We start from the raw sequence: 56413 nt of genomic DNA on the forward strand, positions 1-56413 counted from the left end.
GCTGTTCCAACCCGGTGATCGAGCAGGTCAAGGCGCGCCGCACGCAAGGCGAGGTGCGCGCGCCGGAAACCGAAACCGGCCATGCGCCGCTGCGCTTCAGCAGCAAGCCGCTGCGCGCGCCGCAGCAGGGCACCGACAGCCCGGCGCAAGCGCCGATCGTCAAGCCGCGCGGCACCCCACCGCCCGATGTCACCGTTCCTGCGGAGGTGCAGCCATGAGCCGGCCCGTCACGACGCGCCGCCTGCCGCGGCTGACCCTGCTCGCCTGCGCCCTGGCCGCGCTGCCGGCGCTGGCCCAGCAGACGGTCGGCAGCAGCCGCTTCACGCCGGTGCTGGGCGAGGCCGGCACGCTGTACCCGCGCACGCCGAGCAGCGCCGATGCCGCCGCGCAGACGCTGGCGCCGCGCGGCACGCTCGACGCGCACGCCGCGCAGGGCATGGACCAGGTGCAGGTGGAGGTCGACCGCGATGGCGCGCCGGCCGACGGCCAGACGCCGGTGCACGTGACCGTGCGCCTGCTCGACGACGCCGGCAAGCCGTTGCAGGGCGAGCACTTCGCCACCGTCGAACACACCGGCGGCCGCATCCTGCTGCCGGGCTCGCGCACCGACGAACTGGGGCCGGGCGCGGCCGATGCCGACAAGGTCACCCCGGGCGTGCAGCTGCCGGTGCGCGACGGCGTGGCCGAGTTCGACCTGCTCGCGCCGGACCAGCCGCAGGACGTGGTGCTGCGGGTCAGCGCCGGCGGCCACAGCGCCGAAGGCACGATCGGGTTCGTGCCGGAGATGCGCGAGATGATCGCCACCGGCCTGATTGAGGGTGTGGTCAACTTCGGCCGCCGCGACAACAGCGGGCTGATCGCGCCGGTCGATCACGACGACGTGTTCGAACGCGATATCCGCCGCTGGGAAAAGCAATTCAACAACGGCAAGGCCAACGCTGCCGCGCGCACCGCGTTCTTCGTCAAGGGCCGGATCAAGGGCGAATACTTGCTCACCGCCGCCTACGATTCGGACAAGGACGTGCGCGGCCGGCTGCTGCGCGACATCCAGCCGGAAGAGTTCTATCCGGTGTACGGCGACTCCTCGCTGCGCGGCTTCGACGCGCGCTCGGCCGAGCGCCTGTACGTGCGCGTGGACAACCGCCGCAGCTATCTGCTGTACGGCGATTTCCAGACCGGCGACACGCTGGCCACCGCGACCGGCGTCGGCGCGCGCAGCAGCATGCCGCAGCGCAGCCTCGGCACCTACAACCGCACCGCCACCGGCCTGGGCTGGCACTACGAGAACGCACGCGTGCGCTCCAACGTGTTCGCCATCCAGGACTCGCTGCGCCAGGTGATCGAAGAATTCGCCAGCCAGGGCAGCGGCCCGTACGCACTGCGCAACAACGCGGTGCTGGAAGGCAGCGAGCGGGTGGAAGTGGTCGTGCGCGACCGCAACCAGCCCTCGCGGATCGTCTCGGTGCAGCCGCTGGCGCGGTTGGTGGACTACAGCTTCGAGCCGTTCTCGGGGCGCATCCTGCTCAACCAGTTCCTGGCCTCGTTCGACAGCGACCTCAATCCGGTGTCGCTGCGCATCACCTACGAACTCGACCAGGGCACCGAGCGCTTCTGGGTCTACGGCGCCGACGGCCAGCTGCGGCTGACCGATGCACTGGAAGTCGGCGGCGCGGTGGTGGACGACCGCAACCCGTTCGCCGAATTCCGCATGGGCAGCGTCAACGCCGGCTACCGCTTCGGCCCGAATACCGCGATGGCGGTGGAGTTCGCGCGCACCCAGAGCGAGATCAACACCAACTCGATCAACCAGGTCGCCACCCCGGGGCTGCAGGACCTCAGCGGCCGCGTCGAAGGCGATGCGTGGCGCGTGGAGTTCGGCCACGACGGCGACAAGCTCGACGCCAACCTGTTCGCCGCGCGTACCGATCCGGCGTTCAACAACCCGGCCTCGCCGCTGTTCGGCGGGCGCGGCGAGTACAACGCCAAGGTCGACTACCACCTGACCGAGCGCGTGGACCTGTATGCCGAAGGCCTGCGCAGCGAGGACCGCAACCCGGACGGCGGCAAGCGCGATGCCGGCGGTGCCGGCGTGCGCGTCGGCGCCACCGAAAGGCTCACCCTGGACGTCGGTGTGCGTTCGATCCGCGAGACCGTCGGCGCGTACTCGCCGTGGTCCTCGGGCCTGGGCTACGGCAACACGGGTGGTCTGACCGGCGGCTTCGCCACCGGCTCCGGCGGCGGCGCGCTCGGCTACGGCCAGCAGCCGCTGGATCCGTTGACCGGCCTGCCGGTGATCGGCTCCAGCAGCGCCGTCACCGGCACCGCCAGCGACCTGCCGATCGGCACCCGCCTGGAATCGGATAGCGCGCGCATCGGCGCCGGCTACCGCGTCGGCGCCAAGCTGTCGCTGGGCGCCGAGTACGAGCAGAGCGTGTCCGGCGAAGACCGCAACCGCATCGCCGCCGGCGTCGATTACCAGGTGCTGGAACGCAGCCGCCTGTACGGCCGCTACGAGAAGCAGACCGGCCTGACCAGCGCTTACGGCATCACCACCACCGACCGCGAGGCCGATGCGCTGGTGTTCGGTATCGACAGCAGCTACGTGCGCGACACCCAGGCGTTCTCCGAGTACCGCATGCGCGATGCGATCAGCGGCCGCGACGTGCAGGCCGCCTCCGGCATCCGCAATACCTGGGACGTGCGCGAGGGCGTGCGCCTGAGCAGCTCGGCCGAACACGTGAAGGTGTACGACGGCAACACCGGCGATGCCACCGGCCTGGCGCTGGCGCTGGACTACGGCGTCAACCCGCTGTGGCGCGGCTCGGTGCGGGTGGAGTACCGCATCAGCGGCGACGTCGCCCAGACCGCGACCGACGAGGCCTTCGACACCACGCTGGTGCAGTTCATGCTGGCGCGCAAGCTCAGCCGCGACTGGACCCTGCTCGGCCGCAACTACCTGCTGCAGACCAACTACGCCGCGCGCGGCGACGTGCTGCAGAACCGCTTCCAGCTGGGCGTGGCCTACCGCGATACCGACACCAACCGGATCAACGCGCTGGCCCGCTACGAGTACAAGCTGGAGCGCGACGAGAGCGGACTGACCCTGCTCGACGGGCAGGCGGTGGACGGCAGCAGCCAGGACATCAGCAGCCGCGCGCACATCGTCTCCACCCATGCCGACTGGCATCCGTCGCGGCCGTGGTGGCTGACCGCGCACGTGGCCGGCAAGTGGCAGCAGGACCGTTTCGCCTATGCCGACGGCGGCCGCGTGGACAGCCGCTTCCATGCGGTGCTGGTGTCCGGGCGCGTGGTCTACGACATCACCGAGAACTGGGACATCGGCGTGCTCGGCTCCACCTTCCGTGGCCAGAGCGGTTCCAACCAATACGCCTACGGCATGGAAGTGGGCCGGCTGCTGCGCCAGAACCTGTGGCTGTCGGCCGGCTACAACTGGTCCGGCTACACCGCCGACCGCGACCTGTCCGGTTACGAGTACACCCAGCAGGGCGTGTTCCTGCGCCTGCGCTTCAAATTCGACGAAGACCTGTTCCGCCGGGATCCGGTCCGTTACCGCGACCCGGCGCGCTGAGGAATCCATGATGACCACGACCCAACCCCGCTTCGTCCTGTCCCGCACCGTCGCCGCCGCCTTGCTGCTCGGCGCCTGTGCCGCCGGCAACGCCCAGACCCAGCTGTTGCCGCAGCAGCAACGCATCAGCGACGCCGCCATCGCCGCCGACCTGCACGGCTACCAATCCGTGCAGGACCGCATCCAGGCGCTCAACGACGGCGGCCGCCCGGTGCGCGACTACGCCTTGTCCAAGGCGCAATGCTGGCTCGACGTGTCCTTCCACGAATACACCCGCAACGACCGCAGCGCGTTCCCGCAAGGCGCGCTGAGCGAGTCGGAGAAGCTGGTGCAGCTGATGGAGCAGGGCGCCGCGACGATCCCGACCGAGACCCCGCTGGTCAACGACGCCAAGTACCTGCGCGACGACCTGTGGCAGCGCCTGCGCGCGCTGCACGGCAGCGCCGGTTTCAGCTGCGCGCAGCAGGCGGCGGCCTGCGGCGAGGTCGAGCTGGTGCATGCAGGCAACGAGTTCAACCAGCAGCAATGGCGCCATTCCAAGCCGTACATCCAGATCGCCGAGGACCTGGTCAACGACGCCGAGGCGCTGGCACGGCAGTGCGACGGGCCGAAGCAGGCGGACACGCCGGCGGCGGCGCCGATTCCGCTGGTGGCCAACGTGCTGTTCGAATTCGACCGCGACGGCTACAAGGACATCCGCACCCACTCGCTGGAAAGCCTGGATCGCGCGCTGGCACGCATCGCCGAAGAGAAGCTGAGCTTGCAGAAGGTGGAGCTGGTCGGCCATGCCGACCGCATGGACGGCCGTGGCCACGACTACAACCAGGGCCTGTCCGAGCGCCGCGCGCGCACCGTGCGCGAGCTGCTGATCGGCCGCGGCGTCGCCGCCGACCGCATCCGCTACGAATACCGTGGCGACAGCCAGCAGGTGCAGCAGTGCGCCGGCGTGAAGCCGCGCGCGGCGCTGCTGGAATGCCTGCTGCCGAACCGCCGCGTCGAAGTGCGACTGGTGGTCGGTCGCGGCGACTGACGGCGCTTGGAGCCCCTCTCCCCCGGGAGAGGGGTTGGGGTGAGGGTCCGGCGCGAAAGCGCCTCGCGGAGTTTGGGTGCACGAGGCTGCGCCCGTACCCTCATCCGGCCCTGCGGGCCACCTTCTCCCGCCGGGAGAAGGGAGCAGCCCTAGCCCCTCTCCCATCGGGAGAGGGGTTGGGGTGAGGGTCCGGCGCGAAGCGTCTCGCGGAGTTTGGGTGCACGAGGCTGCGCCCGTACCCTCATCCGCCCCTTCGGGGCACCTTCTCCCGATGGGAGAAGGGAACGGCTCTAGCCCCTCTCCCATCGGGAGAGGGGTTGGGGTGAGGGTACGGCGCGAAGCGCCTCGCTGAGTTTGGGCGCGCGAGGCTTCGCCCGTACCCTCATCCGCCCCTGCGGGGCACCTTCCCTCGAAAACGGGCCATGGTCCCGCCGGCAGAAGGAGGCGCGGCCGGCCGGGCAGCGCTAAAGAATTCCCGCGCAGCGCCGCCATCATGGTGAAGCGAAGTCGCTTTCGCCGCCCGGATCGGGCTGTCCATGAGGGAACGCGCATGCTGTCCTTGCCACGCCTGCTGGGTCGTCACCTGGCCAAGTTCCTGTCCAAGCCGCGCCGGCACCGCTCGGAACTGCCGACCAGTCCGCCGCAGCTGCTGCAGGCGACCTTGCGCAAGGGCGACGTGCTGCTGGTCGAGGGCAACAGCCGCTTCTCCACCGCGATCAAGTACCTGAGCCAGTCCACCTGGTCGCACGCCGCGCTGTACATCGGCGATCACCTGGGAACGGCGGCCGACGCGGACGCGCCGACCTTCTGCGACGTGGACATCAACGTCGGCGTGCGCGTGGTCGGGCTGAGCGAATTCGCCGGCCTGCACACGCGCATCTGCCGCCCGGTGGGACTGGGCGCCGACGAGATCGATGCGGTCGTCGACTACATGGTCAGCCGCGTCGGCAACAGCTACGACCTGAAGAACATCTTCGACCTGGCGCGCTACCTGATCCGCACCCCGCCGCTGCCGTCGTCGGTGAAGCGCCGCTTCCTGGAACTGGGCAGCGGCGAGCCGACCAAGGCGATCTGCTCGACGCTGCTGGCGCAGGCCTTCGGCGCGATCCGCTATCCGATCCTGCCGGAGATCGGCAGCGTGCCGGTGTCCGACGCGCAGGATGCGGAGATCCTGCACAACCGTCATTACAGCCTCTACCTGCCGCGCGACTTCGACGTCTCGCCCTATTTCAACGTGGTGAAGCCGCGCCTGCAATCCGGCTTCGATTTCCATCGGTTGGTGTGGCATGGCGATGGCGATGTCGATGCCGATGCAGACGTGGCGCAACGTCTGCGCGTTGCACAGGTTGCCTGAAAGCGGTTGCAGTCTTCGCACCGCTCGGACCTGAATGCGGAGGTTCACCGCCGCGGCAGCGCGAAAACCGGCGATTCGATCACAACGCCTTCAGTTTCCTGCACTGCCAGGCGTCAAGTTTGCGGCGATCGCGGCCGATATCGGTGGATATACATCACCGGCATCGCCCTCAGGATCGCTATGAATCCCGTCCATTTCCTGCGTCGTCGCATCGCCAACCTGCCGATGACGCGCAAGTTCGTGGTGCTGTGCACCCTGCTCGCCATCGGCGTGATCCTGCTCGCCGTCGCCGCCGCGCGTCTGCAGTACCTGGACCTGGTGGATGCGCGCAAGCAGACCGTGAAGACCCAGATCGACATGGGCATGAGCGTCATCGAACACTATGCGGCCAAGGCCAAGCGCGGCGAACTCACCGAGGCGCAGGCCCAGGAAGCGGCCAAGTCGGCGCTGGCCGACATGAAGACCAACGGCGGCGTGGACTACTTCTTCATGCTCGACCCGCAGATGCGCATCCTGATGCATCCCAAGCGCAAGGTCGGCACCGACATGAGCGACTACAAGAGCGATGCCGGCGAATACGTGTACCGCGACATCCGCAAGGCGGTGACCAGCGGCGACGGCTTCAGCTACTACAGCGCGCCCAAGCCGGGCAAGAAAGAGCAGCTGCCGAAGATCAGTTACGCCAAGCTGTACCCGCAGTGGAACTGGGTGCTGGTGATGGGCGTGTACGCCGAGGACATCCAGGTCGAGGCGCTGGGCTTCACCAAGATCCTGACCGTGATCGGCGCAGCCCTGGTCGGTCTGGTGGTCGGGCTGTGCTGGCTGATCGCCAGCGCCATCGTCACCCCGCTGCGCGCCGCCACGCGCACCGCGGAGGCCATCGCCTCGGGCCGTTTCGACAACACGATCAAGGTGGAATCGCGCGACGAGACCGGGCAGCTGATGACCAGCATGCAGCAGATGCAGACCCAGCTGCAGCGCTTCAACGGCGAGATGCAGACCCTGGTGCAGCTGCAGCAGGGCGACGACATCAGCCACCGCATGCCGGAGGATTTCCCCGGCGATTACGGCACCCTGGCGCGCGGCATGAACACCGCGCTGTTCGAACACCTGGACGCGATCATCGAGGCGATGACGATCATGGGCGAGTACGGCCGCGGCGATCTGCGCCGCGACATGCGCCGCCTGCCGGGCCAGCGCGCCGCGCTGCACGAAGCGCTGGATGCGGTGAAGAGCAATCTGTCGGCGATCAACGGCGACATCGCGCGCCTGGCCGATGCGGCGGCGCGCGGCGATTTCTCCGCGCGCGGCGACGAGGCGCGCTACCAGTTCGCGTTCAAGGAAATGGTGGAAGCGCTGAACCGGCTGATGCGGCAGGCCGAAAGCGGCCTGGCCGACGTGGGCCGGATCATGGGCGCGATCGCCGACGGCGATCTGTCGCAGCGCGTGGACGTGCGCTACGAGGGCGCCTTCGGCCAGCTGGCCGAGGCCGCCAACCGCACCGCCGAGCAGCTGACCACGATCGTGCAAGGCATCCAGCGCTCGGCCGAATCGATCAACACCGCCGCCGGCGAGATCGCCAGCGGCAACAGCGACCTGTCGGTGCGCACCGAGCAGCAGGCGGCGAGCCTGGAAGAAACCGCCGCGTCGATGGAAGAGCTGACCTCCACGGTCAAGCAGAACGCCGACAGCGCGCGCCAGGCCAACCAGCTGGTGCTGGGCGCCGGCGAAGTGGCCGAGAGCGGCGGCCGCGTGGTCGAGGACGTGGTCACCACGATGGCGTCGATCAGCGCCGCCTCCGCGCGCATCGCCGACATCATCGGCGTCATCGACGGCATCGCCTTCCAGACCAATATCCTGGCGTTGAACGCCGCGGTGGAAGCCGCGCGTGCCGGCGAGCAGGGCCGCGGCTTCGCCGTGGTCGCCTCGGAAGTGCGCTCGCTGGCGCAGCGCTCGGCGGCGGCGGCCAAGGAAATCAAGACGCTGATCTCCGACTCGGTGCAGGAAGTGGAGCAGGGCTCGACCCTGGTCGCGCGTGCCGGCACCACCATGGCCGAGGTGGTGACCTCGGTGAAGCGGGTCACCGACATCATGGCCGAGATCTCCGCGGCCAGCGCCGAGCAGAGTTCGGGCATCGAGCAGGTCAGCAAGACGGTGATGCAGCTGGACGAGACCACGCAGCAGAACGCGGCATTGGTGGAGGAAGCCACCGCGGCGGCGAAGAGCATGGAAGACCAGGCCTCGGACCTGACCCGTGCGGTGGCGGTGTTCCGCCTTGCCGGCGCCGCCAGGCCGGTGGCCGCGGTCGCGCCCAGGCCGGTGGCGACCCAGGCCGCGGTCCGTCCGGTCGCCGCCGCACGCGCGCCGGTCAAGAAGGCGCCGGCGCCGGCTGCACGCCCGCTGGCGCGGAGCAAGCCCGGCGGCGCGCTGGCGGAAAGTTCGGAGTGGGAAGAGTTCTGAGCCAGCGCCACGGGCGTCCGTAACGGACGCCATTGCCGATGACGACGCCGATGCCTTAGCGCATCGGCGTCTTCGTTTCTGCGTTGGCCGCTGTCGGCGGCCGCGGCATCGCGGTGCGCTCGCGGCGATGTCATGTCACGCCGCGAGCGAGACGTGGCGCTCCAGCGCAACCCGATCAAGGCGACGCCACTACGTGTGGGAGCGACTTCAGTCGCGACGCGGCGTTGTCGAGGGAGTCTGTCGCGGCTGAAGCCGCTTCTACATGGGGTTGCGCCGCGCCAGTCCGAGCGCATTGCAGTAAGGGCGGCAGCGGTGCTCATGCGGCCCACGCGTTGCGTTGTGCCATCCAGCTGCGCGGCGTGGCTGGCGACTCCGTGGTCGCATCTGCCACACTGCGCCGCCCCGTTCAAGGAAGACTCGCCCGGATGCATCTTCGTGCCGTGCTCGCTGCCGTACTCGCCGTGCCCAGTTCCGTCGCCGCTGCGCAGGACACGCCCGCATCCGCTGCCGCGCCGCTGCTCACCCAGGTCGCGTTCGCCGGTGGCGACATGCAGTTGGGCGAGCGCGGCGGCCACTGCGCACTGCTGCGCGGCGAGACCGAACTGCTGGCGTTGGCGATCCCGGCGCCGTGCGGGTTCAGTCCAGACCGACACGGCGAGGTGCGCATCGAGCCGTTCAATCGCGGCAGCCGCATCGTGCTGGTTGAGCACATCCGCCCGGATCCGCGACCGCCGCTGCGCGGCAGCGCGAGGCCGGAGTGCATCCGCGAGGCGCAGGCCGTGCGCGCGATCGGGGGCACGCTGGAGGCCGGCCATGTGATCGCCTCGGCCGGCTGCGATCGCGGCCCGACCGACCAGAAGCTGTTCGTCGCCGGTTTCGCCTGGTGACGGTCGCGCGCGTGACGCGACCGCGCCGGTGCACGTGTCACTCGCCTTCGTCGTCTTCTTCCTCGTCCACTTCGGCATCATCGCCACGCCCGGGTGCATCGGCATCCACCGGTTCCAGCAAGGTGTAGTCGTTGCGCTCGCGGCGCTGGTAGGCCGACGAAACCGGATAGGCCAGCAGCGGCGGCTGCGGTGCGCGTGCCAGAAACGCGGTGGGAAACAGCCGCGGCCCGCGCAGCCAGCTGCGCCAGCGGTCGCCGCTCAGGAAGATCGGCCCGTCCGCGGTCAGCGGCGGCGGAATCGCGGCGTTGGCATGGGTCAGCACGCTGAAGCTGAGCAGCGCCGGCTCTCCGCGGTCCCAGCGTTCCCACAGCCCCGCCGCCAGCAGCACCTCGCCTTGCGCATGGTGAATGTAATAGGGCTGCGCCGGTTTGCGGCTGCGGTCCCACTTGTAGTACCCGGACAGCGGAATCACGCAGTGCTGGCTCTTCCACGGCGCGGCGAAGATGCGGCTGCGCGCGGCGCGTTCCAGCCGCGCGGTGACGGTGGTGTACGGCGTGTCCGGCGTCTTCGACCAGCGCGGCACGATGCCCCATTGCAGGCGCTGCACCTGCGCCGTGCCGTCGTGGCACAGGAGCGCGGACGCGACGTCGCCCTTGCCCAGGTTGTAGTGGTCCGGGTAAGCCGCAAGGGCCTGGCGCAGCGGCGGCTCCAGCCGCGCGGGCAGGTCGTCCTCGATGCTGAAAGCCTGCACGAAGCGTCTCATCGGTTTCTCGCAGTGCGCACGCCCGCACCTTAGTGCGTGGGGTGGACAAGCCGGAGTGAAGACCCGCGGCGCGCCGGCGCAGTGCACGGCCGGTGGTGTCGCCGCGACGCTGCGGCATCCGGCGCGTCCGATGCGCGCGACGCAACAGCTTCTTCTTCATCCGGCCTTTCCTTGGCCCTGGGCATAGTCGCCGCCGACCAAGGCGACCGCCACTGGGGCGGTGCAGGAGGAGACGTCCACGCATGTTCCTTAAACGCAACGGCTTGTCGCTGGTGTTGTTGGGCCTGACCCTGCTGTTCATCGGCGGCCAGGCGCTCAGCGGCCATCTCGCCTATAACGACGAACTGCGCCAGCAGGGCCTGGCGCCGCTGATGTTCTGGGAGTACCTGCACAGCGGCCATTTCGTCGGTGCGCTGTTCGAGAACTGGGAAAGCGAATTCCTGCAGATGGGCATGTATGTGCTGCTCACGGTGAAGCTGCGCCAGTGGGGTTCGGCCGAATCGCGGCCGCTGCCGCCGGACGAGGAGCACGAGACCATCGCGCCTGGTACCACGCCGTGGCCGGTGCGTGCCGGCGGGCTCTGGCTGAAGCTCTACGAGCGCTCGCTGGCGCTGGCATTCGGCCTGCTGTTCCTGACCAGTTTCGTGCTGCATGCGCTCGGCAGCTGGCGGCACGAACTGGCCGAGCGGGCGATGCAACGGCTGCCGGGGATCTCGCTTTTCGAGCACGCGACCGGCGCGCAGTTCTGGTTCGAGTCGATGCAGAACTGGCAGAGCGAGTTCCTGGCCGTGTTCGCGCTGGTGGTGCTGACCATCTGGCTGCGGCAGAAGGATTCGCCGCAATCCAAACCGGTGCATGCGCCGCATACGCAAACCGGCGATTGAGCGGGCGTCGCTGCCGGGCCCGCTACGTTCCGAGGCGACGGCGTATTTTTATGCTGCTGGAGTGCGCCACGCGCGCATAGCCGACTCGAGCGAGCTGGCGTATCGACTCGGAAACAGCTTCGACTCCGATGATGTTGAATATTGTAGGAGCGACTTCAGTCGCGACAGGGTGCTATCGACAGTGCCTGTCGCGACTGAAGTCGCTCCTACAAATGCGCACACCGCAGGCGTGGCCTGGCGCGTCCTGGCGAATCTACCGCCGCGAAGAACACATTGCCGCGGACCGCGCGATCACAGCTTGATGTCGCCCTTGGTCGAGCCCGCGCCCGGGCCGGCACCCAGGTCGGCGCCGGTGGTCGGATCGCTGTCCTGCTGCGACATAGTGCGTGCCGCCAGCGCCTGCAGCGCGCTTTCCTCGGCCGGACTCAGGCCGACGCTCGGCACGCCGCTGCCGCCGTCCACGGCCGCCTGGCGGTTGCGGTCGGACACCTTCTGCCACTGGCTGCCGCTGTTCCACGGACCGTTGATGTCGCCGTCGCCCTGCGACATGTCGTAGAACGTGTCGGTGAACATCGGCTCGCCCGGCAGCTTGCCCGGCGGGAAGTTCGGCTCGATCGCGTACAGCGCCTTCTCGAACGACTTCTGGTGCGCCACCTCGCGGGTCATCAGGAACTTCAAGGCATCGACGATGCCCGGATCGTCGGTGACGTTGATCAGGCGCTCGTAGACGATCTTCGCGCGTGCCTCGGCGGCGATATTGGAGCGCAGGTCGGCGGTGGGTTCGCCGATGGAATCCACATACGCCGCACTCCACGGCACGCCGCTGGAGTTCACCAGCGCCGGGCCGCCGCCGTACAGGATCTGCTGGGTCTGGCTGGTGTTGTTGTTCCTGGTCAGGGTGCGCATCTCCTCGGCTTCGACCATGCCTTCGGACAGCACCGCCTTGGGTCCCTGGTTGAGCATGGCGATGATCGAACCGATGATCTCCAGATGGCTCAGTTCCTCGGTGGCGATGTCGTACAGCAGGTCCTTGCGGCCCGGATCGACCTCGCCGATGGCCTGGGTGAAATAGCGCATGGCGGCGGCCAGCTCGCCTTGCGGGCCGCCGAACTGCTCGAGCATCAGCGACGCCAGGGCCGGATCCGGCTTGGCCACGTGCACCGTGTACATCAACCGCTTGTTGTGCATGAACATGAAAATCTCCTGGGGTGCGCCCACGGCAAAGCCACGACGACCTGGCGATCAGGCGTCGTGGCCAGTGGGCGCGTCTGGGTATAAAAAGCCGCGGCGCCGGCAATCGGCGCCGCGGTCGTGCGGTCAGGCCGCCTTGCGCTTCTGCGCGGCTTCCTGGTTGCCGCCCTGCTCGGCGAGCATGGTCAGCTTCTCGTCGGTGGACTTTTCCTCTTCCAGCGTTTCCAGCAGCAGCTTGAGCGCGTCGGTCTTGCCCAACTGCTTGGCCATCGCGGCCAGCGTGCCGTAGGACGCGATCTCGTAGTGCTCCACTTTCTGCGCGCCGCCGATCAGCGCCGCATCGCGCACCGGACCGGCCTCGATCGATTCGATCACTTCCTTGCCTTCCTCCACCAGGCCCTCCATCGCCGCGCACTTGATGCGCTTCAGGCGCAGTTCGAATTTTTCCACGATCTGGTCGATGCGTTCGATCTGGCCCTGGGTCTCTTCCAGGTGGGCTTCGAAGGCCGCGCGCAGGGCCGGATTGGTGGAAGCGCGGGCCAGTTTCGGCAGCGCCTTGGTCAGTTGCTTTTCCGCGCTGTAGATGTCGGAAAGTTCGTGCAGGAACAGGTCGTCGATGGTCTTGATAGCCATGTCGATGGATCTCCGTGGTTGGGATGGATGGTGCGGGGAGGAGCGCGGACTCAACGCTTGGCCGTCTGGCCTTCGGTGCGTTCGCGTTCCAGGAAGGCGAGAACCGTCGCCTCCTGGTGTTCGATCAGCCACTCGGCCATGGCGATTTCCTGGTCGAGGATGGCGGCGCAGATGTCGGCGATCTGCGGCTGGTCGGCTTGCTTGGCAGCGATTACCAGCGCGCGGTAGCTGGCGACCTCCAGGTGTTCGAATGCGTAGCTGATGCCGAGGCTCTTGGCCACTTCGTCGCTCATCATCGAATTGCCGGCCGCGTGCACCGTCGCCATCACGCTGGCCACCGCACCCTTGATGGCGGGCGTGGAGCCGCCGAGCAGTTCGATGCAGCGCTTGACCTGCTCGGACTGGCCCTTGGTTTCGGTGATGTGCTGCTCGATGCGTGCCTTCAGCTGCGGATAGTGCTCCAGGCGTCCGGCAGTGGCGGTCAGCATGGTGTTGGCTTCCTGCTCCATCGCGTAGGCGTCCTGCAGCCACTTCAACAGGCGCTCGGTATTGCTTCGGGTCATGAACGTCGCTCCAAGGTGTCGGTCGATTGCGTGTGCGGAGAGTCTTCGTCGTGCCGCGATGCGGCGTCTCCCCTGTGCGAACCAAGCTAGACCGCCGTGCGTTAGTGACGATTCAATGCAGGGTGAACGCAGCGCGAGAGAGGCATCCACGCCGCGGTGAGAACACTGAATGCGATGCCTGCGCGGCACAGCCGGCCGGCACGGCGACCGTGCGTTCACGGCCGCCACGCGAGGCTCCGTGTGGACCCCATCGCAGGAGACCCGTGTGCCGAAACTCGATCACGCCGACTGGCCGCAGCGCTTGTGGCTGGTGCGACACGGACAGAGCGCGGGCAATGTCGCCCGCGATATCGCCGAAGCCTCGGGGCAGGAGCTGATCGACGTCGCCACCCGCGATGCCGACACGCCGCTGTCGGAGCTGGGCCTTGAGCAGTCGCAGCGGCTCGGCCGCTGGTTTGCCGCGTTGCCGGCGGCGGCGCGGCCGAAGGTGCTGCTGACGTCGCCGTTCCTGCGCGCGCAACAGACCTGCGCGGCGATCGGTGAGGAACTGGGCGTGCAGGCGCACGCGCTGGTGCTGGACGAGCGCCTGCGCGAGAAGGAGTTCGGCATTCTGGACCGCTATACCCGGCACGGCATCGCCAGCCGTTTCCCGGAACTGGCCGAACAGCGCGCCTCGGTCGGCAAGTTCTATTTCCGCCCGCCCGGCGGCGAAAGCTGGTGCGACGTGATCCTGCGCCTGCGCAGCGTGGTGGAGGAACTGCGCCGCGACCATGCCGGCGAGCGCGTGTTGATCGTCGCCCACCAGGTCATCGTCAATTGCATGCGCTACCTGCTCGAGCGCTTCGACGAGGCGGCGATCCTGGAGATCGACCGGCGCGGCGATGTGCCCAACTGCAGCGTCACCGAATACGGTTTCGGCGATGCCGAGGGCGGGCCGCGCTTCGGCCTGGTCCAGGCCAATGCGGTGCCGTTCGAGGTGCCGGTGACCACCGCCGCCGACCAGCCGGGCGGGCCGCGGTGACCCAGGCGCGTGTCACCCCGATAAGAGCGACCCCGGTGACCGCGACGCTGCTGCGGCGCTGGCCGTTGCCCAGCGCGGCGGGTGTCGCCGACAAGGAGCAGCGCGGGCGCGTGCTGGTGATCGGCGGCAGCTGCGAAATTCCCGGCGCGGCCTTGCTGTCGGCGGAGGCGGCATTGCGCGCAGGCGCCGGCAAGCTGCAGGTGGCCACCGCGCATCCGGTGGCCACGGCGATGGCGATCGCCTTGCCCGAGGCGCGCGTAGTGGCGTTGCCGGTTGGCGCCGACGGCGAACTGCGCATCGGCGGACAACCGCTGCAGCGCGATGCGGCGCGCGCCGATGCGGTGCTGATCGGCCCCGGCATGCGGACCCGCCCAGCGCTGCGCAAGCAGATCGCGCGGCTGCTGCAGGACACGCGCTGTGGCGTGGTGCTCGATGCCGGTGCGCTGGTCGATACCCACGGCATGGCCGATCCGGGGCGCATCGTGCTGACCCCGCACCATGGCGAGATGGCGGCATTGAGCGGCATGCCGATCGAACGCATCGCGGCGGACCCGGCGGCGATCGCGCTGCGTCACGCGCGGCACAGCGGCGCGGTGGTGGTGCTGAAGTCGGCAACCACGGTGATCGCCGCGCCCGACGGCGCGCACTGGGTGCATCGCGGCGGCAGCCCATGCCTGGGCACCTCCGGTTCCGGCGACGTGCTGGCCGGCATCATCTGCGGCTTGCAGGCGCGCGGCGCCAGCAGCACGCAGGCGGCGGTGTGGGGCGTGCACCTGCACGCGCGCGCCGGCACGCTGCTGGCGCGACAGATCGGCCCGCTGGGGCCGCTGGCGCGCGAGATCGCGGTACAGATTCCACGCCTGCTCGCGGCAGACTGAAGCTGGCGCCACAGTGGGCGCCGGCTTCTACGATTCTCCAATCCCGAATCCCGGCCTAAAGCGTCGCCGCCCCGCCCGCGATCGTGATCAACGCACCGGACGTATAGCTGGACGTATCGCTGGCGAGCAGCACATAGGTCGATGCCAGTTCCACCGGCTGTCCGGGCCGGCCGAACGCGGTCTGCGATCCGAATTCCTTCACCTCCTCCGCATCCATTCCGGCGGGGATGAACGGCGTCCAGATCGGGCCGGGCAGCACCGCGTTGACCCGGATCTTCTTGTCCGCGAGCAGCCCGGCCAGGCCGATGGTCATGTTCGCCACTGCGCCCTTGGTGGTGGAGTAGGGCAGGATGTTGGGCGTCGGCTTCTTCGAATTGACCGAGGCGGTGTTGATGATCGAACCGCCCTCGGGCATGTGCGGCACGGCCAGGCGCACCAGGTTGAAGGCCGCGTGCACGTTGGTGGCGAAGGTCTTTTCCCACTCGTCCAGGGTGATCTCGTCGAAGCTGTGGAAATAGCGCTGGTAGGCGGCGTTGTTGACCAGCACGTCGAGCCCGCCGAAGGTGCCGGTCACGGTCTCGATCAGGGTCTGCGCCTGCGCGCGGTCGCTGATGTCGCAGGGCTGCAGCAGCACGCGTACCCCCGCCGTCTCCAGCAACTGGCCGATGCGTTCGGCATCGTGCTGCTCGCTGGGCAGGTAGGCGATGGCCACGTCGGCGCCTTCGCGCGCATAGGCGATCGCCACCGCGGCGCCGATGCCGCTGTCGCCGCCGGTGATCAGCGTGCGTTTGCCCTGCAGCAGGCCGTGGCCGACGTAGCTGTCCTCGCCATGGTCCGGCTTCGGGTCCATCTTGTCGGTCAGCCCGGGGAACGACTGCTGCTGCGGCTTGAAGGGAGGGGAGGGATAGTTCGGAACGGCCATGGGCATGCCTCGTCGTGGGGATGTCCCTGCGAGGGTGCGCAAACGCGGGTAAAGGTGCGGCCAAGATCCTGTCGGCGGCATGTGAGATGCGGGCGCGATCCGGGACCATGCGCGCGTGCGCGCGCGGCGGCGCCCAGTTGCGCTGTTCACGAATTAGGCAGATTTGGCCCTGGATCTACCGTGCGGCGGTTGCCTGCAGGCGCGCCGGCAATCGGGCCGTGCCGCTCAGCTGGCGGCGATCGTGCGCGAGCCGAGGATGATCATGCGCAGCATCGCGCTGATCTGGCGGATCAGTTCCGGGTCTTTTTCCGGCGGCAGGTCCATCGCGGTGGCGCCCATCGCGAACACCAGCCGGGTGATCGCCTTGGACACCAGCGCCGGTTCGTGCAGCGGCGCGTTGTCGATCGCGGCCAGGCGGATCAGGTCCACGCGCAGTTCTTCCTCGAAGTAGTTCAGCTCGCGGTCCACCGCATGCTTGAACGCGTCCGAGCCCACCGTGCCTTCGCGCAGCAGCACGTGCAGCAGCTTGTCGTCGGCGCGCAGCTGCTCCATGAAGGTTTCCACCGAACTGAGGATGACGCTGCGGTTGCTGCCGGCCGCGCGCTGCCGCGCCTGGCCGATGATGGTGCGCAGCGAACTGCCGGCCAGGTCGATCAGCGCCACCGCCAGTTCGTCCATGTCGCGGAACTGGCGATAGAAGCTGTTCGGGGCGATGCCGGCTTCGCGGGTCACTTCGCGCAGGCTCAGCGTGGACACGCTGCGGTGCGGCCCGATCAGCTTCAGCGCCGCCGCCAGCAGGTCTTCGCGCGAGATCGCGCTCTTGCGCGCGGGCAGCGCGTCCTCGGGCAGCGGCAGGGGAACGATGGACGTCATGGTCGGACTGGGCGAGACAAGGCCGCGATCATACCCTCTTCGTGAATATACAACTGTATAGACATCTGTATCTGCGTCTGTATAGTGGTCGCCATGAACGCTGCCCGCCGTCCTGCCTCCACCCGCTCCGCTACCCGCGCCCTGCGCGCCTGGGTGCAGCCGGAGGTGTTCGATTTCTGGTCCACGCGGATCCATCCGCTGTGGACCTGGCAGCGCCCGCGCGCGCGGCTGCTGCAGCGCGAACGCGCCAGCAGCGACGCGGTGACCCTGATCCTCAAGGCCAACCGCCACTGGCGCGGCCTGCGCGCCGGCCAGCACGTGCAGCTGGGCGTGGAGATCGACGGACGCCGCCTGACCCGCAGCTACAGCCCCACGCCGCTGCCGGGCGGGCGCCTGGCGATCACGGTCAAGACGATCGACGGCGGCCGCGTCAGCCAGTACCTGGCCGACGCCGCACGCATCGGCGAGACCTTCGAATTGGGCCAGGCGTTCGGCGACATGGTGCTGCCCGCCGCGCCGCAGGGACGCTGGCTGCTGCTGGCCGCCGGCAGCGGCATCACCCCGATGCGTGCATTGCTGCGGCAGCTGGCCGACGCCGGCATGCCTGCCGATGTGGACCTGATCTACTGGGCGCGGCGCAACGACCAGTTGTGCTTCGTCGAGGAACTGCAGGCGCTGGCCGCCGCGCACCCGCGTTTCCGCCTGCAGCTGGCGGTCACCGGCGAAGGCGCGCTGCCGGCGCCGCGCGTGGACACGCTGCCGTTGGCGCACCTGGCCGGGCTGGAACAGGCGCAGGTGCTGGCCTGCGGTCCCGGCGGTTTCGTGCAGGCCGCGCGTACGCGGCTGGAAGGTAGCGTCGCCCGTTTCCAGGCCGAGGCGTTCAGCACGCCGCAGCTGGCCGATGCCGAGCACGGCACGGTCGCGGTGACGCTGGCGCGCAGCGGCCGCGTGCTGCAGCTGCCGCGCGGGCAATCGCTGCTCACCGCGCTGGAAGCCGAAGGCCTGCGCCCGAAGCACGGCTGCCGCATGGGCATCTGCAACAGCTGCGCCTGCGGCAAGCAATCCGGCGCGACCCGCGACCTGCTCACCGGCGCGCACGCCACCGAACCGGGTTCGATGCTGAAGCTGTGCATCAACAGCGCCAGCAGCGACCTGATCCTGGACCTTTGAAGGAATCCCCATGGCTGCTCCCCGCAACCGCGCACTGACCCCGGCCGAACTGCAGGCCTTCGGCGACGAACTCGACGCGCTGCGCGTGCGCACCGTCGCCACCCTGGGCGAGGCCGACGCGCGCTATATCCGCCGCATCGTCGCCGCGGTGCGCTACACCGGCCTGGCCGGGCGCGCGCTGCTGTTCCTGGGCGCGTTCGTGCACAGCGTGCTGTGGCCGGCGTGGATCGCCGGCGTGGCGCTGCTGACCCTGTCCAAGATCCTGGAGAACATGGAGCTGGGCCACAACGTCATGCACGGCCAGTACGACTGGATGGGCGATGCGCAGCTCAACGGCAACACCTACGAGTGGGACATCGTCGCCACCGGCGACAACTGGCGCAAGACGCACAACTTCAAGCACCACACCTACACCAACGTGCGCGGCATGGACGACGACATCGGCTACGGCCTGCTGCGCATCTTCCCCGAGCAGCGCTGGCGTCCGTTCTATCTCGCACAGCCGTTCATCGCGGTGGTGTTCGCGCTGCTGTTCGAATGGGGCGTGGCGATCCAGGACCTGCGCCTGGGCCGCTGGTTCGCCGGCAAGATGAAGCGCGGCGAGCTGCGCCGCACCTTCCTGCCGGTCGGCCGCAAGATGGGCCGGCAGATCCTCAAGGACTACGTGATCTTCCCGGCGCTGGCCGGCCCGTTCTTCCTGACCGTGCTGCTGGGCAATCTTACCGCCAACGTGCTGCGCAGCATCTGGACCTTCGTGATCATCTTCTGCGGCCACTTCACCGCCGATGCGGAGACGTTCCCGAAGGAGTCGATCAAGGGCGAGTCGCGCGGCCATTGGTACCTGCGCCAGTTGCGCGGTTCTTCCAACCTGGCCGGCGGCAAGCTGTTGAACGTGCTGTCGGGCAACCTGAGCCACCAGATCGAGCACCACTTCTACCCGGACATCCCGGCCAACCGCTACGCGGCGCTGGCGGTGGACGTGAAGGCGATCTGCGCGCGCTACGGCCAGCACTACAACACCGGCTCGCTGCCGCGCCAGTTCGGCCAGGTGATGTGGCGGATCGTGCGCCACGCCTTCCCGAGCCGGCCGCGGCCGGTGCGCCAGGTACGCCAGCACGAGGCGATGCAGCAGACGGGTTGATCGCGCCGAACCACGCGTGATGCCAACGAAAGCAGGCCAGTCTGGCCTGCTTTTTTTATGCCGACTCCTTTGGCCTTGCGGCCGTAGTCTTGTGCAGACGGGAGGAAATGGCGGAGTGCAGGCGCTGCCAGGATATGGAAATATGTACCCGTTTCGGGTATGTTTTGGAGGCAAGGATGACCCGCACGTTCAAGCGAAAGGATTTTGCGCGGTGGCAGGCCGGCGAAAAGCTGTCCGACACCGTTCTGTGCAAAGCGGTCCAGGAAATGGAAGCCGGGCTGATCGACGTGGATCTGGGCGGCCAGCTCTACAAGAAGCGGGTGGCCCGTCCTTGCGGCGGCAAGAGCGGTGGTTACCGCACGTTGTTGGCCGCTCGCATCGGCAGTCGCTACGGGTTCCTGCATGGGTTCCCCAAGAGCGGCAAGGCGAACATCGCGCAGGAAGAGAAGAAAGCGCTGCAATTCGCCGGCAAGGTGTTTCTGGAACTGTCCGGGGAAGCCTTGCTGAAAGCCTTGCAGTCGGGCGTATTAGTGGAGGTGCGGTGTGAGCAAAATCATTGAATCGCTGCGTGGTGATCTGGGCGCGCTTCACGAAGTGGGAGCGATCGGCAAGGTGACGATGCGCGAATTCGACGCGATCTGTCCGCCGCCGGTGCGAGAGTTCGGCGCGGCCGACATCAAGCGTCTACGCGAAGCCCTGAAGTTCAGCCAGCCAGTATTCGCGCATCACCTGCATACCACGGCATCGACGGTGCGCAAGTGGGAGCAGGGCGAAACCCGTCCTGCCGGGCCAGCGCTCAAGCTGCTCAACGTGATCGCCGACAAGGGGCTTCAGGCGATCCTGTAACGCGCGCGATGCGTTTCCGGCGCAGTGCTGCAGCGGGGCGGTGCAGGTGGCTAAGCGTTGGCGCACGGCCAGGCGCGGCGGCGGACATGCACACGGACTGGCGCGAGAACCCGCTGGTTTTTGTGCCTGACTTTCCACGCATCGCTCACGCGGCGCAGCCGATCATCCGCGCTGCCCGCGCATCACGCCTGGTGCGCCGGTCCATTCGACTGCGCGAGGTGTGCGATGAAAGCTGCAAACCTGTTCAATGCCGTCGCCAAGAAGGCGTCGTACGCGGCCGGCACGCCGTGGACGTTCTGCATTGCGCTCGGCATCGTGGTGCTGTGGGGCGCCAGCGGCCCGGTGTTCGGCTTCAACGACACCTGGCAGTTGGTGATCAACACCGGCACCACCATCATCACCTTCCTGATGGTGTTCCTGATCCAGCACACCCAGAACGCCGATACCGCGGCGATGCAGATCAAGCTCGACGAACTGATCCGGGTCACGGCCAAGGCCAACGACGAGTTGCTCGATCTCGAGGAAATGGACGAGAAGCGGCTGGAGCAGATCCGCAAGCAATACGAAGCGCTGGCGAGCAAGGCCGGCGAAGCGCTGCGCGCGCGCAGTGCGCAGCGCGACGGCCAGGATGCCCAGGACGATGCGCCCGAGATCGGCGGTGGCGACGACGAGCGCCACTGACGCAACCGCCGGTCGCCTTCGGCGCATGACCGACGACGCAGTGGCCGCGGTCACTGGCCACTGGCAGGTGAGGCACGCGCATTAGGCGCGGCCCGCAGTGCGCGGGCCAGCGCGGAACAAACGGTACTTCGCTAGAAAATAGGCCGCCCGACGCCTCAGGTCATTGCCGGCCCGGTGCGCAACCCGGCAACGTTTTCGCCGCGTGGTGCGTCGGTGGCCGACACCACATCGCCGTGCGGTGGCGTGAACGCGCCATCGTCCGGTTCGGCGCGGAAGGCGCGATCCTGCGAAAAAACAGCCGTGCGCTGTTGCTGCGTTGCGCGACGACGATAGGCCCTGACGACCGCGACCGCGGTTCCGGCGACCGCCAACTTCCAAAGTAATCCGCTCATGTTCGGCTCCCGTGCGATAGGAACGTGGATCGTCGGCAACCGCCGGTTAGCGTTGCGTGGATGCCAGGCGAGCGCAGCGTGCACCCGCTCTACGCTGTCGGAGCAGGCGATGCGCTAGCTGGTCTGAGAGGCACCGATCCCGCATGCGCTTGGCCCTGCAGACACCGACGACGCGCCGCTCGCGCCGCCTTCATCGCCCCTTGTACGCGCGCTAACGCACGCCTGCCTAGGCTGCATCGCACGCCGTGTCGCGGCACGGCATCCGATCATCGAGCGATCATCGAGGAGACTTTCATGCGCGATCACGATTCCCACCGACCTTCCGTTCCGCTGGGCGATCACGACGTCCGCCAGGCGGGTTACCGCGGCGATGCCGCGGATGTTGCGCAGGACACGGGCGTGCCTCGCGGACGCGGACGCGACGTGCCGTCGCGGACCACGCCGCGGCAGGATGCGTCGGGTTTGCCGGAGAACGCTGCCGACGATCCGGGCGCCGACCGCAGCGGCCGGACCCAGCCCAACTTCGGCCAGGCCGGCACCTATGCCGCCACCGGCGAACACGCCGGCGGCGCGCACGGCAAGGCCGCGACCGGCGGCTACCACGAGGATGCCAGCGGCGAGGATGGCGGCCGCGACGAGCGCGCCGCATATCGCGGCACGGACTGAGTGCCGCCGCGGCCGGTCCGGAGCCGGTCTGCAACGGCAATCGGGCATTGCGGCAGCACGCCCGTGTAACGGATCGCGTGCCAGCATCAGCGCTTCCTTTTGCGGAGCCGCTCATGTCCAAGCCGACCATTGCCCGTCTGCTCGCCGAGACCTTGCACAGTGCGGGGGTCGAACGCATCTGGGGCGTCACCGGCGACAGCCTCAACGGGCTGACCGACGCGCTGCGGCAGATGGACAGCATCGAATGGATGCACGTGCGCCACGAGGAGGTGGCCGCGTTCGCCGCCGGCGCCGAGGCCGCGCTGACCGGCAAGCTCGCGGTCTGCGCCGGCAGCTGCGGGCCGGGCAACCTGCACCTGATCAACGGCCTGTTCGACTGCCATCGCAGCCACCAGCCGGTGCTGGCGATCGCCGCGCATATCCCGTCTTCCGAGATCGGCCTGGGCTACTTCCAGGAAACCCATCCGCAGGAGCTGTTCCGCGAGTGCAGCCACTATGTCGAACTGGTCACCAATCCGGCGCAGATGCCGGAGGTGCTGCACCGGGCGATGCGCACCGCGATCCTGAAACAGGGCGTGGCGGTGGTGGTGATTCCCGGCGACGTGGCGCTGCAGGAGCTGCCCAAGGGCACGCCGAGCGCCTGGCCGGCGCTGGCGCCGCCGCGGATCCTGCCGGCCGACGCCGACGTGGAGCGCCTGGCCGAACTGTTGCAGGCGAGCGAGGCGACCACGCTGCTGTGCGGCAGCGGTTGCGCCGGCGCGCACGACGAGCTGGTGGCGCTGGCCGACCTGCTCGGCGCGCCGATCGTGCACGCGCTGCGCGGCAAGGAGCACGTGGAATGGGACAACCCGTTCGACGTCGGCATGACCGGCCTGATCGGTTTCAGTTCCGGCTACCAGGCCATGCTCAACTGCGACACGCTGTTGATGCTCGGCACCGATTTCCCGTACCGCCAGTTCTATCCGAAGGACGCGGCGATCGTGCAGGTGGATCGCGATCCGGCCGCGCTGGGCCGGCGCACGCCGCTGCAGCTGGGCATCGCCGCCGATGTGCGCGAGACCATCGCCGCGCTGCTGCCGAAACTGCAGCGGCGCGAGCAGCGCGGCTTCCTGGACAAGTCGCTGGCGCATTACCGCAAGGCGCGCGAAGGCCTCGACGAACTGGCCGTGGCGGCCGCGCCCGGCGAGCCGCTGCACCCGCAGTTCGTGACCCGGATGATCGATGCGCTGGCCGACGAGGACGCGATCTTCAGCTGCGATGTCGGCACGCCCACGGTGTGGGCGGCGCGCTATCTGACCATGAACGGCAAGCGCCGCCTGCTCGGCTCGTTCAACCACGGCTCGATGGCCAACGCGATGCCGCAGGCGCTGGGCGCGCAGGCGCAGTTCCCGCGGCGGCAGGTGATCTCGCTGTCCGGCGACGGCGGCTTCACCATGCTGATGGGCGATTTCATCTCCCTGGCGCAGTTGGGGCTGCCGGTGAAGGTGGTGGTCTACAACAATGCCTCGCTGGGTTTCGTGGCGATGGAGATGAAGTCGGCCGGCTATCTGGATACCGGCACCGACCTGAGCAATCCGGACTTCGCGGCGATGAGCAACGCGATGGGCATCCTCGGCCTGCGCGTGGACGAGTCGGCGCAACTGGAGCCGGCGCTGCGCCAGGCCTTCGCGCATCCGGGGCCGGTGCTGGTCGATGTGCGCGTGGCCACCCAGGAGCTGGTGATTCCGCCGGCGATCAAGCTGGAGCAGGCCAAGGGCATGGGCCTGTATCTGTTGCGCGCGGTGATGAGCGGGCGCGGCGACGAGGTCGTCGAACTGGTCAAGACCAACCTGCGCTGAGCCGTGAACGGCAGCAGCGCGTCCGCGCATGCGCGGCGTTGCGCGCTGCTATCTTTCAATTTTCGCGTCCCCCGGTGGACCATGCCCCGTTCGCTGTTGCGGCAGCTGCTGCTGATCTGGATCGTCATCCTCGCCGCGTGCGTGGGCATGGCGGTGGTGCTGTTCGGCCTGTACCGACACAGCGAGGGCGTGCGCGTCAGCGAGGCGCAGGCGCGGTTGCAGGGCGAATGCGCGCGCATCGTGCAGCGCTACAACGGCGCCAGCGCCGCGGCGCGCGGCAGCGACGGCGCCGGCCTGGCCGCGGTGGTGCTGCAACTGGTGCTGGCCGACGCCGCGGGCGTGGAGGGCGGGGTGTGGGAGCGGCAGCGCGGCTTCGTCGCCTATGCCTACCCAACCTACGACGGCAGCGACCACAAGACCGATGTGCCGACCGCCGAACAGAGCGCCATCGTGGCTACTGCGCAGCGCGGTGTCGCCAAGCAGCAGGCGGTGCACTACCGCCGCGATGGCCAACGCGAGACGCTGTTGATCGCGGCCTGCCCGCTGGATCGCAGCACCGCGGCGTGGACGATGGCGCGGGTCACTGCCACCGGCGAGGCCTCGGCCAGCCGTCCGCTGGCGGTGGGCGTGGCGCTGATCCTGGCGCTGGTGGTGGTGTCGGCCATCGCGCTGGGATGGGTGGTGCGGCGCTGGAGCCAGCGCCTGCACGGCATCCAGCAGGCCTTGGCGACGCCGGCGGAGGTGCCGACGATTCCGGCCACCGGCGCGCCGGAACTGGACCGCCTCGGCGCGGCGGTCACCGACTATGCGCAGCGCAGCGTGCAGGCCCTGGCCGAAGCGCGCCGGCTCGGCGAGGAACTGTCGCGGCACGAACGGCTGGCTGCGCTCGGGCGCATGACCGCGACCGTGGCGCACGAGATCCGCAACCCGATCGCGACCTTGCGCCTGGCCCTGGAAAACCAGATCGCCGCCGGCGAGGGCGGTTTCGACGAGGCGCAGGCGCAACTGATGCTGGCGCAGATCCAGCGCCTGGACGGCGTGGTCGAAAGCCTGCTGGGCATGGTCCAGCCGATCCGCCTGCAGCGCGAGACGGTGGCGTTGCAGCCGTGGTTGCAGGCGCTGCTCGATCCGGCCGACTGGGATCCGCTGGCGCCGCCGATCGCACTGCAATTGGCGGAGGCGCCGAGCGCGTGGACGCTGGATCCGCAGCAGGCGGCGCGGGCCTTGCACAACCTACTGCGCAACGCGCTGCAGCACGCCACGCCCGGCACCGCGGCGACGCTGACGGTCGCAGCCGACGCCGACCTGCTGCGGCTGACCGTGGCCAACCAAGGACCCCCGGTGCCCGCGCCGGTGGCCGCGCACCTGTTCGAGCCCTTCGCCAGCGGCCGCAGCGACGGCAACGGCCTGGGCCTGGCGCTGGTGCGCGAGATCGCCCGCGCGCACGGCGGCGAGGTGCGCTACGTCCACCACGACGGCATCACCTCCTTCATTCTGGAACTGCCATGGCGCGCATCCTGATCGTCGACGACGACACCGCCTTCCTGAGCACGCTGCAGGCCACGCTGCGCTCGTTCGGCCACGAGGTGATCGCCGCCGCCGATGGCGAAGCGGGACTGGCGCGATTGCGCGATGGCGGCATCGACCTGGCCTTCGTCGATTTCCGCATGCCGGGCATGGACGGCATCGCGCTGATGCGCGCGCGCCAGACGCATGCGCAGGCCGCGGCCGTGCCGCTGGTGATGCTCACCGCCTACGCCTCCAGCAGCAACACCATCGAGGCGATGAAGCTCGGTGCGTTCGATCACCTGGTCAAGCCGGTGGGCCGCGCCGACATCGTCGCGGTGGTGGAGCGCGCGCTGCAGGCGCATGCCGGCGGCGACGACAGTGCGGCAGCGCCGCAGGCGCCGGCCGAGGATGCCGGCGCGCTGCTCGGCCACAGCGCGGCGATGCGCACCGTGCACAAGCGCATCGGCCTGGCCGCGGCCTCGGACCTGCCGGTGCTGGTCAGCGGCGAGACCGGCACCGGCAAGGAGCTGGTGGCGCGCGCGCTGCATCGCGCCAGCGCCCGCGCGGGCGCGGCGTTCGTCGCGGTCAACTGCGCGGCGATCCCGGCCGAGCTGATCGAAAGCGAATTGTTCGGCTACCGCAAGGGCGCCTTCTCCGGCGCCGTCGCCGATCGTCCCGGGCTGATCCGCGAAGCCGACGGCGGCACCTTGTTCCTGGACGAGATCGGCGACATGCCGCTGCCGATGCAGGCCAAGCTGCTGCGTTTCCTGCAGGAAGGCGAGGTGTCGCCATTGGGCGGGCGCGGCGCGCAGAAGGTGGACGTGCGCGTGGTCGCCGCCACCCATCGCGAACTGGCGCAGCTGGTCGCCGACGGCCGTTTCCGCAGCGACCTGCGCTACCGGCTCAACGTGGTGCCGATCGAATTGCCGCCGCTGCGCGAGCGCGGCGACGACATCGTGCTGCTGGCCCAGCATTTCCTCGAGGAGGGCGCCAGCGCGCCACGCACGCTGTCGGCAGCGGCGCAGGCGCGGCTGCGCGCGTATCCGTGGCCGGGCAACGTGCGCGAGCTGCGCAACGCGATGCAGCGCTGCCAGGTGCTGGTGCGCACGCCGACGATCGAGGCGCACGACCTGGACGAGGTGTTGGCCGGCGATACCGCGGCAACGTCCGCCGAAACGCCGGCGCTGACCCTGCCCGACGCGATCGCGCAACTGGAGAGGCAGATGATCCAGGCGGCACTGACCCAAGCGCAGGGCAATCGTGCCGAGGCCGCACGCCGGCTCGGCATCCACCGCCAGCTGCTGTATCGCAAGCTCGACGATTACGGGCTGGGCTAGGCGCAGCGCCACCGGCCAGCCACGACGCGGCCTGACGCCCGCCCAATATCCGCCGCAATCGCAGCCGCAACGCCCGTGTAGGAGCGGCTTCAGCCGCGACAGACACTCCCCGCAACGCGCCTGCCAAACCGAACAACCCCATCCGCCAGACAAACGCTCCCCAGCGGCACCCGGCAGCAAACGAAGCAACCGCCCCAAGCGTCCGCTCGCAGACACCGCAGCTGTCCGCAAAACGGACGGCGGTGGATGAAGCGCAGACACCCATCGTGGCCGTTTCCAGGCGCTATGTATTTAAAAATCAATGACTTAAAACTTGGCACGGATGCTGCGATGACCGTCATACAGGCGGACTCCCTCGCCGCCCTGGAGAACTTCCGATGATCCGTCGTAGCGCACTCGCTTTCTCGCTGGCCATCGCCGCCGCCACCGCCGCCGCTCAGGTGCCGGCTCCCCCCGCGGCCCCTGCCGCCGCTGCTGCCGGTATCGCGCCGCCGCCCGCGCCGCCTGCACCTCCTGCGCCACCCGCGCCGATCGCCGCCGCGCAGGTCAGTGTCCAAGGCACGGTCGACCGCTTCATGCTCAATCCCAACGGCGACGTCGATGGGCTGTGGCTGCGCGACGGCACCCAGGTCGGCTTCCCGCCGCACCTGTCGGCCGACCTGCAGGCCGCGGTGCGCCGCGGCGATGCGGTGACCGTGCAGGGCTATCGCCTGGGCACGCTGCCGCTGCTGCAGGCCAGTGCGATCAGCGCACGGCGCAGCGGCAAGCAGGTGGTGGACCGTCCGCCGAACCCGCTGGCCGGCCCGCCCGCGCCGCCGACCCCGCCGGCGTTGAATCCGATGCAGGCCGAAGGCCGCATCGAACGCCTGGTCTACGGCCCGGGTGGCGACACCGCCGGTGTGCTGCTCAGCGACGGCACCGTGGTGCGGATGCCGCCGCATGTGGCCGTGCAGTACGGCACGCTGTTGCGCGTCGGCGCGCCGCTGAGCGTCAGCGGGTTCGGCGTGGCCACCGCGGCCGGCCGCTCGCTTGAGGCGACCCAGCTCGGCCGCGACCGCGCCTCGCAGCGCACCCTGTTCGCGCCGCCCGCACCGCCGGTCCCGCCGGCCGCGCCGCCGCCGCCGGGCGGTCCCGCCGCGCCTGCCGCACCGCCGGTGCCGCCGCCCGCGCCGCGCTGATCGGCCTGGCCATGTGACCCCGGCGCCCGCTGCTTGCCGCGGCGGGCGCCGCTACCGGCGCGACGCCGGTTCCCCACGTTCATTGGAGTAACGCTATGCATTGGGTCGATCCCGATTACCTGCCGGAAACCCGCGGCACGCTCGCCCGTTTCCTGCTCAATCCCAAGGCCGAGGTCGATGGCCTGCTGCTCGACGACGGCACCGAGGTGCATACCGCGCCGCACCTGTCGGCGCAGTTGCTGAAAACGCTCAAGCCGGGCATCGCGCTCGGCGTGCGCGGACTCAAGCCCTACGGCGTGGACATGCTGGTCGCGCTGGCGATCGATCCCGACGGCGGCAAGCGCATCGCCGATCGCGGGCCGCATGGGCCGCACGCCGGGCACAAGCCGGGCAAGAAGCCGGAGAAAGCCGCAAAACCGGAGAAGCACGAAAAGCCCGCCAAGACCCAGCACAGCGGCGTCGTCGCGCGGCTGCTGCACGGCCCGCACGGGCAGGTGCACGGCGCGCTGCTCGAAGACGACAGCACCGTGCGCTTCCCGCCGCATGCCGCCGCGCCCTTGGCCAAATGGCTGGCGGTGGGCAAGCCGCTGGCGGTGGAAGGCCACGCGCTGACCTCGCCGCACGGCACGGTGATCCACGCGCAGGCCCTGGGTGCGAAGGCGTCGGCGTTGCAGCCGATCGCGCCCAAGCCGCATCCGCCCAAGCCGCACGACGCCGACAAGCCGAAGCCCAAACTCAAGCACTGAACCGGGCAGGGCGGGGGCGGTCGCGGTGACGCGGCGGCCCCTGCGTCGCGTATCGTTTCGCGTCCGTCGCGGTGTCCGCGGCGGCGCTTTCAGGACTTCGCCATGTCGCCTATTCGCTGTGCGCCTCGCTACGGTTTCCCGCTTGCTTCCGCCCGCCTGGCGGTGCGGCGATGAGCGCGCGGCCGGCTGCCGCGCCTGGCGCTCGCCCGCGCGGCACGCGTGCGCTGGAAGCGCTGAACTTCACCCTGGCCGACGTGCAGGACGGGCTCGGTCCGTTCCTGAGCGTGTTCCTGCAATCCAAGGGCTGGTCGCTGGCGGCGATCGGCTCGGTGATGAGCATCGGCGGCATCGCCGGCATGCTCGCGACCACGCCGGGCGGCGCGCTGGTCGATGCGACCCGGCGCAAGCGCAGCATCGTTGTGGTCGGCTGCACCTTGATCCTGCTGGCCTCGGCGCTGCTGTGGTGGTCGCCGAGCTTCGCCGGCGTGGTGACCGCGCAGGTGATGACTGCACTCGCCGCCGCGGCGCTGGGTCCGGCGCTGTCGGGCATCACCCTGGGCCTGGTGCGGCAGGCCGGTTTCGATCACCAGATCGCGCGCAACCAGGTCGGCAGCCATGCCGGCAACGTGGTCGCGGCGGCGCTGGCCGGCCTGCTCGGCTGGAAGTTCGGCTTTGGCGCGGTGTTCGCGCTGACCGGCTGCTTCGGCGTACTGGCGATCGCCTCGGTGCTGCTGATCCCGCGCGATGCGATCGACCATCGCGCCGCGCGCGGCCTGGCCGACGTCGGCGCGCACGGTGCCGCGCACGCCAGCGGCTGGTCGGTGCTGCTGACCTGCAAGCCGCTGCTGGTCTTGGCGTTGGCGCTGGCGCTGTTCCACTTGGGCAATGCGGCGATGCTGCCGCTGTACGGCATGGCTGTGGTCGCCGCGCACCAGGGCGATCCCAGCGCGCTGACCGCGACCACGATCATCGTCGCGCAGGCGACGATGGTGGTGGCGTCGCTGCTGGCGATGCGCCTGATCCGCGTGCGCGGGCATTGGTGGGTGATGCTGCTGACCTTCCTGGCGCTGCCGTTGCGCGGCCTGATCGCGGCCAGCCTGATCCATGCCTGGGGCGTGTTCCCGGTGCAGATCCTCGACGGCGTCGGCGCCGGCCTGCAGAGCGTGGTGGTGCCGGCGCTGGTGGCGCGGCTGCTGCAGGGCACTGGCCGGGTCAATGTCGGGCAGGGCGCGGTGATGACGGTGCAGGGCATCGGCGCGGCGCTGAGTCCGGCGCTGGGCGGCTGGATCGCGCAGGACTTCGGCTACCGCACCGCATTCCTGCTGCTCGGCGGCATTTCGCTGCTGTCGCTGGCGCTGTGGGTGGGCTTCCGCAAGCAGTTGCTGCAGGTGGCCGGGGTGCCGACAGCGCAGGGTACGGTGGCGCCAGCGCCGGCTTGATTCGCCGTCGCGACCGCGCCGCGCCGATCAGTCCAATGCCACGCCCGCGACCACGTCGCAGGCGATGCGGGCAGCGGCCAGTTGCGCGGCCAGCTGCGCATGCGGCCGCTGCCGGAACGCATCGCCGGGTTTCAGGCTGACCACGCGCTGCCCGGCCTGCACCTGCGCGATCAGCAACGCCAGATGCGCGTCGGCGTCGGCCGGCAGCGGCTGCCGCGTCGCATCGCGGCGCGCCAGCCCCAGCACCGCGGCGTTCACTGCCGGATCGCACAGCAGCAGATCGGCCTGGTTCAACGCGCGCAGCGCTTTGAGCGTCAGCGCGCCGGGATCGCCGTTGCCGGTGCCGACCAGCCACACGCTGCCATGGCGCGGCACGTCCTCCGCGCTGCGCTGCAGGGCGTCGTGGAACGCCTGCTCGGCGGCCTGGGTCTGTCCGCCCTGCAGCAGCACCTGCACCGGGCCTTCCAGTACCTGTTCGAACCAGCGCCGGCGCTGCGCCAGCTGCGGCAGACGCGCGCGGATCGCCTCGCGGTGGCGCGCGAACAACTGCGCCAGCTGCGCGTAGGAGTGGTCCAGCTCGGTTTCCCAGCGCTCGCGCAGGCGCCGCGCCAGCATCGGCGCCGCGCCGCTGGAGGAGATCGCCACCAGCAGCGGATCGCGGTCGATGATCGCCGGCACCTGGAACGTGGACAGCTCGGCGTCGTCGACCACGTTGACCAGCTTGCGGCGTTGCCCGGCCTGCGCGGCGAGCTCGCGGTTGAAGGCGTTGTCGTCGGTGGCCGCGACCACCAGCCAGGCGTCGTCCAGCCATTGCGGATCGAACTCGCCATCGACCCGCTGCAGCCGGCCCTGCGCCAGCCACTGCGCCACCGTGGCGTTGAGCGCGTGCGCGTACACCAGCACCTGCGCGCCGGCGTGCAGCAGCGCCTCGATCTTGCGCATCGCCACCTCGCCGCCGCCGACCACCAGCACGCGGCGCCCGCCCAGGTCGGCGAACAAGGGATACAGCGGCATGCGGACTCCTGCGGGGTGGGGGACGGCTCGCGGCGGACGCGTGTTGCATGGCACCATGCGGCTCAGCCAACTTCCGCTAGCCAGGCCCGAATGCTGCGCGTCCTGCTGGTCAACGATACCGAAAAGCCGATCGGGCAGCTGCGCCAGGCGCTGCTCGACGCCGGCTACGAGGTGTTGGACGAAGTGGCGGCGGCGCCGGCGCTGCTCAAGGCGGTGTCCACCCAGCAGCCGGACGTGGTCATCATCGACGTCGATTCGCCTTCGCGCGACACGCTCGAGCAACTGGCGCTGATCCACCGCCAGGCGCCGCGTCCGGTGGTGATGTTCTCCGCCGACGGCGACGACCAACTGATCCGCGCCGCGGTGAGCGCCGGCGTCACCACCTACGTGGTCGACGGCCTGGCGCCGGCGCGGCTGGCGCCGATCGTGCAGGTGGCGCTGGCGCGCTTCGAGCAGGAAGCGGGCATGCGCCGGCAACTGGACGAAGTGCAGGGCAAGCTGCGCGACCGCGAACAGATCGACCGCGCCAAGCGCCTGCTGATGGACAAGCGCGGGATGAGCGAGAACGAGGCCTACGCCGCGCTGCGGCAGCAGGCGATGAAACAGGGACTGAAGCTGGCCGAGGTCGCCCAGCGCATCCTCGCGATGGCCGACTTGCTGGGATGAGGAAGCGATGAGCGCACCACTGCACCCCGAACCGCGCACCTTGCGCCTGGGCTACCTGCCGCTGATCGACTGCGCGCCGCTGGTTGCCGCGGTGCGGCTGGGCCTGGACCGTCGCCACGGCCTGCGCCTGGACCTGCAACGACAGGCCTCGTGGGCGGCGGTGCGCGACAAACTGCTGTCCGGCGAACTGGACGCCGCGCACGCGTTGGCCGGCCTGGTCTACGGCGTGGAATGCGGCATCGGCGGGCCGCAGGCGGACATGGCGATCCTGCTCACGCTCAACCAGAACGGCCAGGCGATCACCCTGGCGCCGGCGCTGGCCGACGCGCTGGCGCAAGGCACGCCGCTGCGCAGCGCGCTGGCTGCGCTCGGCCGCGCGCCGGTGTTCGCGCAGACCTTCCCCACCGGCACCCACGCGATGTGGCTGTACTACTGGCTGGCGGCGCAGGGTGTGGATCCGATCGGCGGCATCCAGGCGGTGACCCTGCCGCCGCCGCAGATGCCCGATGCGCTGGCGCGCGGCGAACTGGACGGCTACTGCGCCGGCGAACCGTGGGCGGCGCAGGCCGAGGCGATGGGCGTGGGCCGGCGCGCGATCCGCAGCGGAGAGCTGTGGCCCGGCCATCCGGAAAAAGTGCTGGCCTGCCGCCGCGCTTTCGCCGCGCTGCAGCCGGAAATGGCGACCGCACTGACCGCCACGCTGCTGGACGCCTGCCGTTGGCTCGACGATGCCGCGCACCGCCGCGAAGCGGTGGCGTGGCTGGCCGACCCGGACGTGATCGGCTTGCCGGCCGAGCGCATCGCGGCGTGCCTGCTGCCGGGAGGCGCCGCCGACGATGGCGCCGATCCGCAGGGTCTGCGTTTCCACGCCGGCGGCCTGGCGAACATGCCGTGGCTGTCGGATGGGCGTTGGTTCCTGCAGCAGTTCCGGCGTTGGGGGTGGTTGCCGGCGAGCGAGGCGGGGGCCGAGCAGGAGGCGGCGCACGATGCGCAGATCGTGGCGCGAGTGCATCGGTTGGAGACGTATCGTGCGGCGGCTGCGCAGTTGGGTGTCCCGGTGCCGGAGCGTGACGGACGCGAGGATGGGTTGCCGGATTGGCGGGCTGGACGTGCGCCTGCTTAGTGCCTGCGCGGGCCGGAGCGATGCACAAGAGCGCTTTTATTGGCATGCATGGGCAGTTAGAAAGGAGAACGCGTGATGAGCGCCGCCACCAGCAACGTGATCAATTTTCGGGTGCCTGCCGCCAAACAGGCGCTGATCGACCACGCCGTGGAAGTCAGCGGCATGAACCGCGCGGCGTTCATCCTGGAAGCCGTGTGCGAAAAGGCCCACGAGGTGCTGGCTGACCAGATCCGATTCGCCCTGAGTCGGCAGCAACTGCAGCGCTTCAATGCGCTGCTCGATGCACCTCTGGAGAATAATGCGGCGATCCGTCGCTTGTTGGTTACCTCGGCACCTTGGGAGCGCTGAGCCTTGCTGCTGGCTGCTTCCAGTCTGCTCGACGATTGCATCTGCTGGATGACTTCGTGTGCAGTGCCGGAACTGACGAGATGGTTGCTGGAACGAGTGCGTCAGAATCAGCTGTCCGGTGCGTCACACTCACAATCGACGTCGCCTCGCAGCGCGGCTTGACGCACATGCTCGCCAATGGATGACGAATGGCCAATGCACTCATTGCCCTGGTACTGATCGAGGGCGCTCTGCTGGTGTTGTGGAGCCGGGCCTACTGGCCGTGGGGAATACCGTTGTTCAGTCGGCGCATCGCGGTGCCGACGGCGGCACTGCTGCACTTTCCCTTCGATCGGCTGGAAAGCGAAGTCGCGGCGGAGAAGTGGCCTGCGCTGGTGTTCCGTCCGCTGTCCAAGCGCGCCTGGGCATTCCGCGAAAGCTTCGGTCTCCACTTCGGCTGGCGATACCCGCCGATCATGCGCGGGTTGATCGTGATCGACCGGCAGCGCAGCGAGATCCGCGTGGTCGGCTTGTGCAACTGGTCGGTGCTGTTCGCCGTAGCGACCCTGGTACTGCAGTGGCTGTGAAGCTAGCTGCAGTGCTGATCGTCGCAGTGTTGCTCGGTGGGAGCTATCTCATGCAGCGGTACAGATTTATGGCCGTCGACTCGGCGGTGCGCATGCTGTTGATGCGCTGCGAGACGCAGCAGCTGATCGCTGGCAACGGGTCCCGTACCGAACAATACCTCTAGGCTTGGTGCATCGTAAGGTGAAAACGCTAGTGAGACAGTAATCGCCTTGCTTGCATGATTTTTCACCATGGTCTTCTTGAGATGGTCGTCCAGAAAGCATCGGGGATGGCTGGTATTGGCCTCAGGCGGATATCGGGGCCTTTAAGTGACAGAAAGTGATTGCGCCATCTTTCAAGCTATGCGCCGCATGAGTGCGTTGTAGATGACTTATGTGCGTCCGCAATGATTCAGCGCTCTAGCAGCGCCCGCACGCCCATTACGATCCCAGTGCAGCCAAGCACGTAGATCGTGGAAGCTAGCCAAAAGCGTGGCGCTTTATGCGCAGTTCTCAAGTACGCCGCAAGGAAGGAAAAAATAGCGAGCATTGTCGTTGCCAGGCTGACAACGATACCTGGGAGCAATACCCAAGGCGAGCCTCCCGTAGTGTCTTGTGGAAGCATCTTCAATACTAGGACAACAGCCATTCCTAGTGGCCATCCTGCCAATAGGAGGAAAACGCACACCCTGATCCAATGCCACACGACGAAACCTCCCTGTCAATGGTTTACTCCTCGACGTTATGCAAGCTGCAGCTGCTCCGCAAGCCGCTTCGCGTTGAGAGCAACCTTGGCAGTGGTAGGAGCTACTTTGCTTTACCTATCCGAATGCCCAGGCGGCTTGCTCGCACCAACAACAAGCGCGCTACTAGCGCCGTTGAGTTGCCGCGGCGCACAATAAAGGTGCGTCGCGCACCACTTGTGTTCGTTGATACCTGGAATGGTGGCTGTGCAACGCGGCCGCCGATTGCGGTTTAATCTGCCAGTGCATTGAATTTACAGGAAATTCCCCTGCCGTCCCAACACCGCGAACACTTGGCACGCCGATTGCGATAGCCATAGCGCGGACGCAACGGGGTGTCCGCACCAACTCGATTCGGCAGGCGGGCCAACGGCGGCCCGCCTGCCCAGACAACGGCGTCTTCCGGTGCGAACCGGACGGCGCCGTTTTCGTTTTTCCCTCCCCTCGACTACCGCGCGCTGCGGGTGGTGTGCAGCGCTGCGGCCCAACGTTTCTCGGAGATGGCGCGGATGAATCGATCGTTCTGGCAAGCCGGGCATACGCCCACGCTGTTGTCGGCGTTCCTGTATTTCGACCTGAGTTTCATGGTCTGGTACCTGCTCGGTCCGCTGCAGGTGCAGATCGCCGCGGCGCTGCAGCTGGATACGCAGCAGCGTGCGCTGATGGTGGCGGTGCCGATCCTGTGCGGGGCGGTGCTGCGGCTGTTCCTGGGCATGCTCGCCGATGTGATCGGCGCCAAGCGCGCGGGGATGCTGGCGCAGGTGCTGGTGATCGTGGCGCTGGCGGTGGCGTGGCAGCTGGGCGTGCACAGTTTCGCGCAGGTGCTGCTGCTGGGGCTGATGCTGGGTGTGGCCGGAGCCTCGTTTGCGGTGGCGCTGCCGCTGGCCTCGCGCTGGTATCCGCCGCAGCACCAGGGCACGGCGATGGGCATCGCCGGCGCCGGCAATTCCGGCACGGTGTTCGCGGCGCTGTTCGCGCCAGTGCTGGCCACGGCGTTTGGCTATCAGGCGGTGTTCGGGCTGGCCTGCATTCCGCTGGCGCTGACCTTGCTGGTGTTCGCGCTGTGCGCCAAGGACGCGCCGGTGGAGGTGCCGCGCAAGCATCTGGGCGACTACGCGCGGGTCCTCGTCGGCAACCGCGATTCGTGGTGGTTCATGCTGTTCTACGCGATCACCTTTGGCGGCTTCGCCGGGTTCGCCAGCGCCTTGCCCGGCTACTTCCACGATCAATTCGATTTCTCGCCGAAGCTCGCCGGCTGGGCCACCGCGGCCTGCGTGCTGGCCGGTTCGGTGATGCGTCCGCTGGGCGGGGCGCTGGCCGACCGCATCGGCGGCACGCGCACGCTGTTGTCGATCTATCTGCTGGTGGCGTTGCTGGTGGCCGCTGCGGCGATCGGCGTCGGCGGTCCGGCGGCGACGGTGGCGCTGTTCGTGCTGACCCTGCTGTGCCTGGGCACTGGCAACGGCGCGGTGTTCCAGCTGGTACCGCAGCGGTTCGGCCGCGACATCGGGCTGATGACCGGGTTGATCGGCATGGCCGGCGGCATCGGCGGCTTCCTGCTCGCCGCGGGGCTGGGCGTCGTCAAGCAGCACACCGGCAGCTATGCGCTGGGGCTGTGGCTGTTCGCCGGCTGCGCGCTGCTGGCCTGGGGCCTGCTGTCCAACGTCAAGCAGCACTGGCGCAGCCAATGGGCCGCGGCCGGCGCGGCGCGCGTCTGATCATTCCCACCGAAGCGAGACTCGCATGAACAAGCCAAGATTGGTGGTGGTGGGCAACGGCATGGCCGGCATCCGCACCGTGGAAGAACTGCTCAAGCTGATGCCGGGGATGTACGACATCACCGTGTTCGGCGCCGAGCCGCATCCGAACTACAACCGCATCCTGCTCTCGCCGGTGCTGGCCGGCGAACAGCAGTTCGACGAGATCGTGCTCAATCCGCTGGCCTGGTACGCCGAGCAAGGCATCCGCCTGCATGTGGGCAAGGAAGTCACCCGCATCGACCGGATCAGGCGCAAGGTGATCGCCGCCGACGGCACCGAGGCGCCGTACGACCGCCTGCTGCTGGCCACCGGCTCGCTGCCGATCGTGCTGCCGGTGCCGGGCAAGGAGCTGAAGGGGGTGATCGGCTACCGCGACATGCACGACACGCAGACCATGATCGACACCGCCACGCGCAAGCGCCATGCCGTGGTGATCGGCGGCGGCCTGCTTGGCCTGGAGGCGGCGAACGGCCTGAAGCAGCGCGGCATGCAGGTGACCGTGGTGCACCTGGCCGACTGGCTGCTGGAACGTCAGCTCGACCCGGTCGCCGGGCAGTTGCTGCAGCAATCGCTCAGCGAACGAGGCCTGGAGTTTCGCCTCGGCACCTCCACCACCGAGCTGGTCGGCAACGCCGACGGCGAAGTGGTGGCGGTGAAGTTCTCCGACGGCAGCGAAGTGCCGGCCGACCTGGTGGTGATGGCCGCCGGCATCCGTCCCAACATCGCGCTGGCGCAGGCCGCCGGCATCCACTGCACGCGCGGCATCGTGGTCAACGATACGCTGCAGACCTTCGACCCGCGGGTGTACGCGGTCGGCGAATGCGCCAGCCACCGCGGCATCGCCTACGGCCTGGTCGCGCCGCTGTTCGAGCAGGCCAAGATCTGCGCCAACCACCTGGCCGGGTTCGGCATCGGCATCTACCGCGGCTCGGTGGCCTCGACCAAGCTCAAGGTCACCGGCATCGACCTGTTCTCGGCCGGCGATTTCATGGGCGGGGAGGGCAGCGAGGAGATCGTGCTGTCCGATCCGGCCGGCGGCGTCTACAAGAAGCTGGTGCTGAAGGACGACAGGCTGGTCGGCGCCTGCCTGTACGGCGATACCAACGACGGCGCCTGGTATTTCCAGTTGCTCAAGGATGCCAGCCCGATCGGCGAGCGCCGCGAGCGGTTGATGTTCGGCGAGAGCGCGCTCGGCGACGCCGGCACTGCCGGCCAGGACCGCGCCAGCGCGATGCGCGACAGCGACGAGGTGTGCGGCTGCAACGGCGTGTGCAAGGGCACCATCGTCAAGGCGATCAACGCGCAGGGCCTGTTCACCGTGGACGAGGTCAAGAAGCAGACCAAGGCGGCCAGCTCCTGCGGCTCGTGCACCGGCCTGGTCGAGCAGATCCTGATGAACTGCCTGGGCTCCAACTTTCAGCAGACGCCCAAGACCAAGGCGGTGTGCGGCTGCACCGACCTGAGCCATGGCGAGGTGCGCCAGGCGATCCGCGAGGGCAGGCTGCTCACGCATGGTGCGGTGTACGCGCAGTTGCAATGGCGCAGTCCGAACGGCTGCGCCACCTGCCGTCCGGCGATCAACTACTACCTGCTGTCGACCTGGCCGCGCGAGGCGGTGGACGATCCGCAGTCGCGCTTCATCAACGAACGCGCCCACGCCAACATCCAGAAGGACGGCACGTTCTCGGTGATCCCGCAGATGAAGGGCGGGGTGACCAACGCCTCGGAACTGCGCCGCATCGCCGACGTCGCCGACAAGTACGCGGTACCGATGGTCAAGGTCACCGGCGGCCAGCGCATCGATCTGCTCGGCATCCGCAAGGAAGATTTGGTGGGAGTGTGGAAGGACCTGGGGATGAATTCCGGACACGCCTATGGCAAGTCGATCCGTACGGTGAAGACCTGCGTGGGCAGCGAGTTCTGCCGCTTCGGCACGCAGAACAGCACGCAGATGGGCATCGATCTGGAAACCATGCTGGCCAACATGTGGAGCCCGCACAAGGTGAAGCTGGCGGTGTCCGGCTGCCCGCGCAACTGCGCCGAGTCCGGGATCAAGGACGTGGGCATCATCGCGGTGGAGTCGGGCTGGGAGCTGCATATCGGCGGCAACGGCGGGATGAAGACCGAGGTCGCCAAGTTCCTGGTCAAGGTCAGGACCGCCGAGGAGGTGAAGGAGTACACCGGCGCGTTCCTGCAGCTGTACCGCGAGGAGGCCTATTACCTGGACCGCACCGTGCACTACATCGAGCGGGTGGGCATGGACTACATCCGCCAGCGGGTGATCGAGGATGCGGCCAACCGGCGCGCGCTGTACGAGCGGCTGCTGTACGCGCTGGAAGGCCTGCCCGATCCGTGGGCCGAGCGCATCGCCGGCGCCAGGCAGCGCGAATTCCAGCCGTTGCGCGTGGCCGCGCCGCTGGCGCTGGTGGAGGACTGAGCGATGAACGCAGCCGCTTCCGATCCCGTCGCGTCCGACGCCAGCGCCCGCCGCTGGATCCGCATCTGCCGCATCGACGAGATCCCTTCGCTTGGCGCGCGCGTGCTGCAGATCGACGGCACCGACCCGATCGCGCTGTTCCGCACCGCCGGCGACCGCGTGTTCGCGCTGGTCGATCGCTGCCCGCACAAGGGCGGGCCGCTGTCGCAGGGCATCGTCGCCGGCGACAGCGTCACCTGCCCGCTGCACAACTGGAACATCGCGCTGGACAGCGGCCAGGCCTGCGCACCCGACGTGGGCTGCGCACGTCGCTATCCGGTGCGCGTGGACGATGGCGACGTGTGGCTGTCGTTGCAGGGCGCCGCGTGATGGACGGCGCGCACGTGCCCGGCGCGAGCGCGGTCGCGGACAACGCGGCACGGCGCACGCTGACCCGTTCCACCTGCTGCTACTGCGGCGTCGGCTGCGGCGTGCTGATCGAGACCGAGCACGGCGCCGACGGCGCGGCGCGCATCGTCGGCATCGAAGGCGACCCGCAACACCCGGCCAACTACGGCCGGCTGTGCAGCAAGGGCCGCACCTTGCCGGAGACCGTGCGCAGCCTGCATGGCCGCGCGCTGCAGCCGGAACTGCGCACCCATCGCGACGCGCCGCGGCGTGCGGTGGACTGGGCGGTGGCGCTGGACAGCGTGGCCGAGCGCCTGGCCGGCATCGTCGAGCGGCACGGGCCGGACGCGGTGGCGTTCTACCTGTCGGGACAGCTGCTGACGGAGGACTACTACGTCTTCAACAAGCTGGCCAAGGGCCTGATCGGCACCAACAACATCGACACCAATTCGCGGCTGTGCATGTCCAGCGCGGTCAGCGGCTACAAGCTGGCGCTGGGCGCGGACGGCCCGCCGACCTGCTACGAAGACCTGGAGCTGGCCAGGACCGTGCTGCTGGCCGGCAGCAACATGGCCTACGCGCATCCGGTGCTGTTCCGCCGGCTCGAGGACGCGCGCGCGCGCGATCCGGACGTGCGCTGGATCGTGGTCGATCCGCGCCGCACCGACACCGCGGCGATGGCCGACCTGCATCTGCCGATCCAGCCCGGTACCGACGTGGCGCTGTTCAACGGCATGCTGCACCACCTGATCTGGGAAGACCGCATCGACCGCGGATTCATCGCCGCGCACACCCAGGGTTTCGCCGAATTGCGGCAGACGTTGCGCGAATACACCCCGGCGATGGCCGCCGACCTCTGCGGCATCCCGGTCGCCGACCTGGTGCAGGCGGCGGAGTGGTTCGCTCGCGACCTGCCGGCGCTGTCGCTGTATTGCATGGGCCTGAACCAGTCCGCGCACGGCACCGACAAGAACCTGGCGTTGATCCATCTGCATCTGGCCACCGCGCAGATCGGCAAGCCCGGCGCCGGCCCGTTCTCGCTGACCGGGCAACCGAACGCGATGGGTGGGCGCGAGGTCGGCGGCATGGCGACGATGCTGGCCGCGCACCGCGAGATCGGCAGCGCGACCGATCGCGCCGACCTGGAGCGGCTGTGGCAGCTGCCGGCCGATCGCCTGTCGGCGCGTCCCGGCCTGCCGGCGGTGGCGCTGTTCGATGCGCTGCGCCGCGGCGAGGTCAAGGCGGTGTGGATCGCCTGCACCAATCCCGTGCACTCGATGCCGGACATCGCACAGGTGCGCGATGCCTTGCGCCAGGCGGAACTGGTGATCGTGCAGGAGGCCTTCGTGCATACCGACACGGTGCCCTACGCCGATGTGCTGCTGCCGGCGGCGAGCTGGGGCGAGAAGGACGGCACGGTGACCAATTCCGAGCGCCGCGTCTCGCGCGTGCGCAAGGCGCTGCCGGCAGCGGGCGCGGCCAGGCCGGACTGGTGGATCGCCAACGAAGTGGCGCGGCGGCTGGAAGCACGGCTGGACGCGCCGTCGGCCGGTTCGCGTTTCGGCTTCGCCGATACCGCGGCGGTGTTCGACGAGCACCGTGCACTGACGGTCGGCCGCGACCTGGACATCGGCGGACTCGACTACGCGCGGCTGGACGCGCAAGGCCCGCAGCAATGGCCGCTGCCGGCCGGCGCCGCGCATGGCCAGGCGCGGCGCTATGCCGATGGCGTGTTCGCCACCGCCGACGGGCGTGCGCGTTTCCATCCCACGCCGTACAAGCCGGTGGCCGAGCCGACCTCGGCACGGTTTCCGCTGCGCCTGCTGAGCGGGCGCCTGCGCGACCAGTGGCACGGCATGTCGCGCAGCGGCCGGGTGCCGGGGCTGTTCGCGCACAGCCCGCAGCCGGGCCTGCGCATGCATCCGCAGGACGCCGCGCGGCGCGGACTTCGCGCCGGCGACCTGGTGCGCATCGTCAGCAAGCGCGGCAGCTTGGTGTTGCCGCTGGAAGCGTGCGAGGAAATGCGCTCCGGCGACGTATTCGCGGCGATGCACTGGAACGCGCAGTTCCTGCACAGCGGCGGCATCAACGAACTCAGCCTGGGCGCGGTGGACGCGCGTTCGCAGCAGCCCGAGCTCAAGCACGCGGCAGTGCGTGTGGAGAAGGCCGAGTTCGGCTGGCACCTGCTGCTGGCCCGGCGCGGCGATGCGCTCGCGCTGCACGCGGCGGCGCAGCCGTGGCTGCGCGACTTCGGCTATGCCGCGTTGAGCCTGCAGGCCGAGGCCGGCGAGCAGGATCAGGCCTGGCTGGTGCTGCGCGCCGCCGCCGAGCAGGCGCCGGCGCCCGCGCAGCTGGAAGCGCTGGCCGCGGCGCTGGCGCTGGCCGGCGGCGACGCCGATACCCTCGAATACCGCGACGCGCGCCGCGGCCTGCTCAAGCGCGTGGCCTGGCGCGGCGCCGCGCCGCTCAGCCATCTCGACGGCCTGCTGCTGGCGGGTGCGCAGCGCGATGCCGGCGGCGAAGCGTTGCTGGAGCGCGCATTGAGCGGCGACGCCTGGCACGGCGCGCGGCTGGCGGCATTCGCGCAGGCCGGCGGCGCGGCGCGCGATCCGGTGGTGTGCCAGTGCACGCAGGTGCGCGAATCGGCGATCCGCGCCGAAGCCGCGCGCGGCGCGGCACCGGCCGAGATCCGCACGCGGCTGGGCTGCGGCAGCGTGTGCGGCTCGTGCATGCCGCAGGTGCTGCGGCTGTGCGCCACGGCCGCGAGCGCATGAACGGCCGTGGTTTCCAGGCTGCCTCTGTGCCGGTCTCGGAATGTGCAGGAAATGCCGCAGGCGTCTGCCTTCCGCGTCGGGCGGGCGACAACGCGCAGCGCCGCGCCGGTGGCCAGCGCCTGCCGCAGCTGCGGCGGGTGAGTAACGCAATGAGACTGGCGCTCGCGAGATCTTCCCGCGTCGCACACGCGGCCGCCGCTGCGGGAGTGCGCGGCAACCGCGTGCAGATGAGCGGTCGCGGCGCGAGCGCCGCCCTGGTGTCCGCAGCGAATGGCGCGACGAACGTCGCATGCGCCCGCGGCCCGCACTGCGCCGCCGGCAGGGCCCGGCGAGCGCGCGCGTGGCGGGCGCAGGCAGACGGCATTGCGGATGGGCGCAGCCGGGCACAGGCGGGTGCGATGTCCTTGGGGTTGTTCCTTCTTTCTGGCTGGAGTCTGCGATGAACGATGCAAGCGCGTCCGGTGTGCGTGGCGGCGGCGAAGTGGTGTTGCTGTCGGCCGGTCCTGGCGACCTGGAACTGCTGACGCTGAAGGCGGTCAAGGCACTGGCGGCGGCGCAGGTGCTGCTGCTCGACGATCTGGTCAATCCCGACATCGTGCAGTTCGCGCCGCAGGCGCGGGTGATCCGCGTCGGCAAGCGCGGCGGTTGCCGTTCCACGCCGCAGGATTTCATCTGCCGGCTGATGCGGCGCTATGCGCTGCAGGGGGCTAATGTGGTGCGGGCCAAGGGCGGCGAGGCGTTGCTGTTCGGCCGCGCCGGCGAGGAGATCGCGTTCCTGCGCGCGTCCGGCGTGGCGGTGCGGATCGTCAATGGCGTCAGCGCGGGGTTCGCGGCGGCGGCCGGGCTGGGCATGTCGCTGACCCATCGCGACCACTGCCACGGCATCACCTTCGTCACCGCGCACACCCAGGACCATGGCGAGCCTGACTGGGCGGCGCTGTGCGCCACCCGCACCACGCTGGCGATCTACATGGGCATGGGCCGCATCGCCGCGCTGACCGCGGCCTTGCTGCGCCACCTGCCCGGCGCCACGCCGGCGGCGGTGGTGCAATCGGCGAGCCTGCCGCGGCAGGCGCAGTTGTTGACCACACTGGACCGCTTGGCCGCCGATGTCGAAGGTTTGGGCATCGGCGCGCCGGGGGTGATCCTGATCGGCGGCGCGGTGGGCGAAGCGCAGGCGCAGCCCGCGCAGTTGCACGTACTGCAGGCGATAGCGTGATTCCTTGCTCCCACAACTGACAACATGGGCATCTAAAATTCGCCAACGCTCCCTGTAGGAGCGGCTTCAGCCGCGACGAGCGAAGTCGCAGTGTCTCGGCATCGCGGAACGCCCCGAAACCGATGGCCCGAGCCATCGCGACATGTTGAACCCGGATGGGCCTACGGCTGCGGAGACAGTCGCGGCTGAAGCCGCTCCTACAGTGAACCGCCTGGAATCTGCCGCGATCCTCTGTAGGAGCGGCTTCAGCCGCGACGAGCGAAGTCGTAGTGTCTCGGCATCGCAGAACGCCCCGAAACCGATGGCCCGAGCCATCGTGACATGTTGAACCCGGATGGGCCTACGGCTGCGGAGACAGTCGCGGCTGAAGCCGCTCCTACAGTGCACCGCCTGGAATCTGCCGCCATCCTCTGTAGGAGCGGCTTCAGCCGCGACGAGCGGAGTCGCAGTGTCTCGGCATCGCAGAACGCTCCGAAACCGATGGCCTGAGCCATCGCGACATGTTGAATCCGGATGGGCCTACGGCTGCGGATACGGTCGCGGCTGAAGCCGCTCCTACACAGGGGGCTTGTCTGTACGACAGCGGCCCAGCGATTGATCTGGGCCGCTGTCTGCCGCTTCGCGTTACGCCGCCGGTGCCGGCGGCGGCGCCGCATTCTGGTGCTGGGCGGCGGCGACCTTGCCGTCGCGTTCCGCGGCCAGCAGGGTCAGCGAGCGGCAGATGCCATGCCATTGCGAGCCGCCGGGCAGGCCGTGTTCGTGGTCGCGTTCGGCGGTGTCGATCAGCACGCGCCAGTGCTCGCCTTCGACCATCGGCAAGGTGAAGGTCACGTCCTCGGTGGCGCCGTTGACGATCATCAGCAAGGTCACGTTCGACGCGGCCTGGCGCAGGCCGCTGGACGGCGCCTTGCCGTCCAGGCGCATCATCAGCGCGCGTGCGTGCGGATCGTGCCAGGACGCATCGTTCATTTCCTCGCCGTCCGGCGCCAGCCAGCTCACGTCCTTGATGCCCAGTTCTTCGTCGTAGACGCCGTCGAAGAAGCGTGCGCGGTGCAGCAGCGGATAGTGCGCGCGCAGGTGGGTCAGGCGCGTCACGAACGCGGTCAGCCGCTGCGCGCGCTCGCCGCTTTCCCAGTTCAGCCAGGTCAGCTCGTTGTCCTGGCAGTAGGTGTTGTTGTTGCCGCCCTTGCTGCGCCCGAACTCGTCGCCGGCCAGCAGCATCGGCGTGCCCTGCGACAGCAGCAGCGTGGCCAGCATGTTGCGCATCTGCCGCAGGCGCAGTGCGTTGATCTCAGGGTCGTCGCTCTCGCCCTCGACCCCGTAGTTGGCCGAGATGTTGTTGTCCGAGCCGTCGCGGTTGTCCTCGCCGTTGGCCTCGTTGTGCTTGTGCTCGTAGCTGACCAGGTCGTGCAGGGTGAAGCCGTCGTGGGCGGTGACGAAGTTGACCGAGGCGGTGGGGCGGCGGCCGCGGTGGTTGAACAGGTCGGCCGAGCCGGTCAGGCGCGTGGCCAGTTCCGCCAGCTGGCCTTCGTCGCCGCGCCAGAACGCGCGCACGTTGTCGCGGAACTTGTCGTTCCATTCCGACCAGCCGGGCGGGAAGCCGCCGACCTGGTAGCCGCCGGGACCGACGTCCCACGGTTCGGCGATCAGCTTGACCTGGCTCAGCAGCGGATCCTGGCGGCAGGCGTCGAGGAAGCCGCCCTTGGGATCGAAGCCGTGGTGTTCGCGGCCGAGGATGGTGGCCAGGTCGAAGCGGAACCCGTCCACGTGCATCTCCGACACCCAGTAGCGCAGCGAGTCGTTGACCATGCGCAGCGCGCCGGCATTGGTCAGGTCGAAGGTGTTGCCGGTGCCGGTATCGTTGATGTAGAAGCGGCGGTCCTGCGCCAGGCGGTAGTAGCTGGCGTTGTCGATGCCCTTGAACGACAGCGTCGGCCCCAGTTCGTTGCCTTCGGCGGTGTGGTTGTAGACCACGTCCAGGATCACTTCCAGCCCGGCGTGGTGCAGGCGCGCCACCATCTGCTTGAACTCGGCGACGGTGCGCGTGGCCATGTAGCGCGGCTGCGGCGCGAAGAAGCCGATGGTGTTGTAGCCCCAGTAGTTGCGCAGGCCCTGCTTGAGCAGATATTCGTCGTCGACGAAGGCGTGCACCGGCAGCAGTTCCACCGCGGTCATGCCGAGCCGCTTGATGTGCTCCACCACCTCGTCCACCTTGAGCCCGGAGAAGGTGCCGCGCCAGGCCTCCGGCACCGACGGATGGCGCATGGTGGTGCCGCGCACGTGGGTCTCGTAGATCACCGTGCGGTCCCAGGGCGTCTGCAGGCGCTGGTCCTTGCCCCAGGTGAAGGCCGGATCGATCACCGCGCACTTGGGCACGTAGGCGGCGCTGTCGCGGCGGTCGAAGCTCAGGTCCGCGTCCTTGTGGCCGATGGTGTAGCCGAACAAGGCAGGCGCCCATTTCAGCTCGCCGACCAGTTGCTTGGCGTAGGGATCGAGCAGCAGCTTGTTGGGATTGAAGCGGTGCCCGGCATCGGGCGCGTACGGACCGTACACGCGGTAGCCGTACAGCTGGCCGGGGCGCGCATCGGGCAGGTAGCCGTGCCAGATTTCGTCGGTGTACTCGGGCAGCACGATGCGCTCGACCTCGCGGCCGCGCTCGTCGAACAGGCACAGTTCGACCTTGGTGGCATTGGTCGAGTACAGCGCGAAATTGACGCCCAGGCCGTCCCAGGTGGCGCCGAGCGGATACGAGCGGCCTTCGCGGATGCGGGAGCGGCGGGCGAGCTTGCGAAGCGGCATGCGAAATCCTTACGACGTGGCGGGGCCGTTGCCGGCCGGGGAAAGCGAGTGGTCTTGCGGATCGGCGCGGGCTTCGGCGTCGACCAGGCGTTCGGCCATGGCCCAATGACGGGCGGCGCGGCCGTCGGGCCGGCCTTCGGCTTCCCAGATTTCGTGTGCGAGTTGTTCGATGCGGCGCTGGCGTGTTTCTGCGTCCATGGCGGTCTTGTCGGGGGAAGGTGGCCAGCACGGCCACCGGCATGTCAGGGAACGGCGGCCAGCACGGCCACCGGGAAGTCGGCGAGCAGGTCCGCCACCGGCATCGAGGCCGATGCCGCGAGGTCGCGCCCGCTCAGCACGTTCCTGTACTGTGCCGCGGGCAGCGTCAGAAAGGTGTTACGCCAATCCAGTTGCGCGCGCAGCGGCGCCGCCGCATCCAGCGGTTGCGCCGCGGCGGTCAGGCGCGGCACCACCACCAGCAGGGTCTGGCCCTCGTGTTCGCGCGCGAAGCCGAGCACGTGTTGCGCGTACGGGCCCTGCGCCTGCAGCGGGCGATAGCGGCCATGCGCGAACAGCGCCGGATGCGCGCCGCGCAGGTGCAGCAGTTGCGCGGTCAGCCACGCCTTGACGTGGCCGCTGTGCCAGTCGCGCAGCAGCGCCGACGGCGCGGTGGCGTCGTGCAGCCAGGCCTGGCGCAGCGCGTAGTCCACCGGGCGGCGGTTGTCGGGATCGACCAGGGACAGGTCCCAGCCTTCGCTGCCCTGATACAGGTCGGGCACGCCGGGCACGCTCAGCCGCAGCGTGGTCTGCACCAGGCTGTTGAGCGCGCCGGCCGGGGCCAGCGCGGCCGCGGCCTGGGCCAGCGCCTCGCGCAGCGGCGCGCCGGCCGGCGCCAGCAGCGCCGCGTCCAGCAGTGCGCGCGCGCCGCGTTCGTAGGCCTCGTCCGGCCAGGTCCAGTAGGTGCGCAGCTTGGCCTCGCGGGCGGCCTTCAGCTGCCAGGCGCCGACGCGCTCGGCGTAGTCGGCCAGGCCGGCGGCATCGTCGCTGGCCAGTTCCAGCGGCCAGGCGGCGACCAGCATCTGCCACAGCATCAGCACGTCGCCGGGCAGCGGCGCGGCACTGCCGGCCGGCAACAGGTCGGCGGACAAGGCCTGGAAGCGCGCCACCCGTTCGGCCCACCACGGCGCCTGCGCGCTGAGCGCGGCCAGGCGCATGCGCACATCTTCGCCGCGCTTGTGGTCGTGGGTGGCGGTGGCCAGCAAAGCGCGCGGATGGTGCTGCGCGCGCGCGGCGTTGGCGGCGTGGAAGGCGTCCGGCGCCAGCGCGAACACGTCCGGGTCGCTGCCGACCTCGTTGCGCGACAGCAGCACGCCGTGGCGATAGAACGCGGTGTCCTCGACCGACTTGGCGTTGAGCGGCGCCGACAGTTGTTCGATGCGCCGGCGCACGATGCGCCGCAGCGCGATCTGCGCCTTGCCGGTGCCGCGGCCGTCGCGGCTCCAGCGCTCGATCGCGTCGATCGCCGCGCACACCCGCGGCTCGGCGCCGGCGCGCGCGTGCTGCGCGGCCTGCGCCAGGCGCGCCGCATCGGCTTCGTCCAGGCCATCCGGCCCGGCGTAGGTGCGGTACACCTCGAAGTGCCGCAACAGCGCCATCAGGCCGCGCGCCAGCATCTGCGGGCTGAACTCGCGGGTGGCCGGGTCCAGGTGCGCGGCGGCGGCCAGCGCCTGCACGGTGCGCACGAATTCGGTCTGCAGCGACCCTTGCAGGATCTCGTCGCGCGCGGCGCGCTGTTCCTGGCCGAAGTCGCCGCTGCGGCCGGTCTCGCGGCGCCACAGCGCGGTCAGCGGTGCGGCGCCGGCCGGGTCGTGCAGCACGCCGGCGACCTGGTCCATGAAGTCGTAGCCGGTGCTGCCGTCGCACGGCCAGTCGCTGCGCAACGTCTCCTGCGGTGCCAGGATCTTCTCGATGTACAGCGCGATGCCGCCGGCGGCGATGCCGCGGCGGCGCCCGGCGCGGTCCAGCTGCGCGCGCAGGCGCTGCACGTAGCCGGTGGGATCGGCCAGGCCATCGACGTGGTCCACGCGCACGCCATCGAGATGGCCTTCGGCGACCAGCCGCAGCGGCAGTTCGTGCACCGCGGCGAACACGTCGTTCTGCTCCACGCGCAGTGCCGCCAGCGAGGTGATGTCGAAGAAGCGGCGGTAGTTGAGCATGTCGTTGCCGACCCGCCACCAGGCCAGCCGGTAGCACTGGCGTTCGATCAGCCGATGCAGCGCGTCGTCGCCCAGCCGCGCGGCGTCGTTGAGCCGTGCCGCCCAGGCCTGGCGTGCGGCCGGCGGATCCTGGGCCACGGCGCCTTCCAGGCGGATCGGGAAGCGCTGGTCGTGGTGTTCCAGCTGCACCTCGCCGTCCTCGGCCACGCGCAGTTGCAGCGCGCCTTCGCTCAACGCCTGCGCGTAGGCGCGGTCCAGCACCGGCAGCCACAGCTTGCCGTCGCGTCCGGGCGCGCGCCAGTCGATGTCGAACCAGCCGGCGTGGCGGCTGCGCCGGCCATGCTTGAGCACGTCCCACCACCATGGATTGGCCGCGTGCGCGGCCATGTGGTTGGGCACGATGTCCAGGACCAGGCCCATGCCGTGCGCGCGCACGCGCTCGGACAGGTGCAGCAGCGCGGGCTCGCCGCCGAGTTCGGGATTGACCTGGCGCGGATCGGTGACGTCGTAGCCGTGGGTGGAGCCGGGCACGGCGGTGCCGATCGGCGACAGGTACAGATGGCTGATGCCCAGGCCGGCGTAGTAGGGCACCTGCGCGGCGGCGTCGAGCAGGGTGAATCCGGCGTGCAGTTGCAGGCGCGCGGTGGCGCGCAGCGGAGTGAAGCTCATGTGTCGGTTCCTTGCGCGGCGGAGGCGGTGCGGCGCGCGTGCGCGAACGCCTCCAGGCGGGTGGCGAGCGGCGCGCCGGCGGCCGCCGTGTCCGCCGCCGGCAAGCGCCGGCGCCAGTTCGGGTGGCCATCGACGGTGCCGGGCAGATTGGGTTGCTGGTCCAGGCCCAGCGCGTCCTCGGCCGGCAGCAGCGCCAGCGGCGAGGGCGTGGCGGCGACGAAGCGCAGCGCATCCAGTTCGGGGTCGTGCGCCTGCGGCAGCGCTGCGGCGACGGCGGCGTCCATGCGCGCCACGTCGGCGATGCGGGCCAGATGGTCGGCGCGTTGCTGCGCGGCATCGGACAGCTGCAGGCGGTGGCGCCAGTCGATGTCCTCGCCGCGGCGCCAGCCGCGCAGCGTCGGCAGGTCGTGGGTGGTGGTGGTGGCGATCGCGTCGCCGCGCCATTGCGCCGGCGCCAGGAACGCGCCCTTGGCGTCGCGGGTGAACAGCAGCACGTCGATGCCCATCACCCCGCGCTGCGACAGTTCGGCACGGATGCCGTCCGGCACCACGCCCAGGTCTTCGCCGATCACGAGCGCGCGGTGCCGCCACGATTCCAGCGCCAGCAGGCGCAGCAGGTCGTGCAGCGGATAGCGCAGGTACACGCCATCGGCGGAACTGGCGCCGCGCGGGATCGTCCACAGCCGCAACAGGCCGAGGATGTGGTCGATGCGCACGCCGCCGCGGTCGCGCATCACCGCACGCAGCAGGTCGATGAACGGCGCGAAGCCGCTGGCGCGCAGCCCGGTCGGCGAATACCCGCCGATGCCCCAGGCCTGGCCGTCGCCGTTGAACGCATCCGGCGGCGCGCCCAGTTCCAGCCCGGCCAGCACCGCCTGCGGCCAGGCCGCGGCCTCGGCGCCGCCGGGATCGAAGCCCACCGCCAGGTCGGCGATCAGGCCGATGCCCATGCCGGCATCGCGCGCGTGCCGCTGCACGCCGGCCCAGCTGCGCGCGGCCAGCCACTGCGCGAAGCTGTGCAGGGCCGGATCGGCATCGCCGAAATCGCGCGCGGCGAACGCGGCGTAGTCGTGCAAGGCGGCGCCGCGTTCGTGCTGGAACGCGGCGAAATCGGCATGCAGCGCGGCGTCGGCCTGGGCGAAGTCGGCGTGCAGCTGGCGCAGCCACTGCCACTTCGCGACAGACGAGGCCGGCCAGTCGATCAGCGCGCGGGTCTGCGCTTCGGCGAAGGCCTGTTGCAGCCCGGCGGCCTGCAGGGCGCGCTGCGCCATGGCGGTACCGAGCACGCGTGCCGGGGCGGCCTGCAGCGGATCCAGGAAACGGCGGTCGCCCGGCGAATACGGGCTGTAGTGCGTGCCGATCGGCCGCGCCGCATGTACCGGGCTCAACGCGATCGCATCGCCGCCGGCACGCGCGATGCGCTCGGCCCAGGCGGCGACGCCGTCCGCATCGCCGATGCCGGCGTCGTCCGGGCCTTGCGCCGAATACACCTGCAGCGACAGGCCCCAGCGCCGCGGCGCGTCCTCGCCGACCGCCTCGGCGACGCCGTAGCAACGCACCGGCGCCACCGCCAGCGTGGTGTGGCGGTCGCCGTGCTGCAGGGTCCAGTAGCCGTCGCGATCGATCGCAGCGAGGCGGCCCTGCGCATCGAAGCGGCCGTCACGGCGGCTGCCGTCCTCGTGCTCGAGCCGGTACGCCGCACCCGGCGTGCCGCCGGCGTCGATCGGCGTGCCGACGTCGGCGGTCAGCAGCGGCGCGGCGCTGCCGCCGCCGGCCTGCAGCTGGCGCAGGCTGTCGCGGCAGGCGGCATCGTCGCGTGCGTCCAGGCCGAGCGCACCGAGCACGCTGCGCAGCGTGTCCGTGCCGACCGTGCGCGGCGTGTCGGATGCGTCGATCCAGTCGACCAGCAGGCCGGCGGCGGACGCCAGGGTGTGCAGGGGGGTATCGGTCATGGGCGAGTCGGGGCCGCGGCAATGGGGGAAAGAAGGACGCACCGCCGTCGCCGCGCGCGCCGCGCACCTGTCAGGCAGGCGCACGCTCGCGGACGACGCACGGGAGGGGCAGCGTGCCGGAAGCGCTGTCGCGATGGCGTCGCGACAGCCCGCGCTCACGTGGCGGAACCGGCCCGGTAGCGGGCGACGAAGGCGTTCGGCGGCAGCTGCGCCGGATCGTCGCCGGCGTTTTCGGCATGGACCGTCGCGCCAGGCAGATCCAGCGCCACCGGCGTATCGCCGAAGTTGGCCGCCACGTGCCACTCGCCCCCGCCCAGGTTCCAGCCCGCGGCCACCGCCTTCGGCCCCAGCATGCGGGCGCCCACGGCGCGTGCCTGGGGCAACGCCGGTACCAGATGCTGGCGGCGCAGCGCCATCAGCGCCACGAACCAGTCGCGCCAGCGCGCGCCGTCGCCGTGGGTGGCATCGCTGATGTCGGCGATGGACGCTGCGAACGTGCTCGGCGCGTTCGGGTCGGGAATGGTCGCGCGCTGCTCAGGATCGGCGAACGCGGCGAAATGCGCGAACTCGCGGCGCCGGCCTTCGCGCACCGCCTCGTCCAGCGGCGGCGCGAAGTCGGTGAAGAACAGGAACGGGGTGCGGCTGCCCCACGGCTCGCCCATGAAGAACAGCGGGATCATCGGGGTCAGCGCGGTCAGCGCCAGCGCCGCGCGCAGCGCCGGCTCGGACACCTGGGTGATCAGCCGGTCGCCGCGCGCGCGGTTGCCGATCTGGTCGTGGTTCTGCGCGAAGATCACGAACTTGTGCGGCGGCAGCTGCGCGCTCGGTTCGCCGCGCGCATGCCCGCGGTGGTCGGCCTGGCCCTGGTAGGCGAAGCCTTCGCCCAGCACCCGCGCCAGATGCTGCGCCGGCGCGTCGGCGAAGCCGGCGTAGTAGCCCTCGTCCTCGCCGGTCAGCAGCACGTGCAGGCTGTTGTGGAAATCGTCGTCCCATTGCGCGCTGTAGCCGCGCTCCAGCACGCCGGCCTGGTTGGCCTCGTTCTCCAGCACCAGATGCACGTGGCGCCCGGCCGGCACGCTGGCCATGATCGCCTCGCGCAGCGTGTCCAGGAACGCGTTCGGCACGATCGCGTGCACCGCGTCCAGGCGCAGGCCGTCGAAGCGGTACTCGTGCAGCCACATCAGCGCGTTGTCGATGAAGTAGCGCTGCACCGGCGCGAGCCGGAAGTCGATCGCCGCGCCCCACGGGGTCGGCGCGTCTTCGCGGAAGAACGCCGAGGCGTACTGGCCGAGGTAGTTGCCGTCCGGGCCGAAGTGGTTGTAGACCACGTCCAGGAACACGCTCAGGCCCAGCCCGTGGGCCTCGTCGATCAGCGCCTTGAGTTCGTCCGGATGGCCGTAGGCCGCGGCCGGCGCGTACGGCAGCACGCCGTCGTAGCCCCAGTTGTGGCGGCCGGGGAACGCGGCCAGCGGCATCAGTTCGATCGCGGTGACGCCCAGCGCCGCCAGCGTCCGCAACTGCGCGCGCAACCCGGCGTAGCCGCCGCAGGCGCCCACGTGCAGTTCGTAGAACACCGTTTCCGCCCACGGCCGGCCGCGCCAGGCGGCGTGCTGCCAGCGATAGCCGTCGCTGGCCAGCACCGCGCTGGCGCCGTGCACGCCGTCGGGCTGCCAGCGCGAGGCCGGGTCCGGCACCGGTTCGCCGCCGTCGATCGCGTAGCGGTAGCGGGTGCCGGCGGCGCAGGCGATGGTCGCGGCGAAATAGCCGTCCGCGGCCGCGGCCAGCGGCTGCCGGCTGCCGTCGTCGAACACGATGTCGACGCTGCTCGCGTCCGGTGCCCACAGCACGAAGGCGACTGCGCCGTCGGCGGTGGGCCAGGCGCCCTGGCGCAGTGCCGCGGGCGAAGCGGTTGCCGCGTCGCCGGTTGGCGTTGCGCTCGTTGCGATGTTCAAGTCAATGCTCCGCTTGCAACCAGAGGGTGGACAGCGGCGGCAAGGTCAGCGCCAGCGATTGCGCGTGCCCGTGCATCGGCTGCGCGATGCTGCGCAAGGCGCCGCCGTTGCCCTGGTTGGAGCCGCCGTAGTGGCCGCTGTCGGTGTTGAGGATTTCGCGCCACAGCCCGCCGCGCGGCACGCCCAGGCGGTAGTCGTGATGCACGTTCGGGGTGAAATTGCTCACCGCCAGCAGCGGCGGCGCGCCGCCTGCGCGGTCGTGGCGCACGAAGGCGAACACGCTGTTGCGGTGGTCGTCGGCCACGCTCCATTCGAAGCCTTCCGCCGCGCGGTCGCTGCGGTACAGCGCCGGCAGCGCGCGCAGCTGGCGGTTGAGGTCGCCGACCAGCCGCGCCACGCCGCGATGCTCCGGGCGCTGCGCCTGCGCCCAGTCGAGCGCGCGGTCGTGGTCCCATTCCTGCCACTGCCCGAACTCGCCGCCCATGAACAGCAGCTTGCGTCCCGGGTGCGCCCACATGAAGGCCAGATAGGCGCGCAGGTTGGCGAAGCGCTGCCAGGTGTCGCCGGGCATCTTCGCCAGCAACGAACCCTTGCCGTGCACCACTTCGTCGTGCGACAGCGGCAGCACGAAGTGCTCGGAGAACGCGTACACCAGGCCGAAACTCATCTCGCTGTGGTGGTGCTGGCGGTGGATGGGATCGCGCCGCATGTAGCTGAGCGTGTCGTGCATCCAGCCCATGTTCCACTTGTGGCTGAAACCCAGCCCGCCCTGCTCCGGCGGTGCGGTCACGCCCGGCCAGGCGGTGGATTCCTCGGCGATCACCCGCACCCCGGGGAAGCGTTGCGCGATCTCGGCGTTGAGCCGGCGCAGGAACGCGATCGCCTCCAGGTTCTCGCGCCCGCCCTGGGCATTGGGCACCCATTCGCCCTCGTTGCGGCCGTAGTCGCGGTACAGCATCGCCGCCACCGCATCCACGCGCAGGCCGTCGACGTGGAAGCGCTCGATCCATTCCAGCGCGCTGCCGATCAGGTAGGCGACCACTTCGGCGCGGCCGTAGTTGTAGATCAGCGTGTTCCACTCGCGGTGCACGCCTTCGCGCGGATCGGCGTGTTCGTACAGCGCGGTGCCGTCGAAGCGCTGCAGGCCGTGCGCGTCGTCGGGAAAGTGCGCGCCGACCCAGTCCAGGAGCACCCCGATCCCGGCCTGGTGGCAGGCATCGACGAAGCGCGCGAAACCGTCCGCGTCGCCGTGCCGCGCGGTCGGCGCGTACAGGCCCAGCGGCTGGTAGCCCCAGGAGCCGCCGAACGGATATTCGGTGATCGGCAGCAGTTCGATATGGGTGAAGCCCAGTTCCTGCACGTAGGGGATCAGCTGCGCGGCCAGCGCGTCCCACTGCAACGGCTGGCCGTGCGCGTCGTGGCGCCAGGAGCCGGCGTGCAGCTCGTAGATGCTCATCGGCTGCGCGGCACCGGCGCGGGTTTCGCGCTGCGCCAGCCAGGCCGAGTCGTGCCAGGCGAAATCGGCGGCGCTGGGCACCACCGACGCGGTGTCCGGCGCGCGCGTGCTGTGGCGGGCGACCGGGTCGGCCTTGCGCGGCAGCGGCGTGCCGTCGGCGTCGAGGATCTCGTATTGGTAGTGCTCGCCGCCGCGCAGCCCGGGCACGAACAGTTCCCAGACGCCGGCCTGGCGATGCAGGCGCAGCGGATGGCGGCGGCCGTCCCAGCCGTTGAAGTCGCCGACCAGCGCGACCCGCCGCGCATGCGGCGCCCACACCGCGAAGCGCACCCCGTCGACCGTGCCGATACGGGTGTGGTGCGCGCCCAGCGCGGTGCGCAGCGCGGCGCCGTCGCCCTCGGCCATGCCCTGCAGCCAGGCCTCGTCCAGCACCGGGCCGAACGCGTAGGGGTCGTCGATTTCCTGCACGGCGTCCGGCCACACGATGCGCAGCCGATAGGCCGTCGTGGTCTTCAGTTCGCCTTCGAACACGCCTTCGGCCTCCGGGTGCGCGCGCATCCGCGCCACCAGTTTGCCGTTGCCGTCGAGCAGGCCCAGCGCATCGGCGCCCGGGACCAGCGCGCGCACCCGGATCGTGCCGTTCTCGTCGGCGTGCGGGCCCAGCCAGGCGAACGCGTCCACCGCTTCGCCGCGCGCCAGCGCCTGCAGGGCGAGGCGTTCGCGTTCGTCGTTCGCCGCTTCCAGCGGCGCGTCCCACACCGGGATCGCGTCCGGCGCCTGTTCCCGTTCGCTCATGCCACCGCCGGCGATAGCGGAGCGGTGCGGTCGTACAGGGCCATGTACTTGCGTCCGGCCAGGTCCCAGCCGCTGGGCCGCAGCATCGCCGCGCGGCGCATCGCCTGCAGCAGGCCCGGCAGGCGGAAGGTGCGGAACACCCGCTGCAGGCAGCGGCGCAGGCCGTCGGCGGAGGGCTCCTCGAACAGGAAGCCGGTCACGCCATCGTCCACGGTATCGATCAGGCCGCCGGTGGCGTGCGCGATCGGCAGGCTGCCGAAGCGCTGCGCGTACATCTGGCTCAGCCCGCAGGGTTCGAAGCGCGACGGCATCAGCAGGAAGTCCGAACCGGCGAACATGCGCCGCGCCAAGCGCTCCTCGAAGCCGATATGGGCGCCGACATGGCCGGGGAAGCGCCGCGCCAGCGCCGCCACCGCCTGCTCGATCTGCGGCTCGCCGCCGCCGATCACCACGATCTGGCCGCCGGCGGCGACGATCTGCGGCGCCACCTCGCAGATCATGTCCAGGCCTTTCTGGTGCACCAGCCGCGACACCACCGCGAACAGCGGGCCGTCGCTGTCGATCAGGCCGAACGCGCGGCGCACCTGGGCGGCGTTCTCGCGCTTGCCCTGGACCTGGTCGATGCCGAAATGGGTGTGCAGATGGTCGTCGGTGCGCGGGTCCCAGCTGGCGTCGATGCCGTTGACGATGCCGCTGAGGCGGCCGCTGGCGGCATGCCGGGCCAGCAGCGTGTCCAGGCCGCAGCCCTGCGCCGGTCCGGTGATCTGCGCGGCGTAGCTGACGCTGACCGTGTTGACGTGGTCGGCGTGGACAATGCCGGCGCGCAGGAACGACATCTGCCCGTAGAACTCCAGGTCCTGCAGGCCGTTGTCGGGGATGCCCAGCGTGCCGGCCATCGCGTACGGGAACAGGCCCTGGTAGGCCAGGTTGTGGATGGTCAGCAGGCACGGCGTGTTGCCGCCGGACCAGCGCACATAGGCGGCGGCCAGCGCGCACGGCCAGTCGTTGAGATGCAGCAGGTCCGGATTCCAGTCCAGCCCGGCGCGGCCGCCGGCGATCTGCGCGGCGGCGTGCGACAGCGTGGCGAAGCGCAGCGCATTGTCTTCCCAGTCGCGGCCTTCGCTGGACACGTAGGGCGAACCCTGGCGCTCGAACAGCTGCGGGCACAGCAGCACGTACACGCACAGGCCGTCCGGCCGGTCCGCGCGGCCCAGCGCGCAGGCCGGCAGCCCGGCGTGGGCGGCGACGTGGCCGACGATCTCCAGCGGACCGGTCTTGCGCAGCACCGCCGGGTAGCCGGGGATCAGCACCCGGATGTCGCAGCTGCCGCGCAGCGCGCGCGGCAGCGCCGCGGCGACGTCGCCCAGGCCGCCGGCCTTGATGAAGTCGGCCATTTCCGAGGTCACGAACAGGCTGGCGCGGCGCGGCGCCGGCTGCAGCTTGACGGTGACCTCGGCGGTGCGGATGAAGCGTCCGCGCGCATCGCGGTGGCGGCGCCGGGGCGCGCGCAGCACCGGGTGGGTGTCGCGTTGTCTATCGGGCAGATCGGCGGGCGGGGGAGGCGACATTGGCGATTCCGTCGGGGAGG

At 69.8% G+C, this 56413-nt stretch carries 45 protein-coding genes (1 of these 45 running past the window's edge); 30 read left to right on the forward strand and 15 right to left on the reverse strand.

Translation table 11 applies throughout. The features are described from left to right. From JR064_RS13740 to JR064_RS13765, 6 genes are all read left to right on the forward strand, one after another. Window positions 1-218: the 3' portion of an SdrD B-like domain-containing protein gene (locus JR064_RS13740; RefSeq protein WP_206230071.1), read on the forward strand. 7417 nt of this gene lie to the left of the window's left edge; the window shows 218 of its 7635 coding nt (coding positions 7418-7635); its start codon lies off the left edge, out of view; it ends in the stop codon at window positions 216-218. Next, window positions 215-3589, forward strand: a complete 3375-nt coding sequence (locus tag JR064_RS13745) for an Ig-like domain-containing protein (RefSeq protein WP_206230072.1) — start codon at window positions 215-217, stop codon at window positions 3587-3589. The genes JR064_RS13740 and JR064_RS13745 overlap by 4 nt, the downstream gene beginning before the upstream one ends. Window positions 3590-3599: 10 nt before the next feature. Next, a complete protein-coding gene (locus JR064_RS13750; protein ID WP_241093059.1) occupies window positions 3600-4619 on the forward strand; it encodes an OmpA family protein in 1020 nt (339 codons plus the stop codon). Between the two features lie 550 nt (window positions 4620-5169). Next, window positions 5170-5973: a C40 family peptidase gene (locus tag JR064_RS13755; RefSeq protein WP_206230074.1), complete on the forward strand. Its 804-nt coding sequence runs from the start codon at window positions 5170-5172 to the stop codon at window positions 5971-5973. 198 nt (window positions 5974-6171) lie between these two features. Continuing rightward, entirely contained in the window at window positions 6172-8433 is a 2262-nt protein-coding gene (locus JR064_RS13760; RefSeq protein ID WP_241093066.1) for a methyl-accepting chemotaxis protein, read from the forward strand. 425 nt (window positions 8434-8858) lie between these two features. Continuing rightward, window positions 8859-9320: a hypothetical protein gene (locus tag JR064_RS13765; RefSeq protein WP_206230076.1), complete on the forward strand. Its 462-nt coding sequence runs from the start codon at window positions 8859-8861 to the stop codon at window positions 9318-9320. A gap of 37 nt (window positions 9321-9357) precedes the next feature. Here the strand turns inward: JR064_RS13765 and JR064_RS13770 are convergent, their stop codons facing one another. After that, window positions 9358-10170 (reverse strand): SOS response-associated peptidase family protein, encoded by an 813-nt coding sequence (locus JR064_RS13770; RefSeq protein WP_338123893.1) that lies wholly within the window; start codon window positions 10168-10170, stop codon window positions 9358-9360. 155 nt (window positions 10171-10325) lie between these two features. On the opposite strand from JR064_RS13770, the gene JR064_RS13775 reads away from it, so the two are divergent. Beyond that, on the forward strand, window positions 10326-10967 hold the full coding sequence (locus JR064_RS13775; RefSeq protein ID WP_206230078.1) for a DUF6766 family protein: 642 nt from the start codon (window positions 10326-10328) through the stop codon (window positions 10965-10967). 291 nt (window positions 10968-11258) lie between these two features. On the opposite strand, the gene JR064_RS13780 is transcribed toward JR064_RS13775, so the two are convergent. From JR064_RS13780 to JR064_RS13790, 3 genes are all read right to left on the reverse strand, one after another. Then, window positions 11259-12161 carry a manganese catalase family protein gene (locus tag JR064_RS13780; protein WP_206230079.1) on the reverse strand — a complete coding sequence of 301 codons (903 nt, stop codon included), beginning with the start codon at window positions 12159-12161 and terminating at the stop codon, window positions 11259-11261. A gap of 123 nt (window positions 12162-12284) precedes the next feature. Further along, window positions 12285-12791 carry a YciE/YciF ferroxidase family protein gene (locus tag JR064_RS13785; protein ID WP_206230080.1) on the reverse strand — a complete coding sequence of 169 codons (507 nt, stop codon included), beginning with the start codon at window positions 12789-12791 and terminating at the stop codon, window positions 12285-12287. 50 nt (window positions 12792-12841) lie between these two features. After that, on the reverse strand, window positions 12842-13354 hold the full coding sequence (locus JR064_RS13790) for a ferritin-like domain-containing protein (RefSeq protein ID WP_185815179.1): 513 nt from the start codon (window positions 13352-13354) through the stop codon (window positions 12842-12844). A gap of 265 nt (window positions 13355-13619) precedes the next feature. Here JR064_RS13790 and JR064_RS13795 point away from each other — a divergent pair, with 265 nt between their 5' ends. Together JR064_RS13795 and JR064_RS13800 are read left to right on the forward strand one after the other, a co-directional pair. Continuing rightward, entirely contained in the window at window positions 13620-14375 is a 756-nt protein-coding gene (locus JR064_RS13795; protein WP_255423657.1) for a histidine phosphatase family protein, read from the forward strand. Then, complete coding sequence (locus JR064_RS13800) at window positions 14372-15253, forward strand: NAD(P)H-hydrate dehydratase (RefSeq protein ID WP_338123894.1); 882 nt, start codon at window positions 14372-14374, stop codon at window positions 15251-15253. Before JR064_RS13795 ends, JR064_RS13800 begins: the two co-directional genes overlap by 4 nt. Window positions 15254-15308: 55 nt before the next feature. Here the strand turns inward: JR064_RS13800 and JR064_RS13805 are convergent, their stop codons facing one another. After that, entirely contained in the window at window positions 15309-16175 is an 867-nt protein-coding gene (locus tag JR064_RS13805; protein WP_206230082.1) for an SDR family oxidoreductase, read from the reverse strand. A gap of 225 nt (window positions 16176-16400) precedes the next feature. Then, window positions 16401-17048 carry an HTH-type transcriptional repressor FabR gene (gene fabR, locus JR064_RS13810; protein ID WP_185815183.1) on the reverse strand — a complete coding sequence of 216 codons (648 nt, stop codon included), beginning with the start codon at window positions 17046-17048 and terminating at the stop codon, window positions 16401-16403. A 93-nt stretch (window positions 17049-17141) separates the two neighbouring features. Between fabR and JR064_RS13815 the strand changes: the two genes are divergently transcribed. The 5 genes from JR064_RS13815 (at window position 17142) to JR064_RS13835 (ending at window position 20886) form a co-directional block, all read left to right on the forward strand. After that, window positions 17142-18218, forward strand: coding sequence for a ferredoxin reductase (locus JR064_RS13815; RefSeq protein WP_206230083.1), 1077 nt, complete (start codon window positions 17142-17144; stop codon window positions 18216-18218). 10 nt (window positions 18219-18228) lie between these two features. Further along, window positions 18229-19359 carry a fatty acid desaturase family protein gene (locus tag JR064_RS13820; protein WP_206230084.1) on the forward strand — a complete coding sequence of 377 codons (1131 nt, stop codon included), beginning with the start codon at window positions 18229-18231 and terminating at the stop codon, window positions 19357-19359. Between the two features lie 176 nt (window positions 19360-19535). After that, window positions 19536-19919 (forward strand): type II toxin-antitoxin system RelE/ParE family toxin, encoded by a 384-nt coding sequence (locus JR064_RS13825; protein ID WP_206230085.1) that lies wholly within the window; start codon window positions 19536-19538, stop codon window positions 19917-19919. Continuing rightward, on the forward strand, window positions 19903-20205 hold the full coding sequence (locus tag JR064_RS13830; RefSeq protein WP_185825468.1) for a helix-turn-helix domain-containing protein: 303 nt from the start codon (window positions 19903-19905) through the stop codon (window positions 20203-20205). Before JR064_RS13825 ends, JR064_RS13830 begins: the two co-directional genes overlap by 17 nt. 225 nt (window positions 20206-20430) lie before the next feature. Then, window positions 20431-20886, forward strand: a complete 456-nt coding sequence (locus JR064_RS13835; protein ID WP_206230086.1) for a low affinity iron permease family protein — start codon at window positions 20431-20433, stop codon at window positions 20884-20886. Window positions 20887-21041: 155 nt separating this feature from the next. Here JR064_RS13835 and JR064_RS13840 read toward each other — a convergent pair whose 3' ends face one another. Next, window positions 21042-21278 carry a hypothetical protein gene (locus JR064_RS13840; RefSeq protein ID WP_206230087.1) on the reverse strand — a complete coding sequence of 79 codons (237 nt, stop codon included), beginning with the start codon at window positions 21276-21278 and terminating at the stop codon, window positions 21042-21044. Window positions 21279-21677: 399 nt separating this feature from the next. Between JR064_RS13840 and JR064_RS23130 the strand changes: the two genes are divergently transcribed. From JR064_RS23130 to JR064_RS13875, 7 genes are all read left to right on the forward strand, one after another. Beyond that, the gene (locus JR064_RS23130) at window positions 21678-21944 is read left to right on the forward strand and encodes a hypothetical protein (RefSeq protein ID WP_338123896.1); all 267 of its coding nucleotides are present in this window, start codon (window positions 21678-21680) and stop codon (window positions 21942-21944) included. A gap of 128 nt (window positions 21945-22072) precedes the next feature. After that, entirely contained in the window at window positions 22073-23782 is a 1710-nt protein-coding gene (gene poxB / locus JR064_RS13850) for a ubiquinone-dependent pyruvate dehydrogenase (RefSeq protein ID WP_206230109.1), read from the forward strand. Window positions 23783-23863: 81 nt separating this feature from the next. Continuing rightward, window positions 23864-25303 carry a sensor histidine kinase gene (locus tag JR064_RS13855; RefSeq protein ID WP_206230089.1) on the forward strand — a complete coding sequence of 480 codons (1440 nt, stop codon included), beginning with the start codon at window positions 23864-23866 and terminating at the stop codon, window positions 25301-25303. Further along, window positions 25288-26628 (forward strand): sigma-54-dependent transcriptional regulator, encoded by a 1341-nt coding sequence (locus JR064_RS13860; RefSeq protein ID WP_206230090.1) that lies wholly within the window; start codon window positions 25288-25290, stop codon window positions 26626-26628. Before JR064_RS13855 ends, JR064_RS13860 begins: the two co-directional genes overlap by 16 nt. A gap of 377 nt (window positions 26629-27005) precedes the next feature. Further along, a complete protein-coding gene (locus JR064_RS13865; RefSeq protein ID WP_206230091.1) occupies window positions 27006-27806 on the forward strand; it encodes a hypothetical protein in 801 nt (266 codons plus the stop codon). Window positions 27807-27901: 95 nt separating this feature from the next. Further along, the gene (locus JR064_RS13870) at window positions 27902-28552 is read left to right on the forward strand and encodes a hypothetical protein (RefSeq protein ID WP_206230092.1); all 651 of its coding nucleotides are present in this window, start codon (window positions 27902-27904) and stop codon (window positions 28550-28552) included. A gap of 170 nt (window positions 28553-28722) precedes the next feature. After that, a complete protein-coding gene (locus JR064_RS13875) occupies window positions 28723-29991 on the forward strand; it encodes an MFS transporter (RefSeq protein WP_206230093.1) in 1269 nt (422 codons plus the stop codon). 27 nt (window positions 29992-30018) lie between these two features. On the opposite strand, the gene JR064_RS13880 is transcribed toward JR064_RS13875, so the two are convergent. After that, window positions 30019-31005 (reverse strand): NAD(P)-dependent oxidoreductase, encoded by a 987-nt coding sequence (locus JR064_RS13880; protein ID WP_206230094.1) that lies wholly within the window; start codon window positions 31003-31005, stop codon window positions 30019-30021. Between the two features lie 93 nt (window positions 31006-31098). Between JR064_RS13880 and JR064_RS13885 the strand changes: the two genes are divergently transcribed. The 9 genes from JR064_RS13885 (at window position 31099) to cobA (ending at window position 43007) form a co-directional block, all read left to right on the forward strand. Continuing rightward, window positions 31099-31671 (forward strand): ANTAR domain-containing response regulator, encoded by a 573-nt coding sequence (locus JR064_RS13885; protein WP_100225477.1) that lies wholly within the window; start codon window positions 31099-31101, stop codon window positions 31669-31671. Between the two features lie 7 nt (window positions 31672-31678). Then, a complete protein-coding gene (locus tag JR064_RS13890; RefSeq protein ID WP_206230095.1) occupies window positions 31679-32794 on the forward strand; it encodes a CmpA/NrtA family ABC transporter substrate-binding protein in 1116 nt (371 codons plus the stop codon). Between the two features lie 75 nt (window positions 32795-32869). Further along, window positions 32870-33142 (forward strand): type II toxin-antitoxin system TacA family antitoxin, encoded by a 273-nt coding sequence (locus JR064_RS13895; protein ID WP_206230096.1) that lies wholly within the window; start codon window positions 32870-32872, stop codon window positions 33140-33142. A 188-nt stretch (window positions 33143-33330) separates the two neighbouring features. Then, on the forward strand, window positions 33331-33708 hold the full coding sequence (locus JR064_RS13900; RefSeq protein WP_206230097.1) for a hypothetical protein: 378 nt from the start codon (window positions 33331-33333) through the stop codon (window positions 33706-33708). A 1270-nt stretch (window positions 33709-34978) separates the two neighbouring features. Beyond that, window positions 34979-36148, forward strand: coding sequence for a nitrate/nitrite transporter (locus JR064_RS13905; RefSeq protein WP_206230110.1), 1170 nt, complete (start codon window positions 34979-34981; stop codon window positions 36146-36148). Window positions 36149-36209: 61 nt separating this feature from the next. Then, window positions 36210-38627, forward strand: coding sequence for a nitrite reductase large subunit NirB (gene nirB / locus JR064_RS13910; protein ID WP_241093071.1), 2418 nt, complete (start codon window positions 36210-36212; stop codon window positions 38625-38627). 3 nt (window positions 38628-38630) lie between these two features. Next, window positions 38631-38996 (forward strand): nitrite reductase small subunit NirD, encoded by a 366-nt coding sequence (gene nirD / locus JR064_RS13915; protein WP_179567468.1) that lies wholly within the window; start codon window positions 38631-38633, stop codon window positions 38994-38996. After that, window positions 38996-41788, forward strand: coding sequence for a molybdopterin oxidoreductase family protein (locus JR064_RS13920; protein WP_206230111.1), 2793 nt, complete (start codon window positions 38996-38998; stop codon window positions 41786-41788). Before nirD ends, JR064_RS13920 begins: the two co-directional genes overlap by 1 nt. Before the next feature lie 481 nt (window positions 41789-42269). After that, on the forward strand, window positions 42270-43007 hold the full coding sequence (gene cobA, locus JR064_RS13925) for a uroporphyrinogen-III C-methyltransferase (protein ID WP_206230112.1): 738 nt from the start codon (window positions 42270-42272) through the stop codon (window positions 43005-43007). A gap of 624 nt (window positions 43008-43631) precedes the next feature. Here the strand turns inward: cobA and glgX are convergent. The 7 genes from glgX to glgA form a co-directional block, all read right to left on the reverse strand. Next, on the reverse strand, window positions 43632-45806 hold the full coding sequence (gene glgX / locus JR064_RS13930) for a glycogen debranching protein GlgX (protein WP_179567463.1): 2175 nt from the start codon (window positions 45804-45806) through the stop codon (window positions 43632-43634). Window positions 45807-45815: 9 nt separating this feature from the next. Next, a complete protein-coding gene (locus JR064_RS13935) occupies window positions 45816-46004 on the reverse strand; it encodes a DUF2934 domain-containing protein (protein ID WP_179567461.1) in 189 nt (62 codons plus the stop codon). Between the two features lie 44 nt (window positions 46005-46048). After that, window positions 46049-48670 (reverse strand): malto-oligosyltrehalose synthase, encoded by a 2622-nt coding sequence (gene treY / locus JR064_RS13940; protein WP_206230099.1) that lies wholly within the window; start codon window positions 48668-48670, stop codon window positions 46049-46051. Continuing rightward, window positions 48667-50622: a 4-alpha-glucanotransferase gene (gene malQ, locus JR064_RS13945; RefSeq protein ID WP_206230100.1), complete on the reverse strand. Its 1956-nt coding sequence runs from the start codon at window positions 50620-50622 to the stop codon at window positions 48667-48669. Before malQ ends, treY begins: the two co-directional genes overlap by 4 nt. A 155-nt stretch (window positions 50623-50777) precedes the next feature. Beyond that, window positions 50778-52514: a malto-oligosyltrehalose trehalohydrolase gene (treZ, locus tag JR064_RS13950; protein WP_206230113.1), complete on the reverse strand. Its 1737-nt coding sequence runs from the start codon at window positions 52512-52514 to the stop codon at window positions 50778-50780. A gap of 61 nt (window positions 52515-52575) precedes the next feature. Continuing rightward, window positions 52576-54825: a 1,4-alpha-glucan branching enzyme gene (locus JR064_RS13955; RefSeq protein ID WP_225209867.1), complete on the reverse strand. Its 2250-nt coding sequence runs from the start codon at window positions 54823-54825 to the stop codon at window positions 52576-52578. After that, window positions 54822-56393 (reverse strand): glycogen synthase GlgA, encoded by a 1572-nt coding sequence (glgA, locus tag JR064_RS13960; protein ID WP_191825220.1) that lies wholly within the window; start codon window positions 56391-56393, stop codon window positions 54822-54824. The genes JR064_RS13955 and glgA overlap by 4 nt, the downstream gene beginning before the upstream one ends. Window positions 56394-56413: the final 20 nt, after the last annotated feature.

It is taken from the genome of Xanthomonas bonasiae, from assembly GCF_017163705.1.
GTDB lineage: Bacteria > Pseudomonadota > Gammaproteobacteria > Xanthomonadales > Xanthomonadaceae > Xanthomonas_A > Xanthomonas_A bonasiae.

Excerpts from the sequence above, each read along its gene's own strand:
- JR064_RS13745 (WP_206230072.1), top strand. The coding sequence starts at position 215 with ATGAGCCGGCCCGTCACGACGCGCCGCCTGCCGCGGCTGACCCTGCTC.
- JR064_RS13750 (WP_241093059.1), top strand. The coding sequence starts at position 3,600 with ATGACCACGACCCAACCCCGCTTCGTCCTGTCCCGCACCGTCGCCGCC.
- JR064_RS13755 (WP_206230074.1), top strand. The coding sequence starts at position 5,170 with ATGCTGTCCTTGCCACGCCTGCTGGGTCGTCACCTGGCCAAGTTCCTG.
- JR064_RS13765 (WP_206230076.1), top strand. The coding sequence starts at position 8,859 with ATGCATCTTCGTGCCGTGCTCGCTGCCGTACTCGCCGTGCCCAGTTCC.
- JR064_RS13775 (WP_206230078.1), top strand. The coding sequence starts at position 10,326 with ATGTTCCTTAAACGCAACGGCTTGTCGCTGGTGTTGTTGGGCCTGACC.
- JR064_RS13780 (WP_206230079.1), bottom strand. The coding sequence starts at position 12,161 with ATGTTCATGCACAACAAGCGGTTGATGTACACGGTGCACGTGGCCAAG.
- JR064_RS13785 (WP_206230080.1), bottom strand. The coding sequence starts at position 12,791 with ATGGCTATCAAGACCATCGACGACCTGTTCCTGCACGAACTTTCCGAC.
- JR064_RS13790 (WP_185815179.1), bottom strand. The coding sequence starts at position 13,354 with ATGACCCGAAGCAATACCGAGCGCCTGTTGAAGTGGCTGCAGGACGCC.
- JR064_RS13805 (WP_206230082.1), bottom strand. The coding sequence starts at position 16,175 with ATGGCCGTTCCGAACTATCCCTCCCCTCCCTTCAAGCCGCAGCAGCAG.
- fabR (WP_185815183.1), bottom strand. The coding sequence starts at position 17,048 with ATGACGTCCATCGTTCCCCTGCCGCTGCCCGAGGACGCGCTGCCCGCG.
- JR064_RS13815 (WP_206230083.1), top strand. The coding sequence starts at position 17,142 with ATGAACGCTGCCCGCCGTCCTGCCTCCACCCGCTCCGCTACCCGCGCC.
- JR064_RS13820 (WP_206230084.1), top strand. The coding sequence starts at position 18,229 with ATGGCTGCTCCCCGCAACCGCGCACTGACCCCGGCCGAACTGCAGGCC.
- JR064_RS13825 (WP_206230085.1), top strand. The coding sequence starts at position 19,536 with ATGACCCGCACGTTCAAGCGAAAGGATTTTGCGCGGTGGCAGGCCGGC.
- JR064_RS13835 (WP_206230086.1), top strand. The coding sequence starts at position 20,431 with ATGAAAGCTGCAAACCTGTTCAATGCCGTCGCCAAGAAGGCGTCGTAC.
- JR064_RS13840 (WP_206230087.1), bottom strand. The coding sequence starts at position 21,278 with ATGAGCGGATTACTTTGGAAGTTGGCGGTCGCCGGAACCGCGGTCGCG.
- JR064_RS13855 (WP_206230089.1), top strand. The coding sequence starts at position 23,864 with ATGCCCCGTTCGCTGTTGCGGCAGCTGCTGCTGATCTGGATCGTCATC.
- JR064_RS13860 (WP_206230090.1), top strand. The coding sequence starts at position 25,288 with ATGGCGCGCATCCTGATCGTCGACGACGACACCGCCTTCCTGAGCACG.
- JR064_RS13865 (WP_206230091.1), top strand. The coding sequence starts at position 27,006 with ATGATCCGTCGTAGCGCACTCGCTTTCTCGCTGGCCATCGCCGCCGCC.
- JR064_RS13870 (WP_206230092.1), top strand. The coding sequence starts at position 27,902 with ATGCATTGGGTCGATCCCGATTACCTGCCGGAAACCCGCGGCACGCTC.
- JR064_RS13875 (WP_206230093.1), top strand. The coding sequence starts at position 28,723 with ATGAGCGCGCGGCCGGCTGCCGCGCCTGGCGCTCGCCCGCGCGGCACG.
- JR064_RS13880 (WP_206230094.1), bottom strand. The coding sequence starts at position 31,005 with ATGCCGCTGTATCCCTTGTTCGCCGACCTGGGCGGGCGCCGCGTGCTG.
- JR064_RS13890 (WP_206230095.1), top strand. The coding sequence starts at position 31,679 with ATGAGCGCACCACTGCACCCCGAACCGCGCACCTTGCGCCTGGGCTAC.
- JR064_RS13895 (WP_206230096.1), top strand. The coding sequence starts at position 32,870 with ATGAGCGCCGCCACCAGCAACGTGATCAATTTTCGGGTGCCTGCCGCC.
- JR064_RS13900 (WP_206230097.1), top strand. The coding sequence starts at position 33,331 with ATGGCCAATGCACTCATTGCCCTGGTACTGATCGAGGGCGCTCTGCTG.
- nirB (WP_241093071.1), top strand. The coding sequence starts at position 36,210 with ATGGCCGGCATCCGCACCGTGGAAGAACTGCTCAAGCTGATGCCGGGG.
- nirD (WP_179567468.1), top strand. The coding sequence starts at position 38,631 with ATGAACGCAGCCGCTTCCGATCCCGTCGCGTCCGACGCCAGCGCCCGC.
- JR064_RS13920 (WP_206230111.1), top strand. The coding sequence starts at position 38,996 with ATGGACGGCGCGCACGTGCCCGGCGCGAGCGCGGTCGCGGACAACGCG.
- glgX (WP_179567463.1), bottom strand. The coding sequence starts at position 45,806 with ATGCCGCTTCGCAAGCTCGCCCGCCGCTCCCGCATCCGCGAAGGCCGC.
- JR064_RS13935 (WP_179567461.1), bottom strand. The coding sequence starts at position 46,004 with ATGGACGCAGAAACACGCCAGCGCCGCATCGAACAACTCGCACACGAA.
- treY (WP_206230099.1), bottom strand. The coding sequence starts at position 48,670 with ATGAGCTTCACTCCGCTGCGCGCCACCGCGCGCCTGCAACTGCACGCC.
- malQ (WP_206230100.1), bottom strand. The coding sequence starts at position 50,622 with ATGACCGATACCCCCCTGCACACCCTGGCGTCCGCCGCCGGCCTGCTG.
- JR064_RS13955 (WP_225209867.1), bottom strand. The coding sequence starts at position 54,825 with ATGAGCGAACGGGAACAGGCGCCGGACGCGATCCCGGTGTGGGACGCG.
- glgA (WP_191825220.1), bottom strand. The coding sequence starts at position 56,393 with ATGTCGCCTCCCCCGCCCGCCGATCTGCCCGATAGACAACGCGACACC.